Annotated in this window: 65 protein-coding genes and 1 tRNA gene (1 of these 66 cut by a window edge); 63 read left to right on the plus strand and 3 right to left on the minus strand. The window is 65.8% G+C overall.

The features are described from left to right. Positions 1-4: 4 nt before the first annotated feature. Positions 5-1,180 carry an elongation factor Tu gene (gene tuf / locus RX333_RS12870; protein ID WP_316015426.1) on the plus strand — a complete coding sequence of 392 codons (1,176 nt, stop codon included), beginning with the start codon at positions 5-7 and terminating at the stop codon, positions 1,178-1,180. A 133-nt stretch (positions 1,181-1,313) separates the two neighbouring features. Here the strand turns inward: tuf (RX333_RS12870) and RX333_RS12875 are convergent, their stop codons facing one another. After that, positions 1,314-1,754 (minus strand): hypothetical protein, encoded by a 441-nt coding sequence (locus RX333_RS12875; RefSeq protein WP_316015354.1) that lies wholly within the window; start codon positions 1,752-1,754, stop codon positions 1,314-1,316. A gap of 191 nt (positions 1,755-1,945) precedes the next feature. Between RX333_RS12875 and RX333_RS12880 the strand changes: the two genes are divergently transcribed. From RX333_RS12880 to RX333_RS13125, 50 genes are all read left to right on the plus strand, one after another. After that, positions 1,946-2,021 (plus strand) — tRNA-Trp (locus RX333_RS12880). A gap of 28 nt (positions 2,022-2,049) precedes the next feature. After that, complete coding sequence (secE, locus tag RX333_RS12885) at positions 2,050-2,247, plus strand: preprotein translocase subunit SecE (protein WP_316015355.1); 198 nt, start codon at positions 2,050-2,052, stop codon at positions 2,245-2,247. 140 nt (positions 2,248-2,387) lie between these two features. After that, positions 2,388-2,921, plus strand: a complete 534-nt coding sequence (nusG, locus tag RX333_RS12890; RefSeq protein WP_316015356.1) for a transcription termination/antitermination protein NusG — start codon at positions 2,388-2,390, stop codon at positions 2,919-2,921. Between the two features lie 100 nt (positions 2,922-3,021). Beyond that, positions 3,022-3,447 (plus strand): 50S ribosomal protein L11, encoded by a 426-nt coding sequence (gene rplK / locus RX333_RS12895; RefSeq protein ID WP_316015357.1) that lies wholly within the window; start codon positions 3,022-3,024, stop codon positions 3,445-3,447. Continuing rightward, a complete protein-coding gene (gene rplA, locus RX333_RS12900) occupies positions 3,447-4,145 on the plus strand; it encodes a 50S ribosomal protein L1 (protein WP_316015358.1) in 699 nt (232 codons plus the stop codon). Before rplK ends, rplA begins: the two co-directional genes overlap by 1 nt. Positions 4,146-4,396: 251 nt before the next feature. After that, on the plus strand, positions 4,397-4,912 hold the full coding sequence (rplJ, locus tag RX333_RS12905; RefSeq protein ID WP_316015359.1) for a 50S ribosomal protein L10: 516 nt from the start codon (positions 4,397-4,399) through the stop codon (positions 4,910-4,912). 82 nt (positions 4,913-4,994) lie between these two features. Continuing rightward, positions 4,995-5,375, plus strand: a complete 381-nt coding sequence (gene rplL, locus RX333_RS12910; protein ID WP_316015360.1) for a 50S ribosomal protein L7/L12 — start codon at positions 4,995-4,997, stop codon at positions 5,373-5,375. A 274-nt stretch (positions 5,376-5,649) separates the two neighbouring features. Beyond that, positions 5,650-9,762, plus strand: coding sequence for a DNA-directed RNA polymerase subunit beta (gene rpoB / locus RX333_RS12915; RefSeq protein WP_316015361.1), 4,113 nt, complete (start codon positions 5,650-5,652; stop codon positions 9,760-9,762). A 79-nt stretch (positions 9,763-9,841) separates the two neighbouring features. Further along, positions 9,842-14,056, plus strand: coding sequence for a DNA-directed RNA polymerase subunit beta' (rpoC, locus tag RX333_RS12920; protein WP_316015362.1), 4,215 nt, complete (start codon positions 9,842-9,844; stop codon positions 14,054-14,056). Positions 14,057-14,132: 76 nt separating this feature from the next. Beyond that, a complete protein-coding gene (locus RX333_RS12925) occupies positions 14,133-14,999 on the plus strand; it encodes a glycosyltransferase (RefSeq protein WP_316015363.1) in 867 nt (288 codons plus the stop codon). A 230-nt stretch (positions 15,000-15,229) separates the two neighbouring features. Next, complete coding sequence (gene rpsL / locus RX333_RS12930) at positions 15,230-15,601, plus strand: 30S ribosomal protein S12 (protein ID WP_166189201.1); 372 nt, start codon at positions 15,230-15,232, stop codon at positions 15,599-15,601. A 15-nt stretch (positions 15,602-15,616) separates the two neighbouring features. After that, positions 15,617-16,087, plus strand: coding sequence for a 30S ribosomal protein S7 (rpsG, locus tag RX333_RS12935; RefSeq protein WP_316015364.1), 471 nt, complete (start codon positions 15,617-15,619; stop codon positions 16,085-16,087). A gap of 23 nt (positions 16,088-16,110) precedes the next feature. Further along, positions 16,111-18,228: an elongation factor G gene (fusA, locus tag RX333_RS12940; protein ID WP_316015365.1), complete on the plus strand. Its 2,118-nt coding sequence runs from the start codon at positions 16,111-16,113 to the stop codon at positions 18,226-18,228. Positions 18,229-18,308: 80 nt separating this feature from the next. After that, positions 18,309-19,484, plus strand: a complete 1,176-nt coding sequence (gene tuf, locus RX333_RS12945) for an elongation factor Tu (protein WP_316015366.1) — start codon at positions 18,309-18,311, stop codon at positions 19,482-19,484. A gap of 80 nt (positions 19,485-19,564) precedes the next feature. Beyond that, on the plus strand, positions 19,565-19,873 hold the full coding sequence (gene rpsJ, locus RX333_RS12950; protein WP_316015367.1) for a 30S ribosomal protein S10: 309 nt from the start codon (positions 19,565-19,567) through the stop codon (positions 19,871-19,873). Between the two features lie 13 nt (positions 19,874-19,886). Continuing rightward, on the plus strand, positions 19,887-20,762 hold the full coding sequence (rplC, locus tag RX333_RS12955; protein ID WP_316015368.1) for a 50S ribosomal protein L3: 876 nt from the start codon (positions 19,887-19,889) through the stop codon (positions 20,760-20,762). Further along, on the plus strand, positions 20,759-21,379 hold the full coding sequence (gene rplD / locus RX333_RS12960) for a 50S ribosomal protein L4 (RefSeq protein ID WP_316015369.1): 621 nt from the start codon (positions 20,759-20,761) through the stop codon (positions 21,377-21,379). Before rplC ends, rplD begins: the two co-directional genes overlap by 4 nt. Continuing rightward, positions 21,376-21,672, plus strand: a complete 297-nt coding sequence (locus tag RX333_RS12965) for a 50S ribosomal protein L23 (RefSeq protein WP_316015370.1) — start codon at positions 21,376-21,378, stop codon at positions 21,670-21,672. Before rplD ends, RX333_RS12965 begins: the two co-directional genes overlap by 4 nt. Positions 21,673-21,940: 268 nt before the next feature. Beyond that, positions 21,941-22,342, plus strand: coding sequence for a DUF2513 domain-containing protein (locus tag RX333_RS12970; RefSeq protein WP_316015371.1), 402 nt, complete (start codon positions 21,941-21,943; stop codon positions 22,340-22,342). 566 nt (positions 22,343-22,908) lie between these two features. Further along, positions 22,909-23,742, plus strand: coding sequence for a 50S ribosomal protein L2 (gene rplB, locus RX333_RS12975; RefSeq protein ID WP_316015372.1), 834 nt, complete (start codon positions 22,909-22,911; stop codon positions 23,740-23,742). A 13-nt stretch (positions 23,743-23,755) separates the two neighbouring features. Beyond that, positions 23,756-24,034, plus strand: a complete 279-nt coding sequence (gene rpsS, locus RX333_RS12980) for a 30S ribosomal protein S19 (RefSeq protein ID WP_316015373.1) — start codon at positions 23,756-23,758, stop codon at positions 24,032-24,034. A 2-nt stretch (positions 24,035-24,036) separates the two neighbouring features. Beyond that, positions 24,037-24,426: a 50S ribosomal protein L22 gene (gene rplV, locus RX333_RS12985; RefSeq protein WP_316015374.1), complete on the plus strand. Its 390-nt coding sequence runs from the start codon at positions 24,037-24,039 to the stop codon at positions 24,424-24,426. After that, positions 24,426-25,139: a 30S ribosomal protein S3 gene (gene rpsC, locus RX333_RS12990; protein ID WP_316015375.1), complete on the plus strand. Its 714-nt coding sequence runs from the start codon at positions 24,426-24,428 to the stop codon at positions 25,137-25,139. Before rplV ends, rpsC begins: the two co-directional genes overlap by 1 nt. 22 nt (positions 25,140-25,161) lie before the next feature. Beyond that, positions 25,162-25,575 (plus strand): 50S ribosomal protein L16, encoded by a 414-nt coding sequence (gene rplP, locus RX333_RS12995; protein ID WP_316015376.1) that lies wholly within the window; start codon positions 25,162-25,164, stop codon positions 25,573-25,575. A 372-nt stretch (positions 25,576-25,947) separates the two neighbouring features. Continuing rightward, positions 25,948-26,154: a 50S ribosomal protein L29 gene (gene rpmC, locus RX333_RS13000; protein WP_316015377.1), complete on the plus strand. Its 207-nt coding sequence runs from the start codon at positions 25,948-25,950 to the stop codon at positions 26,152-26,154. A 3-nt stretch (positions 26,155-26,157) separates the two neighbouring features. Continuing rightward, positions 26,158-26,406: a 30S ribosomal protein S17 gene (gene rpsQ / locus RX333_RS13005; protein ID WP_316015378.1), complete on the plus strand. Its 249-nt coding sequence runs from the start codon at positions 26,158-26,160 to the stop codon at positions 26,404-26,406. Between the two features lie 49 nt (positions 26,407-26,455). Beyond that, entirely contained in the window at positions 26,456-26,824 is a 369-nt protein-coding gene (gene rplN / locus RX333_RS13010) for a 50S ribosomal protein L14 (RefSeq protein WP_316015379.1), read from the plus strand. Then, positions 26,824-27,138 carry a 50S ribosomal protein L24 gene (rplX, locus tag RX333_RS13015; protein WP_316015380.1) on the plus strand — a complete coding sequence of 105 codons (315 nt, stop codon included), beginning with the start codon at positions 26,824-26,826 and terminating at the stop codon, positions 27,136-27,138. Before rplN ends, rplX begins: the two co-directional genes overlap by 1 nt. Beyond that, on the plus strand, positions 27,131-27,691 hold the full coding sequence (gene rplE, locus RX333_RS13020) for a 50S ribosomal protein L5 (protein ID WP_316015381.1): 561 nt from the start codon (positions 27,131-27,133) through the stop codon (positions 27,689-27,691). The genes rplX and rplE overlap by 8 nt, the downstream gene beginning before the upstream one ends. Positions 27,692-27,708: 17 nt before the next feature. Beyond that, on the plus strand, positions 27,709-28,014 hold the full coding sequence (gene rpsN, locus RX333_RS13025; RefSeq protein ID WP_316015382.1) for a 30S ribosomal protein S14: 306 nt from the start codon (positions 27,709-27,711) through the stop codon (positions 28,012-28,014). A gap of 13 nt (positions 28,015-28,027) precedes the next feature. Next, positions 28,028-28,426 carry a 30S ribosomal protein S8 gene (rpsH, locus tag RX333_RS13030; protein WP_316015383.1) on the plus strand — a complete coding sequence of 133 codons (399 nt, stop codon included), beginning with the start codon at positions 28,028-28,030 and terminating at the stop codon, positions 28,424-28,426. A 13-nt stretch (positions 28,427-28,439) separates the two neighbouring features. Next, positions 28,440-28,973 carry a 50S ribosomal protein L6 gene (rplF, locus tag RX333_RS13035; RefSeq protein ID WP_316015384.1) on the plus strand — a complete coding sequence of 178 codons (534 nt, stop codon included), beginning with the start codon at positions 28,440-28,442 and terminating at the stop codon, positions 28,971-28,973. A 12-nt stretch (positions 28,974-28,985) separates the two neighbouring features. After that, positions 28,986-29,345 (plus strand): 50S ribosomal protein L18, encoded by a 360-nt coding sequence (gene rplR / locus RX333_RS13040; RefSeq protein ID WP_316015385.1) that lies wholly within the window; start codon positions 28,986-28,988, stop codon positions 29,343-29,345. Between the two features lie 12 nt (positions 29,346-29,357). After that, positions 29,358-29,942, plus strand: a complete 585-nt coding sequence (gene rpsE, locus RX333_RS13045; RefSeq protein WP_316015386.1) for a 30S ribosomal protein S5 — start codon at positions 29,358-29,360, stop codon at positions 29,940-29,942. 1 nt (position 29,943) lies between these two features. Further along, the gene (rpmD, locus tag RX333_RS13050) at positions 29,944-30,132 is read left to right on the plus strand and encodes a 50S ribosomal protein L30 (protein ID WP_316015427.1); all 189 of its coding nucleotides are present in this window, start codon (positions 29,944-29,946) and stop codon (positions 30,130-30,132) included. A gap of 73 nt (positions 30,133-30,205) precedes the next feature. Next, positions 30,206-30,691, plus strand: a complete 486-nt coding sequence (locus tag RX333_RS13055; protein WP_316015387.1) for a hypothetical protein — start codon at positions 30,206-30,208, stop codon at positions 30,689-30,691. Positions 30,692-30,868: 177 nt separating this feature from the next. Continuing rightward, positions 30,869-31,351 (plus strand): 50S ribosomal protein L15, encoded by a 483-nt coding sequence (gene rplO / locus RX333_RS13060; RefSeq protein ID WP_316015388.1) that lies wholly within the window; start codon positions 30,869-30,871, stop codon positions 31,349-31,351. Positions 31,352-31,447: 96 nt separating this feature from the next. Next, positions 31,448-32,806, plus strand: coding sequence for a preprotein translocase subunit SecY (secY, locus tag RX333_RS13065; RefSeq protein WP_316015389.1), 1,359 nt, complete (start codon positions 31,448-31,450; stop codon positions 32,804-32,806). Then, positions 32,806-33,453: an adenylate kinase gene (locus tag RX333_RS13070; protein ID WP_316015390.1), complete on the plus strand. Its 648-nt coding sequence runs from the start codon at positions 32,806-32,808 to the stop codon at positions 33,451-33,453. The genes secY and RX333_RS13070 overlap by 1 nt, the downstream gene beginning before the upstream one ends. 179 nt (positions 33,454-33,632) lie before the next feature. Continuing rightward, complete coding sequence (gene rpsM, locus RX333_RS13075) at positions 33,633-34,001, plus strand: 30S ribosomal protein S13 (protein WP_316015391.1); 369 nt, start codon at positions 33,633-33,635, stop codon at positions 33,999-34,001. A 15-nt stretch (positions 34,002-34,016) separates the two neighbouring features. After that, positions 34,017-34,406, plus strand: a complete 390-nt coding sequence (rpsK, locus tag RX333_RS13080; RefSeq protein ID WP_316015392.1) for a 30S ribosomal protein S11 — start codon at positions 34,017-34,019, stop codon at positions 34,404-34,406. A gap of 141 nt (positions 34,407-34,547) precedes the next feature. Beyond that, the gene (locus RX333_RS13085; protein WP_316015393.1) at positions 34,548-35,564 is read left to right on the plus strand and encodes a DNA-directed RNA polymerase subunit alpha; all 1,017 of its coding nucleotides are present in this window, start codon (positions 34,548-34,550) and stop codon (positions 35,562-35,564) included. 121 nt (positions 35,565-35,685) lie between these two features. After that, positions 35,686-36,105 carry a 50S ribosomal protein L17 gene (gene rplQ / locus RX333_RS13090; RefSeq protein ID WP_316015394.1) on the plus strand — a complete coding sequence of 140 codons (420 nt, stop codon included), beginning with the start codon at positions 35,686-35,688 and terminating at the stop codon, positions 36,103-36,105. A gap of 765 nt (positions 36,106-36,870) precedes the next feature. Next, positions 36,871-38,199 carry a replication-associated recombination protein A gene (locus tag RX333_RS13095; RefSeq protein ID WP_316015395.1) on the plus strand — a complete coding sequence of 443 codons (1,329 nt, stop codon included), beginning with the start codon at positions 36,871-36,873 and terminating at the stop codon, positions 38,197-38,199. A gap of 36 nt (positions 38,200-38,235) precedes the next feature. Then, the gene (locus RX333_RS13100) at positions 38,236-38,715 is read left to right on the plus strand and encodes a BLUF domain-containing protein (RefSeq protein WP_316015396.1); all 480 of its coding nucleotides are present in this window, start codon (positions 38,236-38,238) and stop codon (positions 38,713-38,715) included. 60 nt (positions 38,716-38,775) lie between these two features. Beyond that, positions 38,776-39,150 (plus strand): fluoride efflux transporter CrcB, encoded by a 375-nt coding sequence (gene crcB / locus RX333_RS13105; RefSeq protein ID WP_316015397.1) that lies wholly within the window; start codon positions 38,776-38,778, stop codon positions 39,148-39,150. After that, positions 39,147-40,187 (plus strand): RluA family pseudouridine synthase, encoded by a 1,041-nt coding sequence (locus RX333_RS13110; RefSeq protein WP_316015398.1) that lies wholly within the window; start codon positions 39,147-39,149, stop codon positions 40,185-40,187. The genes crcB and RX333_RS13110 overlap by 4 nt, the downstream gene beginning before the upstream one ends. After that, a complete protein-coding gene (locus tag RX333_RS13115) occupies positions 40,184-40,843 on the plus strand; it encodes an HAD-IA family hydrolase (protein WP_316015399.1) in 660 nt (219 codons plus the stop codon). Before RX333_RS13110 ends, RX333_RS13115 begins: the two co-directional genes overlap by 4 nt. After that, the gene (locus RX333_RS13120) at positions 40,840-41,559 is read left to right on the plus strand and encodes an ATP12 family chaperone protein (RefSeq protein ID WP_316015400.1); all 720 of its coding nucleotides are present in this window, start codon (positions 40,840-40,842) and stop codon (positions 41,557-41,559) included. The genes RX333_RS13115 and RX333_RS13120 overlap by 4 nt, the downstream gene beginning before the upstream one ends. After that, positions 41,556-42,038, plus strand: coding sequence for a PaaI family thioesterase (locus tag RX333_RS13125; RefSeq protein WP_316015401.1), 483 nt, complete (start codon positions 41,556-41,558; stop codon positions 42,036-42,038). The genes RX333_RS13120 and RX333_RS13125 overlap by 4 nt, the downstream gene beginning before the upstream one ends. A gap of 5 nt (positions 42,039-42,043) precedes the next feature. On the opposite strand, the gene modA is transcribed toward RX333_RS13125, so the two are convergent. Next, positions 42,044-42,778: a molybdate ABC transporter substrate-binding protein gene (gene modA, locus RX333_RS13130; RefSeq protein ID WP_316015402.1), complete on the minus strand. Its 735-nt coding sequence runs from the start codon at positions 42,776-42,778 to the stop codon at positions 42,044-42,046. A 433-nt stretch (positions 42,779-43,211) separates the two neighbouring features. Between modA and RX333_RS13135 the strand changes: the two genes are divergently transcribed. From RX333_RS13135 to RX333_RS13190, 12 genes are all read left to right on the plus strand, one after another. After that, entirely contained in the window at positions 43,212-44,228 is a 1,017-nt protein-coding gene (locus RX333_RS13135) for an amino acid ABC transporter substrate-binding protein (RefSeq protein WP_316015403.1), read from the plus strand. 148 nt (positions 44,229-44,376) lie between these two features. Further along, positions 44,377-45,597, plus strand: a complete 1,221-nt coding sequence (locus RX333_RS13140) for an ABC transporter permease subunit (protein ID WP_316015404.1) — start codon at positions 44,377-44,379, stop codon at positions 45,595-45,597. A gap of 1 nt (position 45,598) precedes the next feature. Next, positions 45,599-46,912, plus strand: a complete 1,314-nt coding sequence (locus tag RX333_RS13145; RefSeq protein WP_316015405.1) for an amino acid ABC transporter permease — start codon at positions 45,599-45,601, stop codon at positions 46,910-46,912. A gap of 13 nt (positions 46,913-46,925) precedes the next feature. Beyond that, entirely contained in the window at positions 46,926-47,705 is a 780-nt protein-coding gene (locus RX333_RS13150; protein WP_410056079.1) for an amino acid ABC transporter ATP-binding protein, read from the plus strand. Positions 47,706-47,859: 154 nt separating this feature from the next. Beyond that, positions 47,860-50,094, plus strand: coding sequence for a hydrogen gas-evolving membrane-bound hydrogenase subunit E (gene mbhE / locus RX333_RS13155; RefSeq protein WP_316015406.1), 2,235 nt, complete (start codon positions 47,860-47,862; stop codon positions 50,092-50,094). Then, positions 50,091-50,540, plus strand: a complete 450-nt coding sequence (locus RX333_RS13160; RefSeq protein ID WP_316015407.1) for an MnhB domain-containing protein — start codon at positions 50,091-50,093, stop codon at positions 50,538-50,540. The genes mbhE and RX333_RS13160 overlap by 4 nt, the downstream gene beginning before the upstream one ends. Beyond that, a complete protein-coding gene (locus RX333_RS13165; RefSeq protein ID WP_316015408.1) occupies positions 50,540-50,902 on the plus strand; it encodes a Na+/H+ antiporter subunit C in 363 nt (120 codons plus the stop codon). The genes RX333_RS13160 and RX333_RS13165 overlap by 1 nt, the downstream gene beginning before the upstream one ends. Further along, positions 50,899-52,383 carry a Na+/H+ antiporter subunit D gene (locus RX333_RS13170; RefSeq protein WP_316015409.1) on the plus strand — a complete coding sequence of 495 codons (1,485 nt, stop codon included), beginning with the start codon at positions 50,899-50,901 and terminating at the stop codon, positions 52,381-52,383. Before RX333_RS13165 ends, RX333_RS13170 begins: the two co-directional genes overlap by 4 nt. Further along, entirely contained in the window at positions 52,380-52,718 is a 339-nt protein-coding gene (locus RX333_RS13175) for a Na+/H+ antiporter subunit E (protein WP_316015410.1), read from the plus strand. Before RX333_RS13170 ends, RX333_RS13175 begins: the two co-directional genes overlap by 4 nt. Continuing rightward, the gene (locus RX333_RS13180; RefSeq protein ID WP_316015411.1) at positions 52,715-53,020 is read left to right on the plus strand and encodes a monovalent cation/H+ antiporter complex subunit F; all 306 of its coding nucleotides are present in this window, start codon (positions 52,715-52,717) and stop codon (positions 53,018-53,020) included. Before RX333_RS13175 ends, RX333_RS13180 begins: the two co-directional genes overlap by 4 nt. After that, positions 53,020-53,373 carry a monovalent cation/H(+) antiporter subunit G gene (gene mnhG / locus RX333_RS13185; protein ID WP_316015412.1) on the plus strand — a complete coding sequence of 118 codons (354 nt, stop codon included), beginning with the start codon at positions 53,020-53,022 and terminating at the stop codon, positions 53,371-53,373. Before RX333_RS13180 ends, mnhG begins: the two co-directional genes overlap by 1 nt. Positions 53,374-53,569: 196 nt before the next feature. Further along, on the plus strand, positions 53,570-53,872 hold the full coding sequence (locus RX333_RS13190; RefSeq protein ID WP_316015413.1) for a DUF6280 family protein: 303 nt from the start codon (positions 53,570-53,572) through the stop codon (positions 53,870-53,872). Between the two features lie 78 nt (positions 53,873-53,950). On the opposite strand, the gene dctP is transcribed toward RX333_RS13190, so the two are convergent. Further along, on the minus strand, positions 53,951-54,544 hold the 3' portion of the coding sequence (gene dctP / locus RX333_RS13195) for a TRAP transporter substrate-binding protein DctP (RefSeq protein ID WP_316015414.1). It continues 414 nt past the right edge of the window; only the last 594 of its 1,008 coding nucleotides appear in the window; the start codon falls outside the window, past its right edge; the stop codon is at positions 53,951-53,953.

A 54,544-nucleotide genomic window follows, 5' to 3' on the forward strand; every position in this document is an offset into this window, starting at 1 on the left:
AGACATGGCAAAGGCAAAGTTCGAGCGCACGAAGCCGCACGTGAACATCGGGACGATCGGTCACGTTGACCACGGCAAGACGACGCTGACCGCGGCGATCACCAAGCAGTTCGGCGACTTCAAGGCGTATGACGAGATCGACGGCGCGCCCGAAGAGAAGGCCCGCGGCATCACCATCTCGACCGCGCACGTGGAGTATGAGACCGACAAGCGTCACTACGCGCATGTCGACTGCCCCGGCCACGCCGACTACGTGAAGAACATGATCACCGGTGCGGCGCAGATGGACGGCGCGATCCTGGTGGTGAACGCGGCCGACGGCCCGATGCCCCAGACGCGCGAGCACATCCTGCTCGGCCGCCAGGTGGGCATCCCCTACATGGTCGTCTTCATGAACAAGGTCGACCAGGTCGACGACGAGGAGCTGCTGGAGCTCGTCGAGATGGAGATCCGCGAGCTGCTGAGCTCCTACGAGTACCCGGGCGACGACATTCCGATCGTTGCGGGTTCGGCGCTGGCCGCACTCGAAGGCCGTGACGACAATATCGGTTCGGAGAAGATCGCCGAGCTGATGGCCGCGGTGGACGAGTACATCCCCGATCCCGAGCGCGCGATCGACCAGCCCTTCCTGATGCCGATCGAGGACGTGTTCTCGATCTCCGGCCGCGGGACGGTTGTGACCGGCCGCGTCGAGCGTGGCGTGATCAACGTGGGCGACGAGATCGAGATCGTCGGCATCCGCGACACCAAGAAGACGACCTGCACGGGCGTCGAGATGTTCCGCAAGCTGCTCGATCGCGGCGAGGCGGGCGACAACATCGGTGCGCTGCTGCGCGGCGTGGATCGTGAGGGCGTGGAGCGCGGCCAGGTGCTGTGCAAGCCCGGCTCGGTCAAGCCGCACACGAAGTTCGAGGCCGAGGCCTACATCCTGACCAAGGAAGAGGGCGGCCGGCACACGCCGTTCTTCGCGAACTACCGTCCGCAGTTCTACTTCCGCACGACGGACGTGACGGGCACGGTGGAGCTTCCCGAGGGCACCGAGATGGTGATGCCGGGCGACAACCTGAAGTTCAAGGTCGAGCTGATCGCCCCGATCGCGATGGAAGAGAAGCTCCGCTTCGCCATCCGCGAAGGCGGCCGCACCGTCGGCGCAGGCGTCGTCGCATCCATCATCGAGTGATCGGTAAGGGCGCCGCGCCCCCTAAGAGCCGCGCCCCCTAAGATATGCGAAAGGCCGCTCCGGGATGTCCGGGGCGGCCTTTTCATGTCGGGTCGGTTCGGTCAGCGGTGCTGACCATTTCCCCGCGGGGAAATCAGGAGCCGTTCGCCTCCAGCAGTTGCTTCACCTCAAGGGTGTCGAGCGTCAGCATCAGGCCGTCCTCAGTGCGGGTCGTCCCGCCGGCGGCGATCGTCAGCTGGTCGAGCGACTGGGTCAGGGACTGAGTGACGGTCTCGTCGAGATCGACGGTCAGTTGCGAAACGCTACCGTTCGAGATGCCGTCGACGCGCTCGATCTCCCCTATGCGGATGCCGTCGGAGGTCACCACCGGCTCCCCGATCGCGGCGAACGTCAGCGGCGCGGGGCGCTCGACCGGGTCAAGCAGGATCGGGCCATCCTCGGTCAGCAGTTGCGACGTCACACCCAGGACGGTGCGATCACGGCCCATCAGGTCGGAATCGACGCTCGTCGTCTGGGCAGCGGCGGCAGTGGCCACGAGGGCTGCGGCGCTCAGCGCCATCGGAAACTTCAACATGTCAAAAACCTTTCTCGCCGCGCGGGCGGCGTCGAATCACGCTCACTCTGCCTGATCAACGACGCGTCCCGGCAAAAGGTTGCCGATCGCGACTCGCGCGAATGCGGGCGCGGGGCGCGAAATGGGCGTCGCGGCCCCTTGCACCGCCCGCGCAAACCTCGTATTCGCACGTCTGTCGGGCGATGGCCCATAGGGGTATAGCTCAGTTGGTAGAGCATCGGTCTCCAAAACCGAGGGTCGCGGGTTCGAGTCCTGCTGCCCCTGCCAGCCCGACGAAGATGACGAGGAGAATGCGATGGCCCGGTCCAATCCCGCCGAATTCGTCCAGGAAGTGCGCAACGAGACCGCCAAGGTCGTCTGGCCGACGCGGCGCGAGGTCGTGCTGACCACGATCATGGTCTTCGTCATGGCGACCATCGCCGCGATCTTCTTCTTCCTCGTCGACCGCATCATCTCGTTCGGGCTGCAGCAGATTCTGTCGCTGGGTGGTTGATCTTCCCCGCGCGCGGGGGTAGAGGCAGGCGGACTTTCCCCATGAACGGCGCGCCTGACACAGACGGCGCGCCCGCTTTCGTTTCGGGAACATGGAAATAACGCCGGGCGAAAGTCCGGGAATCAAGGTGAACACGCGACATGGCTGCACGCTGGTACACGGTCCACGTCCTCTCGAACTTCGAGAAGAAGGTGAAGGAATCGATCCTGGAGCAGGCCGAACAGCAGGGCATGCAGGACGAGATCCTCGACGTGCTGGTCCCGACCGAGCAGGTCGTGGAGGTGCGTCGCGGCAAGAAGGTCGAGACGGAAAAGCGCTTCATGCCCGGCTACGTGCTGGTGAACATGGAGATGACCGACCGCGCCTATCACCTGGTCAACGACACGAATCGCGTGACCGGGTTCCTCGGCCCGCAGGGCAAGCCCTCGCCGCTGCGCCAGGCGGAGGTCGACCGGCTGACCCAGGCGGTGCAGGAGGGCGTGGACAAGCCGCGCACCCTCATCAGCTTCGACGTGGGCGAGCAGATCACGGTCACCGACGGGCCGTTCGAGAGCTTCGCCGGCATGGTCGAGGAAGTGGACGACGAGAACCAGCGCCTGAAGGTGACGGTCTCGATCTTCGGTCGGGCGACCCCGGTCGAGCTGGAATACACGCAGGTGCGCAAGGGCGCCTGATGTAGCGCGTGGGAGGCGAGGGGCGCGCGCGCCCCGGACCGGACCACATCACGAAGAGCCCGAGGGTCGCGACCCGACGGCGTGAGAGAAGGAGGCCATCATGGCCAAGAAGGTTGCAGGGCAGCTGAAGCTGCAGGTGCCCGCCGGCAAGGCGAACCCGTCCCCGCCCGTGGGCCCGGCGCTGGGTCAGCGCGGCATCAACATCATGGAATTCTGCAAGGCGTTCAACGCCAAGACGCAGGAGATGGAAGTCGGCGCACCGTGCCCGACCGTCATCACCTACTACGTGGACAAGTCGTTCACGATGGACATCAAGACGCCGCCCGCGAGCTACTACCTCAAGAAGGCGGCCAAGCTGAAGTCCGGCGCGAACAACCCCGGCAAGGAAACCGCGGGTTCCGTGACGCTCAAGCAGGTGCGCGAGATCGCCGAGGCGAAGATGACCGACCTCAACGCCAACGACATCGAAGGCGCGATGAAGATCATCCTGGGCTCCGCCCGGTCGATGGGCCTGGAGGTGAAGTGATGGCGAAGCTGGGCAAGCGCATGACGGCAGCCAAGGCTGCCTTCGAGGACAAGCACAACGTGACCGTGACCGAGGCGGTCGAGCTGGTGAAGGGCAATGCCTCCGCCAAGTTCGACGAGACGGTCGAGATCGCGATGAACCTGGGCGTCGATCCGCGCCACGCGGACCAGATGGTGCGCGGCGTGGTGACCCTGCCGAACGGCACCGGCAAGACGGTGCGCGTGGCGGTCTTCGCCCGCGGTCCCAAGGCCGAGGAAGCCGAAGCGGCAGGTGCGGACATCGTGGGCGCGGAAGATCTGATGGAGCAGGTTCAGGCCGGCAACATCAACTTCGACCGCTGCATCGCGACGCCGGACATGATGCCGATCGTCGGTCGTCTGGGCAAGATCCTCGGCCCGCGCAACCTGATGCCGAACCCGCGGGTCGGCACGGTGACGATGGACGTCAAGCAGGCGGTCGAGGCGGCCAAGGGCGGTGAGGTCCAGTTCAAGGCCGAGAAGGCCGGTGTCGTGCACGCGGGCGTCGGCAAGGCGTCCTTCGACGCGGACAAGCTGGTCGAGAACGTCAAGGCGTTCATCAGCGCCGTGAACAAGGCGAAGCCGTCGGGTGCCAAGGGCACCTACCTCAAGTCGATCGCGCTGACCTCGACCATGGGTCCGGGCGTCAAGATCGACGTGGCCGACGCGGTCGCCGAATAAGAGATTCCCCGTCCGCGAGGGCGGGGATGTTCCGGGGGACGGCCAAGGCCGACCCCCAGCCGTCCGAGACGGTGGGTGGGCAACAGGTGCGGATGTACCCGAGCCGTTAAATCCTGCCATAGACGGGGAACGTGTCGAAGTTCTGCCCTCGGGCAGGTCTTGGCGGTCCCCGGACGGGAACCCAAGGGACGGGCGTTCGCGCCCGTCAACGTGAGCCGGCGGGGGCAACCTCGCCAAAAAGGAGCAACACTGTGGATAGAGCCCAAAAAGAAGCGGTTGTGGCAGAGCTCAACCAGATCTTCACGGACTCTGGTGTCGTTGTGGTCTCGCACTACACCGGCCTTTCCGTTGCCGAGATGACCGCATTCCGCACCAAGGTCCGTGAGGCCGGTGGTGCGGTGCGCGTCGCGAAGAACCGGCTCGCCAAGATCGCCCTGGAGGGAACCCCTGCTCAGAGCATGGGTGACGTCCTGTCGGGAATGACGGTCCTCGCCTATTCCGAAGACCCCGTGGCTGCGGCCAAGGCGGTTCAGGATTTCGCCAAGGAGAACGACAAGCTCGTCGTGATCGGTGGCGCAATGGGCGACGAGATCCTCGACCCGGCCGGTGTGAAAGCCGTTGCAGCCATGCCGTCGCGCGAGGAGCTCATCGCTTCCGTCGTGGCGTGCCTGGGCGCACCTGCCAGCAACATCGCGGGCGCCATCGGCGCACCGGCTTCCAACATCGCGTCGATCCTGTCGACGCTGGAAGAGCGCGAAGCGGCGTAAGTCAAAGGCATTGGACGGGCCGGGGTGGCACGGGGTACGTGGCAAACCGGACCAACAGAACTGAAAGCATAGGAACAGACACATGGCTGACCTCAAGAAACTCGCAGAAGAGATCGTGGGCCTGACCCTCCTCGAAGCGGCTGAACTGAAGAACATCCTCAAGGACGAGTACGGCATCGAGCCGGCAGCCGGCGGCGCCGTCATGATGGCGGGCCCGGCAGGCGATGCGGGCGGCGCGGCTGCAGAAGAGCAGACCGAGTTCGACGTGATCCTGAAGTCCGCAGGCGACAAGAAGATCAACGTGATCAAGGAAGTCCGCGCCATCACCGGCCTGGGCCTCAAGGAAGCCAAGGAACTGGTCGAAGCCGGCGGCAAGCCCGTCAAGGAAGGCGTCGACAAGGCCGAGGCGGAAGAGCTCAAGAGCAAGCTGGAAGCAGCGGGCGCCGAAGTCGAGCTCAAGTAATCTCGATTACGAGACCCCCGGTCTTGCCGGGGGTTGAAAAGCCGGGGCTGGGCGCGCATATGAGCGTGTCCAGCCTCAACCGCTTCTTTTCCTGTGTCCGATTCGCCGAAACCTTCGCCGATCCATAAGCGGACATAGCAAAAGGTGCGTGGCATCCGGGTGCAGCGCGTGTGGGAGCGCGCTGACGGAATGGGATGCCAGGGCCGATACGGGCTTTCGCCGCGACCGCCGCCCAACGGTTCGCGCGCGAGAACAGCACGAGGACATCTCACGCATGGTACAGACGTTTTCCGGTCATAAGCGGATCCGCCGCTTCTATGGAAAAATCCGCGAAGTCGCGCAAATGCCGAACCTCATCGAGGTTCAGAAATCCTCCTACGATCTCTTCCTGGACAGTGGCGACGGGCCCGAGCCGATCGACGGCGAGGGGCTGATGGGCGTCTTCCAGTCCGTCTTCCCGATCAAGGACTTCAACGAGACGTCGATCCTGGAATTCGTCAAGTACGAGCTGGAAGCGCCGAAATACGACGTCGAGGAATGCCAGCAGCGCGACATGACCTATGCCGCGCCGCTGAAGGTCACGCTGCGCCTGATCGTGTTCGAGGTGGACGAGGACACGGGCGCGCGCTCGGTCAAGGACATCAAGGAGCAGGACGTCTTCATGGGCGACCTGCCGCTGATGACCGAGAACGGCACCTTCATCGTCAACGGCACCGAGCGGGTCATCGTTTCCCAGATGCACCGCAGCCCCGGCGTGTTCTTCGACCATGATCGCGGCAAGACCCATGCAAGCGGCAAGCTGCTGTTCGCGTCGCGGATCATCCCCTATCGCGGCTCCTGGCTCGACTTCGAGTTCGACGCGAAGGACACCGTGTTCGCGCGGATCGACCGTCGCCGGAAGCTGCCGGTGACGACGCTTCTCTATGCGCTCGGCCTCGACCAGGACGGGATCATGGAGGCCTATTACGATACGGTCACCTACCGGAACGTGAAGGACAAGGGTTGGGCGACCCCGTTCTTCCCTGACCGCATCCGCGGCACCAAGCCGACCCATGACATCGTCAACGCCGCCAATGGCGAGGTGATCGCCGAGGCCGGCAAGAAGGTGACGCCGCGCACCGTCAAGCAGCTGAAGGATTCGGGCGAGGTGAGCGAGGTTCTCGTTCCCTACGACATGATCTTTGGCCGGTTCGTCGCGCGCGACATCGTCAACCCCAAGACCGGCTACATCTATGCCGAGGCGGGCGACGAGATCACCGAGGAGATGCTGAGCGAGCTGGCCGAGGCCGGTCACGAGGAGATCCCGACGCTCGACATCGACCACGTCAATGTCGGCCCCTACATCCGCAACACGATGGCGGCGGACAAGAACCTGAACCGCGACACCGCGCTTCTGGACATCTACCGCGTCATGCGTCCGGGTGAGCCGCCGACCGTCGAGGCGGCGAGCACCATGTTCGACTCGATGTTCTTCGACAGCGAGCGTTACGACCTCAGCGCCGTGGGCCGCGTGAAGATGAACATGCGTCTCGACCTCGACGCGCCGGACACCATGCGCACGTTGCGCCGCGAAGACATCATCGCGGTGGTCAAGGCGCTGGTGGAACTGCGCGACGGCAAGGGCGAGATCGACGATATCGATCATCTCGGCAACCGCCGGGTTCGCTCGGTCGGCGAGCTGATGGAGAACCAGTACCGCGTCGGTCTCTTGCGGATGGAACGCGCGATCAAGGAGCGCATGTCCTCGGTCGAGATCGACACGGTGATGCCGCAGGACCTGATCAACGCTAAGCCCGCGGCCGCCGCGGTGCGCGAGTTCTTCGGCTCCTCGCAGCTGTCGCAGTTCATGGACCAGACCAACCCGCTCAGCGAAGTGACGCACAAGCGGCGCCTGTCGGCCCTCGGGCCGGGCGGTCTGACGCGGGAGCGTGCGGGCTTCGAGGTGCGCGACGTGCACCCGACGCATTACGGCCGGATGTGCCCGATCGAGACGCCGGAAGGGCCGAATATCGGCCTGATCAACTCGCTGGCCTCGTTCGCGAGGGTCAACAAGTACGGCTTCATCGAGACGCCCTACCGCGTGGTCAAGGACGGTGCCGTCACCGACGAGGTGCAGTACATGTCCGCCACGGAGGAGAGCCGCTACACCGTCGCGCAGGCGAACGCCGTGCTCGACGAGGGCGGCAAGTTCTCCGACGAGCTGATCTCCACCCGGACGGCCGGCGAGTTCGAGCTGAACCCGCCCGAGAACATCAACCTGATGGACGTGAGCCCCAAGCAGCTCGTCTCCGTCGCGGCGTCGCTGATCCCGTTCCTGGAGAACGACGACGCGAACCGCGCGCTGATGGGCTCGAACATGCAGCGCCAGGCGGTGCCGCTGGTGAAGGCGGAAGCGCCCTTCGTCGGCACCGGCATCGAGGAGGTCGTGGCACGCGATTCCGGCGCCGCGATCACCGCGAGCCGCGAGGGTGTGGTCGACCAGGTCGACGCCATGCGCATCGTGATCCGCGCGACGGGCGACCTGAACCCCGGCGATGCGGGCGTGGACATCTACCGCCTGCGCAAGTTCCAGCGCTCCAACCAGAACACCTGTATCAACCAGCGCCCGCTGGTGAAGGTGGGTGACCGCGTGCGCGCGGGCGAGGTCGTGGCCGACGGCCCGTCCACCGATCTGGGCGAGCTGGCGCTCGGCAAGAACGTGCTGGTCGCATTCATGCCGTGGAACGGCTACAACTACGAGGACTCCATCCTCATCTCCGAGCGGATCGTGAAGGACGACGTCTTCACCTCGATCCACCTGGAGGAGTTCGAGGTCGCCGCGCGCGACACGAAGCTGGGGCCGGAGGAGATCACCCGCGACATCCCGAACGTCGGCGAGGAAGCGCTGCGCAACCTCGACGAGGCGGGCATCGTCTATATCGGTGCCGAAGTGGGGCCGGGCGACATCCTGGTGGGCAAGATCACGCCGAAAGGCGAAAGCCCGATGACGCCGGAGGAGAAGCTGCTCCGCGCCATCTTCGGCGAGAAGGCGTCGGACGTGCGCGACACCTCGCTGCGCCTGCCGCCGGGCGACTACGGCACCGTGGTCGAGGTCCGGGTGTTCAACCGCCACGGCGTCGACAAGGACGAGCGCGCGCTTCAGATCGAGCGCGAGGAAGTCGAGCGCCTGCAGCGCGACAAGGATGACGAGCTCGCCATCCTAGAGCGCAACATCTACGCCCGCCTGCGCGAGATGATCTCGGGCAAGAAGGCGGTGAAGGGTCCCAAGGGCGTCAAGGCCGGGTCCATCATCGACGACACGATGCTGGACGAGACCCTGACCAAGGGCCTGTGGTGGCAGCTGGCGCTGGAAGAGGAAGAGGACGCGAAGGGTGTCGAGGCGCTGCAGGCGCAGTTCGAGGCCCAGAAGCGCACGCTCGACCGCCGCTTCGACGACAAGGTGGAGAAGGTGCGCCGCGGCGACGACCTGCCGCCGGGCGTGATGAAGATGGTCAAGGTCTTCATCGCCGTGAAGCGCAAGCTGCAGCCGGGCGACAAGATGGCCGGCCGTCACGGCAACAAGGGCGTCATCTCCCGCGTGGTGCCCGAGGAGGACATGCCCTTCCTCGGCGACGGCACCCCTGTCGATTTCGTGCTGAACCCGCTGGGCGTGCCGTCGCGCATGAATGTCGGTCAGATCCTCGAGACGCACATGGGCTGGGCCGCGCGCGGTCTGGGCGAGAGCGTCGCGAACGCGCTGGACGAGTATCGCCGCTCGGGCGACATGACGCCGGTCAAGGATGCGATGAAGATCGCCTATGGCGACGAGGTCTACAACGACGCCACCGCCGAGATGACGGACGAGGAATTCATCGAGGCGGCGGGCAACGTGACCCGCGGCGTGCCGATCGCCACGCCCGTCTTCGACGGTGCGAAGGAGCCGGACGTGAACGATGCGCTGCGGCGTGCGGGCCTCGACGAGAGCGGCCAGTCGGTCGTCTTCGACGGGCGCACGGGCGAGCAGTTCGCGCGGCCGGTGACGGTGGGCGTGAAGTACCTGCTGAAGCTGCATCACCTGGTGGACGACAAGATCCACGCGCGTTCGACGGGCCCGTACAGCCTCGTCACCCAGCAGCCGCTGGGCGGCAAGGCGCAGTTCGGCGGCCAGCGCTTCGGCGAGATGGAGGTCTGGGCGCTCGAAGCCTACGGCGCCGCCTACACCTTGCAGGAAATGCTGACGGTGAAGTCGGACGACGTGGCGGGCCGGACCAAGGTCTACGAGGCCATCGTCAAGGGCGAGAATGACTTCGAGGCCGGCGTGCCGGAATCGTTCAACGTCCTGGTCAAGGAAATCCGCTCGCTCGGCCTGAATGTCGAGCTGCTGGATTCCGAGATCGAAGAGGAGTGATCGGGGGCCGGGGGCGGATCGCCGCCCCCGTGCCGCGGCTTCGATGCCGCGCATTGCCACTGACAGATAGGATCACGAGATGAACCAAGAGCTTATCAACAACCCGTTCAACCCGGTTCAGCCGCTCAAGACCTTCGACGAGATCAAGATCTCGCTCGCATCGCCGGAGCGTATCCTCAGCTGGTCGTTCGGGGAGATCAAGAAGCCCGAGACGATCAACTACCGGACCTTCAAGCCCGAGCGCGACGGCCTGTTCTGCGCCCGGATCTTCGGCCCGATCAAGGATTACGAGTGCCTGTGCGGCAAGTACAAGCGCATGAAGTATCGCGGCGTGACCTGCGAGAAATGCGGCGTGGAAGTTACGCTGCAGAAGGTCCGGCGCGAGCGCATGGGCCATATCGAGCTGGCCGCACCCGTCGCCCATATCTGGTTTCTGAAATCGCTGCCCTCCCGCATCGGTTTGATGCTGGACATGACGCTGCGCGATCTGGAGCGGATTCTCTATTTCGAGCAGTACGTGGTGATCGAGCCCGGCCTGACCGAGCTGAGCAAGGGTCAGCTGCTGACCGAGGAGGAATTCCTCGACGCCGAGGACCAGTACGGCGCGGATGCGTTCCGTGCGGGCATCGGTGCGGAGGCCATCCGCGAGATGCTGGCCGATATCGACCTCGAAGCCGAGGCCGAGCAGCTGCGCGCCGATCTGGCCGAGGCGACGGGTGAGCTGAAGCCCAAGAAGATCATCAAGCGGCTGAAGCTGGTCGAGAACTTCCTCGACTCCGGCAACCGGCCCGAGTGGATGGTCCTGACCGTGATCCCCGTGATCCCGCCCGAGCTGCGCCCGCTGGTGCCGCTGGACGGTGGCCGCTTCGCGACCTCGGACCTCAACGACCTCTACCGCCGGGTGATCAACCGGAACAACCGTCTGAAGCGGCTGATCGAGCTGCGCGCGCCGGACATCATCATCCGCAACGAGAAGCGGATGCTGCAGGAATCCGTGGACGCGCTGTTCGACAACGGCCGCCGCGGCCGCGTCATCACGGGCGCCAACAAGCGCCCGCTGAAGTCGCTGTCGGACATGCTCAAGGGCAAGCAGGGCCGTTTCCGCCAGAACCTTCTGGGCAAGCGGGTCGACTTCTCGGGCCGGTCGGTCATCGTGACCGGGCCGGAGCTGAAGCTGCACCAGTGCGGTCTGCCCAAGAAGATGGCGCTCGAGCTGTTCAAGCCGTTCATCTACTCGCGCCTCGACGCGAAGGGCCTCAGCTCGACCGTCAAGCAGGCGAAGAAGCTGGTGGAGAAGGAGCGGCCCGAGGTCTGGGACATCCTCGACGAGGTGATCCGCGAGCATCCGGTCATGCTGAACCGCGCGCCGACGCTGCACCGTCTGGGCATCCAGGCCTTCGAGCCGGTGCTGATCGAAGGCAAGGCGATCCAGCTGCACCCGCTGGTCTGTTCCGCGTTCAACGCCGATTTCGACGGCGACCAGATGGCCGTGCACGTGCCCCTGTCGATGGAGGCGCAGCTCGAAGCGCGCGTCCTGATGATGTCGACCAACAACGTCCTGAGCCCCGCGAACGGCAAGCCGATCATCGTGCCCTCGCAGGACATGATCCTCGGCCTCTACTACATCACGCTGGCGCGCGATGGGCAGAAGGGCGAGGGCATGGTCTTCGGCTCGATCGAGGAAGTCGACCACGCGCTCGATCAGGGTCTTGTGCACCTGCACACCAAGATCACGGCGCGGATCCCGCAGATCGACGAGACCGGCGAGACCGTGATGAAGCGCTACGAGACGACGCCGGGCCGGTTGCGGCTGGGTGCGTTGCTGCCGCTGAACGCCAAGGCGCCGTTCGACATCGTGAACCGCCTGCTGCGCAAGAAGGAGGTCGGCGAGGTCATCGACACCGTCTACCGCCATTGCGGTCAGAAGGAGTCGGTCATTTTCTGCGACCAGATCATGACCCTGGGCTTCCGCGAGGCGTTCAAGGCCGGCATCTCGTTCGGCAAGGACGACATGGTGATCCCCGACAGCAAGTGGGACATCGTGGAGAACGTGCGCGACCAGGTGAAGGAATTCGAGCGCCAGTACATGGACGGCCTGATCACCCAGGGCGAGAAGTACAACAAGGTGGTCGACGCCTGGTCCCAGTGCTCGGATGTCGTGGCGGACGCGATGATGGCCGAGATCTCGGCCATGCGGAAGGACGACGCGGGCGCGGAGATGGAGCCGAACTCGGTCTACATGATGTCGCACTCGGGTGCGCGGGGCTCCCCTGCGCAGATGAAGCAGCTCGGCGGCATGCGCGGCCTGATGGCCAAGCCCGACGGCTCGATCATCGAGACGCCGATCGTGTCGAACTTCAAGGAAGGCCTGACCGTGGCGGAGTACTTCAACTCCACCCACGGTGCGCGTAAGGGTCTGGCCGATACCGCGCTCAAGACCGCGAACTCGGGCTACCTGACCCGTCGTCTGGTGGACGTCGCGCAGGACTGCATCGTCAAGATCGACGATTGCGGCACCGACAAGGCGATCACCGCGTCGGCCGTCATCACCGATGGCGATGTCGTCGCGTCCCTGGGCGAGCGTATCCTGGGCCGCGTTGCGGCGGAGGACGTGCTCGATCCCGCGGATGACAGCGTGGTGATCTGCAAGCGTGGCGAGCTGATCGACGAGCGCATGGCCGACACGATCGAGGCGGCCGCCGTGCAGTCGATGAAGATCCGCAGCCCGCTGACCTGCGAGGCCGAGGACGGCATCTGCGCCCAATGCTACGGGCGCGATCTGGCACGCGGCACCAAGGTGAACCCCGGCGAGGCGGTGGGCATCATCGCGGCGCAGTCGATCGGCGAGCCGGGCACGCAGCTGACGATGCGGACCTTCCACATCGGCGGCATCGCGCAGGGTGGCTCCCAGTCCTTCCTGGAGGCGACGCAGCCGGGCAAGGTGGAGTTCCGCAACGAGAACGTCATCACCAACTCCTCGGGCGACGTGATCGTGCTGGGCCGGAACATGGTGCTTGCCATCATGGACGAGAACGGCGTGGCGCGGGCGGAGTTCAAGATGACCTACGGCTCGACTCTGCTGGTGCAGGCGGGGCAGGAGATCGCGCGCGGCGACAAGCTGGCCGAGTGGGATCCCTACACCCTGCCGATCATCGCGGAGAAGGACGGCACGGCCAAGTTCGTGGACCTGACGCCCGGCATCTCGGTGCGCGAGGAGACGGACGACGCCACCGGCATCTCCCAGAAGATCGTGTCCGACTGGCGGGCGGCGCCGAAGGGCAACGAGCTCAAGCCCGAGATCATCCTCGCGGATGAGAGCGGCGAGCCCGTGCGCCTGGACAGCGGCAACCCTGCCACCTACGCGATGTCGGTCGATGCCATCCTGTCGGTCGAGGACGGGCAGGAGATGAAGGCCGGCGACGTGCTGGCGCGGATCCCGCGGGAAGGCGCGAAGACGAAGGACATCACCGGCGGTCTGCCGCGTGTGGCCGAACTCTTCGAGGCGCGCCGTCCCAAGGACCACGCCATCATCGCGGAGCAGGACGGCTATGTGCGCTTCGGCAAGGACTACAAGAACAAGCGTCGCATCACGCTCGAGCCTGCCGATGACAGCATGGAAGCGGTCGAGTACCTGGTGCCGAAGGGCAAGCACATCCCGGTGAACGAGGGCGACTTCGTGCAGAAGGGCGAGTACATCATGGACGGCAATCCCGCCCCCCATGACATCCTCGCCATCCTCGGGATCGAGGCGCTGGCCGACTACCTCATCAACGAGGTGCAGGACGTCTACCGATTGCAGGGCGTGAAGATCAACGACAAGCACATCGAGGTGATCGTTCGCCAGATGCTGCAGAAGTGGGAGATCTCCGAGTCCGGGTCCACGACGCTCTTGAAGGGCGAGCAGGTCGACAAGATCGAGTTCGACGAGGCGAACGAGAAGGCGATCGCCAAGGGCGGCACCCCGGCCAAGGGCGCGCCGATCCTCTTGGGCATCACCAAGGCGTCGCTGCAGACGCGCTCGTTCATCTCGGCAGCTTCGTTCCAGGAGACGACGCGCGTGCTGACCGAGGCATCGACGCAAGGCAAGCGCGACAAGCTGATCGGTCTGAAGGAGAACGTCATCGTCGGCCGCCTGATCCCGGCGGGCACCGGTGGCGCGACCCACGACATCAAGCGCGTCGCGCAGGAGCGCGACAACAAGGTCATCGCCCAGCGGCAGAAGGAGGCGAAGGCCGCCCTCGAAGCCGCCGAGGCGGAGGCCGCCGCCGATGCCCCCGAGGGCGACGCGGATTGATGTCCGCCTGACGTGAGAACTGGAAAGCCCCGGTCGAGCCGCTCGACCGGGGCTTTCTGCTTGGAAGGAACTGTGAATGCTGCGCGGATTGCTGAAACGGAACGCGGATTTGCGGGTGCTGGGGCTGATCCGCTTCTCCTATATGGGGCAGGGCGGCTACCGGCTGCATGATGATCCGACGATCCGGAGACGCGTGCTCTACGATCCCGCGCGGCTCGACATGCGGTTCGACCTGTTCGAGCAGGTCTGCCTGCCGGGTCTGCGCGCGCAGGAGGACGCCGATTTCCGCGTGGCGTTGCTGGTTGGGGACGACTTCCCGCAGCGCGACCGGCTCGACGCATTGGTCGCGGATGTTCCGCAGATCGAGGTCGTGGCGCTGCCGCCGTTGCCACATCGCGAGGCCTGTCATCTGGCAATGAAGCGGGTAGGCGCGGGGCCGGGCTGGCACATCCAGTTCCGGCTCGACGACGATGACGCGGTGGCGATCGACTATGTCGGGACGGTGCGTCAGCTGCTGTCGCGTCATATCGACCATGCGGGGCGCGTGGCGTTGAGCTTCGCCCGCGGGGTCTATGCCGAGGAGCGCGCGGGACAGGTCAGCTATCACGCGCGCCACTCGCCCTATCACTCGGCGGGGCTCGCCATGCTGCACCGGGGCGCGGGGTCGGTGATGAACGTGGCGCATCACAAGGTGCAGATCCGCATGAGCTCGATCTGCGACGTGCGGCCCTGGATGTACCTGCGCACGATCCATCGCCTCAACGACAGCATCGGCGGCGTGCCCGGCGGCTTCGAGCCAGAGGAGCAGGTGAGCGCGCCGATGCTCAAGGCCCGCTTCGGGATCGACCATGCGGCGCTGGAGGCGGCGATGGCGCGGGCCCGTGCGGCGGCGCCCACCGATGCCGAAATCAACCCCCAGGCCCGACGCCACGACGCAGACTGAATGCGCGGTTGACAGCCCGGCGAGTCGGGCGTAGGTATCGCCCACTTTCGACGGGCCTGCGTTTCGCGGGGCCGCGGACGACATAGCCGAATTGGCGATGCATGATCCGGGCACACTCGCCCCGATCCTCTGATTTTCCGCCATTGCGAGCCTGCAAAGGGGCTCGCGGTGGCTCGTGCGTGCCATGAGGCGCGCATTTGGGCGTTGAACGAACGATAGGGCGAGATGGAATGCCGACGATTCAACAGCTGATCCGCAAGCCGCGGCAGCCTAAAGTCAAGCGCTCGAAGTCGCAGCATCTGGAGGGTTGCCCCCAGAAGCGCGGCGTCTGCACGCGCGTCTACACCACGACTCCGAAGAAGCCGAACTCGGCCATGCGGAAGGTTGCCAAGGTGCGCCTGACGAATGGCTACGAGGTCATCAGCTATATCCCCGGTGAGAGCCACAACCTTCAGGAGCACTCCGTGGTCCTGATCCGTGGCGGCCGGGTGAAGGACCTTCCGGGTGTCCGTTACCACATCCTGCGCGGTGTGCTCGATACGCAAGGCGTCAAGGATCGTCGCCAGCGTCGTTCCAAGTACGGCGCGAAGCGTCCGAAGTAAGAAGGAGAGAGCGAGATGTCCCGACGCCATCGCGCCGAGAAACGGGAAGTGCTTCCCGACGCCAAGTACGGCGATACGGTTCTGACCAAGTTCATGAACAACCTGATGTATCACGGCAAGAAATCCGCTGCCGAGAGCATCGTCTACGGCGCGCTGACCCGCGTCGAGGACCGTCTGAAGCGCCAGCCGGTGGAAGTGTTCCACGAGGCGCTCGACAACATCAAGCCCGCGCTGGAAGTCCGCTCCCGCCGCGTCGGCGGTGCGACCTACCAGGTCCCCGTCGAGGTGCGCCCCGAGCGTCGCGAAGCGCTGGCGATCCGCTGGCTGATCAACGCCAGCCGCGCGCGCAACGAGAACACGATGGAAGAGCGCCTCGCGGGCGAGCTGCTCGACGCCGTGAACTCGCGCGGGACCGCGGTGAAGAAGCGGGAAGACACCCACAAGATGGCGGAGGCCAACAAGGCCTTCTCGCATTATCGCTGGTAATTCGAGCCTAGAGGACACTCATCATGGCACGCGACTATCCCCTCGAGCGCTACCGGAATTTCGGGATCATGGCGCATATCGATGCAGGCAAGACGACCTGCACCGAGCGCATCCTGTTCTACACCGGCAAGTCGCACAAGATCGGCGAGGTGCATGACGGCGCCGCGACCATGGACTGGATGGAGCAGGAGCAGGAGCGTGGCATCACGATCACCTCTGCCGCGACCACCACGTTCTGGGAGCGGACCGAGACCGGCTCCGAAGCCCAGACGCCCAAGCACCGCTTCAACATCATCGACACGCCCGGCCACGTCGACTTCACCATCGAGGTCGAGCGCTCGCTCGCCGTTCTCGACGGTGCCGTCGCCGTGCTCGACGCGAATGCCGGTGTGGAGCCGCAGACCGAGACCGTCTGGCGCCAGGCCGACCGCTACAAGGTTCCGCGGATCGTGTTCGTCAACAAGATGGACAAGATCGGCGCCGACTTCTTCAACTGCGTCGAGATGATCAAGGACCGGACCGGCGCGCGCGCCATGCCGATCCAGATCCCGATCGGTGCGGAGAACGAGCTGGAAGGCATCGTCGACCTGGTCACCATGGAAGAGTGGACCTGGATGGGCGAGGATCTGGGCGCGTCTTGGACCCGTCAGCCCGTGCGCGACAGCCTGAAGGACCGTGCCGAAGAGCTGCGGGCCGAGATGGTCGAGATGGCCGTCGAGATGGACGACGACGCGATGGAAGCGTATCTGGAGGGCAACGAGCCCGACATCGACACGCTGCGCAAGCTGATCCGCAAGGGGACGCTGGCGATGACCTTCGTGCCCGTGCTGGCCGGTTCGGCGTTCAAGAACAAGGGCGTCCAGCCCCTGCTCAACGCCGTGATCGACTACCTGCCCGGCCCCCTCGACGTGCCCGCCTATACCGGCTTCAAGCCGGGCGACGAGACCGAGACGCGCAACATCGAGCGTCACGCCGATGACAGCGAGCCGTTCTCGGGCCTCGCGTTCAAGATCATGAACGACCCGTTCATGGGTACGCTGACCTTCACCCGCATCTACTCCGGCACGCTGGAGAAGGGCGGTTCGATCCTGAACTCGACCAAGGGCAAGAAGGAGCGCGTCGGCCGCATGGTCATGATGCACTCCAACAAGCAGGACGAGATCACCGAGGCCTTCGCCGGCGACATCATCGCGCTGGCCGGTCTGAAGGACACCACCACGGGCGACACGCTATGCGCCGTCAACGCGCCGGTCGTGCTCGAGACGATGTCCTTCCCCGATCCGGTGATCGAGATCGCGGTCGAGCCCAAGACGAAGGGCGACCAGGAGAAGATGTCCCAGGGCCTCGCGCGGCTTGCCGCCGAAGATCCCTCCTTCCGCGTGGAGACTGACATCGAGTCCGGTCAGACCATCATGAAGGGCATGGGCGAACTTCACCTCGACATCCTCGTCGATCGTCTGAAGCGCGAGTTCAAGGTCGAGGCGAACATCGGTGCGCCGCAGGTGGCCTATCGCGAGACGATCAGCCACGAGGCCGAGATCGACTACACCCACAAGAAGCAGTCGGGTGGTTCGGGTCAGTTCGGTCGCGTCAAGCTGGTCATCACCCCGACCGAGCCGGGCGAGGGCTATTCGTTCGAGTCGAAGATCGTCGGTGGCGCGGTGCCGAAGGAATACATCCCCGGCGTCGAGAAGGGCATCGAGTCCGTCATGGACAGCGGCCCGCTGGCAGGCTTCCCGGTCATCGACTTCAAGGTCGCGTTGATCGACGGTGCCTTCCACGACGTGGACTCCAGCGTGCTGGCGTTCGAGATCGCGGCGCGGATGGCCATGCGCGAAGGCATGCGCAAGGCCGGTGCGAAGCTGCTCGAGCCGATCATGAAGGTCGAGGTCGTGACGCCGGAGGAATACACCGGCTCGATCATCGGCGACCTGACCTCGCGTCGGGGCATGGTTCAGGGGCAGGACACCCGCGGCAACGCGATCGTCATCAACGCCTTCGTGCCGCTGGCCAACATGTTCGGCTACATCAACAACCTGCGCTCCATGTCCTCGGGCCGCGCGCAGTTCACGATGCAGTTCGACCACTACGAGGCCGTGCCGTCGAACATCTCGGAAGAGATCCAGGCGAAATTCGCATGATGCGCCGGGCGGCCTGAGGGTCGCCCGCCCCACCCATTCCGGCGGCACGCCGCCGAGCACTGACATCAAGGAGGCCAGACATGGCAAAGGCAAAGTTCGAGCGCACGAAGCCGCACGTGAACATCGGGACGATCGGTCACGTTGACCACGGCAAGACGACGCTGACCGCGGCGATCACCAAGCAGTTCGGCGACTTCAAGGCGTATGACGAGATCGACGGCGCGCCCGAAGAGAAGGCCCGCGGCATCACCATCTCGACCGCGCACGTGGAGTATGAGACCGACAAGCGTCACTACGCGCATGTCGACTGCCCCGGCCACGCCGACTACGTGAAGAACATGATCACCGGTGCGGCGCAGATGGACGGCGCGATCCTGGTGGTGAACGCGGCCGACGGCCCGATGCCCCAGACGCGCGAGCACATCCTGCTCGGCCGCCAGGTGGGCATCCCCTACATGGTCGTCTTCATGAACAAGGTCGACCAGGTCGACGACGAGGAGCTGCTGGAGCTCGTCGAGATGGAGATCCGCGAGCTGCTGAGCTCCTACGAGTACCCGGGCGACGACATTCCGATCGTTGCGGGTTCGGCGCTGGCCGCACTCGAAGGCCGTGACGACAATATCGGTTCGGAGAAGATCGCCGAGCTGATGGCCGCGGTGGACGAGTACATCCCCGATCCCGAGCGCGCGATCGACCAGCCCTTCCTGATGCCGATCGAGGACGTGTTCTCGATCTCCGGCCGCGGGACGGTTGTGACCGGCCGCGTCGAGCGTGGCGTGATCAACGTGGGCGACGAGATCGAGATCGTCGGCATCCGCGACACCAAGAAGACGACCTGCACGGGCGTCGAGATGTTCCGCAAGCTGCTCGATCGCGGCGAGGCGGGCGACAATATCGGCGCGCTGCTGCGCGGCGTGGATCGTGACGGCGTCGAGCGCGGCCAGGTGCTGTGCAAGCCCGGCTCGGTCAAGCCGCACACGAAGTTCGAGGCCGAGGCCTACATCCTGACCAAGGAAGAGGGCGGCCGCCACACGCCGTTCTTCGCGAACTACCGTCCGCAGTTCTACTTCCGCACGACGGACGTGACGGGCACGGTGGAGCTTCCCGAGGGCACCGAGATGGTGATGCCGGGCGACAACCTGAAGTTCAAGGTCGAGCTGATCGCCCCGATCGCGATGGAAGAGAAGCTCCGCTTCGCCATCCGCGAAGGCGGCCGCACCGTGGGCGCAGGCGTCGTCGCATCCATCATCGAGTGATCGGTGGACTGATTTGATCCGTGGCCGGGGGCCGACCCCCCGGCCATGCTCTTTGAAACTGTGATGAATGAGGCGACCCAATGACCGGTCAGAACATTCGCATCCGGCTCAAGGCCTTCGACTACCGCGTTCTGGATGCCAGCACGCAGGAGATCGTCTCGACCGCCAAACGTACGGGTGCAACGGTGCGCGGGCCGATCCCGCTGCCGAACAAGATCGAGAAATTCACCGTCCTTCGCGGTCCGCACGTGGACAAGAAGAGCCGTGAGCAGTTCGAGATCCGCACGCATAAGCGGCTGCTCGACATCGTGGACCCCACCCCGCAGACCGTGGACGCGCTGATGAAGCTCGACCTCGCCGCGGGCGTGGACGTCGAAATCAAACTCTGAGGGGGCAAGAACCATGCGTTCCGGAGTGATTGCAAAGAAGCTGGGCATGACCCGGCTGTTCATGGAGGACGGTCGGCAGGTTCCTGTCACCGTGCTTCAGATGGATGGATGCCAGGTGGTGGCACAGCGCACCGCCGACCGCGACGGCTACACCGCCGTCCAGCTCGGCGTCGGTGCGGCCAAGGCGAAGAACGTCAGCCAGCCGATGCGCGGCCATTTCGCCGTGGCGAAGGTCGAGCCCAAGCGCAAGCTGGCCGAGTTCCGCGTTTCCGCCGACAACATGATCGACGTGGGTGAGGAAATCACCGCCGACCATTACTTCGCGGGCCAGTACGTGGACGTCGCCGGCACCTCGATCGGTAAGGGTTTCGCCGGTGCCATGAAGCGGCACAACTTCGGCGGTCTGCGCGCCTCGCACGGCGTGTCGATCTCTCATCGCTCGCACGGCTCCACCGGTCAGTGCCAGGACCCCGGCAAGGTGTTCAAGGGCAAGAAGATGGCCGGTCACATGGGTGCCGCCCGCGTGACGACCCAGAACCTGGAGGTCGTCAAGACTGACAGCGCGCGTGGCCTGATCATGGTCAAGGGTGCGGTTCCGGGCTCCAAGGGTGGCTGGGTGACGATCAAGGACGCGGTGAAGAAGCCGACGCCCGAAGGCGTGATCCTGCCCGCGGCGCTGAAATCCGCAGCCGAGGCCGCGGCCAAGGCCGCCGAGGAAGCCGCCGCAGCAGCCGAGGCCGAAGCCGCCGCAGCCGCAGAGGCCGCAGCAGCCGAAGCCGCAGCAGCCGAGGAAGCCGCACTGAAGGAAGCCGAAGCCCAGATCGAGGCGGACAAGGCGACCGAGGGCGGGGCAGAGGATGCCGCACCCGAAGGAGGTGAGGACAAATGAAACTCGACGTGATCAACCTCGACGCGGATGCCGCGGGCTCGATCGAGCTCGACGACGCCGTCTTCGGGCTGGAGCCGCGCGCGGACATCCTGCACCGCGTCGTGCGCTGGCAGCGTGCCCGTGCCCAGCAGGGCACCCACGCGGTCAAGGGCCGGTCGGAGGTCAGCTACTCGACCAAGAAGATCTATCGCCAGAAGGGCACCGGCGGCGCACGCCACGGCTCCCGCAAGGCGCCGATCTTCCGCAAGGGTGGTGTCTACAAGGGCCCGACCCCGCGCAGCCACGAGCACGAGCTGACCAAGAAGTTCCGCAAGCTCGGCCTGCGCCACGCGCTCAGCGCCAAGGCGAATGCCGGTGAGCTGGTGGTGATCGAGAACGCGGCCCTGACCGAGGCGAAGACCAAGGAGCTGACCAAGCGCCTGGACAAGCTCGGCTGGAAGCGCGCACTCGTGATCGACGGCTCGGACGTGGACGAGAACTTCGCCCGCGCCGCGCGCAACATCGCAACCATCGACGTTCTGCCGAGCGTGGGTGCCAACGTGTACGACATCCTCAAGCGGGACACGCTGGTGCTGACCAAGGCGGCCGTCGAAGCACTGGAGGCTCGACTGAAATGAGCGCCAAGGCAGAACTCTACGACGTGATCCGCCGCCCGGTCATCACCGAGAAGTCCTCCCTCGCGGGTGAGACGAATGCGGTGGTGTTCGAGGTCGCGATCGACGCCAACAAGCCCCAGATCAAGGAAGCGGTCGAGGGCCTGTTCAACGTCAAGGTGAAGGCGGTCAACACCACCGTCACCAAGGGCAAGGTCAAGCGGTTCCGCGGGCGCCTCGGCACCCGCAAGGACGTCAAGAAGGCCTATGTCACGCTGGAAGAGGGCAACTCAATCGACGTGACGACCGGCCTCTGATCCGCCCGGATCGGTGAGAATTTTAGGAAAGGCCCCCGCCGGTTGGCGGGGGCCTTTTCGCGTTCCGGAGCGAATGGTTAACGGCCGAAACGGGGGGCTGCGATGCGTATGGCATGCGTATGGCAGATTGTCGGGCGGGGCCGGGCGTTAAGGATTGGGGGTGGGGCGGTAGCCCGAACTTCCCTTTACCGCCTTGTAATGAATGACGTCCTCCCTTGATCAGTGTCGAGCATTGCATTGAGCATGTGGACGAGTAAGGAGGCCTCGAATGAAACGTGACATGGATCTGATCCGTGACCTTTTGCTGAAGATTGAGAACGGGAGAACTTCTTTTCAGGCCCTGCCCAAGAGTCATGCGGAGGCCTTGGGAATATCGGAGGAAGAAGCATTAGACGACACCGAGGCGGAAGAGTTGGCCCGCCATCTGGAGCTGCTGGAAGAAGCTGGTTTTGCTAAGTTTGAGCGGACGCTGGACGGCGAGTGGTTCGACGCGAACATCACATGGTCTGGCTATGAATTTCTGGACAACGTCAGAGACCCAGAGATTTGGGAAATGGCTAAGCGTGGTGCCTCGAAGGCTGGTGGAGCTGGCTTGGAGCTTCTGGGACAGCTGGCTAAGGGTTTACTCAAAACGCAGATAGAGAAACACACTGGAGTCGATATCGGCTGAACGACGTGCATCTTGCAGCATCGTTTGTCGCGTCTTCCCGCGCGGAGTCAAGCCGAAGGCGCCGCGCATCGCCGGGCCGCCCCCCCGGCCCGGCGATTTGGTTGATGTCGCGCGCGGCGGTGAGGTTTTGCGGACTTGGCTGATATAAAGTGCCATGCTCGGGCCGAGGATCGCCGCACCGCGGCCCGGCGATGCGCGGCTTGCGGGCGAACTGACCTCTGGTGGCATCTGTCATGGTGAGTTTGTCGCGGAGGAGGGTGGGAGCGGATCGTTTGCCAGCCATGCTCGGGCCGCGGATCGCCGCGCTGCGGCCCGGCAATGCGCGGCTCGTGGGTGGTGCGACGCGAGCCACGGCAGTATTCCGCCCGCCGCCCTTGACCCTGCAGCCGGTCTCCCCTACACGACCCCATCGGAAGCAGCCCCGGATTCGTCCGGGGCTTTGTTTTCGTGACGAATCATCGGGGACCTTCGGGGCCCTATAAAGCGGAGGGTCGCCGTACATCGCGCGGGCCTCTCAACCATAGCGGGGCCACGCGCCCCGCATTGCTAGACGGAAGACAGAAAGCATGGCACTCAAGTCGTATAAGCCGACGACGCCGGGCCAGCGCGGGCTGGTGCTGATCGACCGTTCGGAGCTGTGGAAAGGCCGTCCGGTCAAGTCCCTCACCGAGGGTCTGACCAAGAACGGTGGCCGGAACAACACCGGACGTATCACGATGCGCCGCAAGGGCGGCGGGGCGAAGCGTCTCTACCGGATCGTGGACTTCAAGCGTCGCAAGTTCGACGTGTCCGCCGCGGTCGAGCGGATCGAGTACGATCCCAACCGGACCGCGTTCATCGCGCTCCTGAAATACACCGATGGCGAGCAGGCCTACATCCTGGCCCCGCAGCGCCTCGCGGTCGGCGACATGGTCGTCGCGGGTGCCAAGGTCGACGTGAAGCCCGGCAACGCGATGCCCTTCACCGGCATGCCGATCGGCACCATCGTCCACAACATCGAGCTGAAGCCCGGCAAGGGCGGCCAGATCGCGCGCTCGGCAGGCACCTATGCCCAGTTCGTCGGCCGTGACGGCGGCTACGCGCAGATCCGCCTGTCCTCGGGCGAGCTGCGGATGGTGCGCCAGGAATGCATGGCGACGGTGGGCGCGGTCTCGAACCCCGATCACTCGAACCAGAACCTCGGCAAGGCAGGCCGCAACCGGCACAAGGGCATCCGCCCCTCCGTCCGCGGCGTCGTCATGAACCCGATCGATCACCCGCATGGTGGTGGTGAAGGCCGGACCTCGGGTGGTCGCCACCCGGTGACCCCGTGGGGCAAGCCGACCAAGGGTGCCCGCACCCGCACCAACAAGACGACCGACAAGTACATCCTGCGGTCGCGCCACCAGCGCAAGAAATAAGGAGGCCTGACACATGGCACGTTCAGTCTGGAAAGGCCCGTTCGTCGACAGCTACGTCCTGAAGAAGGCCGAGAAAGCGCGCGAATCCGGTCGCAACGACGTCATCAAGATCTGGTCGCGTCGCTCGACCATCCTGCCGCAATTCGTCGGCCTGACCTTCGGTGTCTACAACGGCAAGAAGCATATCCCGGTGTCCGTCACCGAGGAGATGATCGGTCAGAAATTCGGTGAGTATTCCCCCACGCGGACCTATTACGGCCACGCGGCGGACAAGAAAGCGAAGCGGAAGTAATCATGGGACAGTCCAAGAACCCCCGCCGCGCGGCGGATAACGAGGCGATCGCGATCTCCTCGATGCTGCGCACCTCGCCGCAGAAGCTCAACCTCGTAGCCCAGATGATCCGGAACAAGCCGGTCGACAAGGCGCTGACGGACCTGACCTTCTCCAAGAAGCGCATCGCCGCCGACGTGAAGAAGACCCTTCAGTCCGCGATCGCCAATGCCGAGAACAACCACGGCCTCGACGTCGACGAGCTGATCGTCGCGGAAGCCTATGTCGGCAAGAACCTGGTCATGAAGCGCGGTCGCCCGCGTGCGCGTGGCCGTTTCGGTCGGATCCTGAAGCCGTTCAGCCAGGTCACGATCAAGGTGCGCCAGGTCAGTGCAGAAGAGGAGCAAGCCTGATGGGAAACAAGGTAAACCCGATCGGCCTGCGCCTGCAGGTCAACCGTACCTGGGACAGCCGCTGGTACGCGGACACCAAGGAATACGGAAACCTGCTGCATGAGGATATCGCGATCCGCGAGTACATCCACAAGCACCAGACCGCCGCCGGCATCAGCCGCATCATCATCGAGCGCCCGCACCGCAAGTGCCGCGTCACGATCCATGCGGCCCGTCCGGGCGTCATCATTGGCAAGAAGGGCGCGGACATCGAAAGCCTGCGCCGCGAGCTGTCGAAGCTGACCGATAGCGAGCTGCACCTCAACATCGTCGAGGTCCGCAAGCCCGAGATCGACGCACGCCTGGTGGCCGAGAACATCGCCCAGCAGCTCGAGCGTCGGGTGTCCTTCCGCCGGGCGCTGAAGCGCGCGGTGCAGAACGCCATGCGCATGGGTGCGCTCGGCATCCGGATCAACGCGGCCGGCCGTCTGGGCGGTGCCGAGATCGCTCGGACCGAGTGGTATCGCGAGGGCCGCGTGCCCCTGCACACCCTGCGGGCCGACATCGATTACGCGCATGTCGAGGGCATGACCGCCTACGGCATCATCGGGATCAAGGTCTGGATCTTCAAAGGCGAGATCATGGAGCACGATCCCTCCGCGCGTGACCGTCGTCACGAAGAACTGCAATCCGGTGGCCGCCCCGGCGGTCGTCCCGGCGGTCGCGACCGCTGAGTAGGCGTAGAGGAGAGACGAGATGCTTTCGCCAAAGCGCACGAAGTACCGCAAGCAGCAGAAGGGCCGGATCCACGGCGAGGCGAAGGGTGGCTCCACCCTGACCTTCGGCCAGTACGGCCTGAAGGCGACCACGCCCGAGCGTGTCACCGCCCGCCAGATCGAAGCCGCCCGTCGGGCCATGACGCGCCACATGAAGCGTCAGGGCCGCGTGTGGATCCGCATCTTCCCCGACGTGCCCGTCACGTCGAAGCCCACCGAGGTCCGGATGGGTAAGGGTAAGGGCTCGGTCGATTACTGGGCGGCCAAGGTGAAGCCCGGCCGCGTGATGTTCGAGATCGACGGCGTGAACGAGGAAATCGCCCGCGAGGCCCTGCGCCTCGCCGCGATGAAGCTCCCCGTGAAGTGCCGCTTCGTCGAGCGCGAAGACTGGTAAGGCCGGACGGCTTGCATGAGAATGAGGCCCTCGCCATCGGCGGGGGTCTTTTCGTTTGGAGGTGCAGACAAGCGCGGAATCAAGGGCGTAGCCCGCCGCGCATCGCCGGGCCGCCCCCCGGCACGGCGATTTGGCTGATGGAGGCATGACGCCGATAGGTGTCGCGGGCTTTGCGGGCATAAAGTGCCATGCTCGACGGTAGGATCGCCGCACCGCGGCCCGGCGATGCGCGGCTTACGCCACTGGCGCGGGGAAAAGGGTTGCGCCAGCGCGCAATCCCCCGTATTGGGGCCGCTCTATCACCTACTCCATCGGAATCAGGGTGATCCGGCGCGGCCGGAGCTCTCCGATGATTGTTGAAAGGAAATGGCGATGAACGCCGCTGAACTTCGCGACAAGACGCCCGACGAGCTGCGTGAGCAGCTGGTCGCGCTGAAGAAGGAGGCCTTTAACCTCCGCTTCCAGGGGGCCACGGGCCAGCTGGAGAACACCGCACGCATGCGCACCGTCCGCCGCGACGTCGCCCGCGTGAACACCATCCTGAACGAGAAAGCCGCAGCCGCGGCCAGCGAGGAGTGATCGATGCCTAAGCGTATTCTCCAGGGCACCGTGACCAGCGACAAGAACGACCAGACCATCACGGTCCTCGTCGAGCGTCGCTACACCCACCCGCTGCTCCACAAGACCGTGCGCGCGTCCAAGAAGTACCGCGCGCATGACGAAGACAACGCCTACAAGGTCGGCGACACGGTCCGCATCATCGAATGCGCACCGCGGTCCAAGACCAAGCGTTGGGAAGTGTTCACCGAAGCCTCCGCTTCGGCCGAATAAGACTTAGCGAAACCGAGGGGCCGCGTCCCCTCAGGTCGGGAGAAACCAAATGATCCAGATGCAGACGAATCTGGATGTCGCTGACAACTCCGGCGCGCGCCGGGTGCAGTGCATCAAGGTTCTCGGCGGCGCCAAGCGTAAATACGCGAGCGTCGGCGATATCATCGTGGTGTCCGTGAAAGAGGCCATTCCGCGCGGTCGCGTGAAGAAGGGTGACGTCCGCAAGGCCGTCGTCGTTCGCACCGCCAAGGAAGTGCGCCGCGAAGACGGCACCGCCATCCGCTTCGACCGCAACGCCGCGGTGATCCTGAACAATTCGAACGAGCCCGTCGGCACCCGTATCTTCGGGCCGGTCGTGCGCGAACTGCGTTCGAAGAACTTCATGAAGATCATCTCGCTCGCACCGGAGGTGCTGTGATGGCTGCGAAACTCCGCAAGGGCGACAAGGTCGTCGTGCTCGCCGGCAAGGACAAGGGCAAGGAAGGCGAAATCACCGCCGTCATGCCCAAGGATGGCAAGGCCACCGTGTCCGGCGTGAACGTCGCGATCCGCCACACCCGCCAGACCCAGAACACGCAAGGCGGCCGGATCTCGAAAGAGATGCCGATCCAGCTGAGCAATCTGGCCCTGGTCGACCCGAAGGACGGCGGCCCGACCCGCGTCGGCTTCCGCATGGAAGACGGCAAGAAGGTCCGCTTCGCCAAGAAATCCGGGGAGAAGCTCGATGCTTGATGCCGCGTCCTACACCCCGCGTCTGAAGACGCAGTACCGCGAGACGATCCGCCCCGCTCTGAAGGAGGAATTCTCCTACAAGAACGACATGCAGATCCCGCGCCTCGACAAGGTCGTCCTGAACATGGGCGTCGGCGAGGCCGTCGCGGACAGCAAGAAGATCAAGTCCGCACATGACGATCTGATGAAGATCGCGGGCCAGAAGCCGGTCATCAACAAGGCCAAGAAGTCGATCGCCGGCTTCAAGGTCCGTGAAGAGATGCCGCTCGGCACGAAGGTCACCCTGCGCGGCGACCGCATGTACGACTTCCTCGATCGCCTGATCACCATCGCGCTGCCGCGCGTGCGTGACTTCCGTGGCGTCTCGGGCAAGAGCTTCGACGGTCGTGGCAACTACGCCATGGGCCTGAAGGAGCACATCGTGTTCCCCGAGATCAACTTCGACCAGGTCGACCAGATGTGGGGCATGGACATCGTCATCTGCACCACCGCGGAGACCGATGCCGAAGCCAAGGCGCTGTTGAAGCATTTCAACATGCCCTTCACCAACTAAAGCCGCGAGGAAGAGTTATGGCGAAGAAATCCATGATCGAGCGGCAGAAGAAGCGCGAGCGTCTCGTCGCGAAATATGCCGCCAAGCGCGCTGAGCTCAAAGAGCGCGCGAATGACGAAAACCTGGACCGGGCCGAGCGTTTCAAGGCGCGGATGCAGCTTGCCAAGCTGCCCCGCAACTCCTCGCCCACCCGTCTGAACAACCGTTGCCAGGTGACCGGTCGTCCGAAGGCTTACTACCGTAAGCTGAAGATGAGCCGGATCGCGCTGCGGGATTATGCCTCGATCGGGCAGATCCCCGGCATGGTCAAGTCGAGCTGGTAAGGAGGATTACGATATGTCGATGAACGATCCTCTCGGCGATATGCTGACCCGCATCCGCAACGCGCAGATGCGCGGCAAGACCTCGGTGGTCTCGCCCGCGTCCAAGGTCCGGGCCTGGGTGCTCGACGTGCTCGAGTCCGAGGGCTACATCCGCGGCTACGAGAAAGTCGACGGTGCCGACGGCCACCCGGCCCTGCGCATCGAGCTCAAGTATTTCGATGGCGAGCCGGTGATCCGCGAACTCAAGCGCGTCTCCACCCCCGGCCGTCGCGTGTACTCGGGCGTCAAGGACATCCCGCAGGTCCGTCAGGGCCTGGGCGTGGCCATCGTCTCCACCCCCCGCGGCGTCATGTCCGACGCGCAGGCACGCTCCGCCAATGTCGGCGGCGAAGTGCTCTGCACCGTATTCTGAGGGAGGACAGGCAATGTCTCGTATCGGAAAGAAGCCGATCGACCTGCCCGGTGGCGTCTCCGCCTCCGTGTCCGGTCAGACCATCGAGGTGAAGGGGCCCAAGGGCACCCGCAGCTTCACCGCCACCGACGATGTGGACCTCAAGGTCGAGGACAACACCGTCACCGTGACGCCGCGTGGCAAGTCCAAGCGCGCGCGCCAGCAATGGGGCATGTCCCGCACGCAAGTCGCGAACCTCGTGACCGGCGTGACGGACGGGTTCTCCAAGGAGCTGGAGATCAACGGTGTCGGCTACCGTGCGCAGGTCCAGGGCAAGACCCTGAAGCTGGCGCTCGGCTACAGCCACGACGTCGACTTCGAGATCCCCGACGGGGTCACGATCACCGCGGCCAAGCCCACGGAACTGAAGGTCGAGGGCATCGACCAGCAGCTCGTCGGGCAGGTTGCCGCGAATATCCGTGAATGGCGCAAACCCGAACCTTACAAAGGTAAAGGCATCAAATACAAAGATGAATTTATCTTCCGTAAGGAAGGGAAGAAGAAGTAAGGAGCGCGACAGATGGCGAACAGCAAACGTGAACTGTTCCAGAAGCGCCGCCTGCGCGTCCGGAACAAACTGCGGAAGACGGCGAACGGCCGTCCCCGCCTGAGCGTCCACCGCTCGTCCAAGAACATCTCGGTGCAGATCATCGACGATGCGCAGGGCGTGACCCTGGCCTCCGCCTCCTCGCTGGAGCCGGGCCTGGGTGTCGTGGGCAAGAATAATGTCGAGGCGTCCGCGAAGGTCGGCGCCGCGATCGCCGAGCGGGCGAAGGAAAAGGGCGTCGAAGACGTCTATTTCGACCGCGGTGGCTTCCTGTTCCACGGGAAGGTCAAGGCGCTCGCGGATGCGGCCCGCGAGGGCGGCCTGAAGTTCTGATAGGAGGCGATAATGGCACGTGAAGACAATCGCCGGGGCGGTCGCGATCGCGACGAAAACCCGGAATTCGCCGATCGCCTCGTCGCGATCAACCGGGTCTCGAAGACGGTGAAGGGCGGTAAGCGCTTCGGCTTCGCGGCTCTGGTGGTCGTGGGGGATCAGAAGGGCCGTGTCGGCTTCGGCAAGGGTAAGGCCCGCGAGGTTCCCGAGGCGATCCGCAAGGCGACCGAGAGCGCGAAGCGCGCGATGATCCGCGTTCCGCTGCGCGAGGGCCGGACGCTGCACCACGACATGCAGGGCCGTCATGGCGCGGGCAAGGTCGTGATGCGCACCGCACCGCAAGGTACGGGCATCATCGCGGGCGGCCCGATGCGCGCCGTGTTCGAGATGCTGGGCGTCCAGGACGTGGTGGCCAAGTCCACCGGGTCCCAGAACCCCTACAACATGATCCGCGCGACGCTCGACGGGCTTCGCAAGGAATCGTCCCCCCGCTCGGTCGCGCAGCGTCGCGGCAAGAAGGTGGCCGACATCCTGCCCAAGGCGGACGACGCGGCAAACAGCTCGACCCAGACGGTCGAAGAAACCGCGGAGGCCTGAGATCATGGCAACCATCGTCGTCAAGCAGATCGGCTCCCCGATCCGCCGCCCGAAGGATCAGCTCGCCACACTCAAGGGCTTGGGGCTGAACAAGATGCACAAGACGCGCGAGCTGGAAGACACCCCGGCCGTGCGCGGCATGATCGCGAAGATCCCCCACATGGTGGAGATCGTCGAAGAGAAGGCGTGAGCTTTCGCACAGATCGATAGTCGAACGGGCGGTACCAAGGTGCCGCCCGTTTGGTTTTTGGAGGACGAGTCGCGTGAAAACGAGAGCCGCAGGACTGCTGCACAACCCTCTTGCGGCGCTTGTCATTGCCGCAGTCTTCTTCTTCCTGAGCCAAGGCGGTAGCGAGTGGATCAGCTCCAAGTTTCGATCCAAACCAACTGTGACTTGGTTCGTAGAGGGAAATATCACGACCGAGATCCCCTTCTATGCAGGACACGCCATTCTCGAAGAGGATGACTTCGACAGCGATCTGGAAGATCCAATGTCACCCGATGTGTTCGTCTTGATCTACGACGAGGCGCATGGGGATGAATTGGTCGAGTTCGCTGAATCGCTGGGAGCGCCCTCGAGCTGGGCCGAAAACCTCCAGTACGTCGCGCAAGCTGAGCTTACGTCATCGGGGAGCGGCAAGCGGACGCTTCGTATCGTTATTATCAATCCCGCAAATTTTTCCGGAAGCCGAAATTCGGTGGAGGGTCGGCTGTCATCGATGCGTGCGCGCATACTCGGCAACAGCTAGGATGCCATTTCTGATTGCCGTAAAGGCCATTTCTGATTGCCGTAAAGGCGTAGGAGGCTTGCAAGATCGGGGGCGCTTACGTATAGCCCCCCGGTGGCGTCAGCCGCTTACGAATCTGTAGACAAGCCGTGGTCCCCGCATATCGCTCGGTGGGCGCATCCGGCAAAGGAGAGCGACATGAAACTCAACGAACTGCGCGACAATCCCGGCGCGACCAAGAAGCGGACCCGCGTGGGTCGCGGCCCCGGCTCCGGCAAGGGCAAGATGGGTGGCCGTGGTATCAAGGGTCAGAAATCCCGTTCGGGCGTGGCGATCAACGCCTACGAGGGCGGCCAGATGCCGCTCTACCAGCGGCTGCCCAAGCGCGGCTTCAACGTGCCGAACCCCAAGAAATACGCCGTCGTCAATATCGGCCTGATCCAGAAATTCGTGGATGCGGGCAAGCTCGACGCGAAAAATGACATCGACGAGGACGCGCTGGTCGCCTCCGGTCTCGTGCGTCGCAAGCGCGACGGCGTGCGCCTGCTGGCCAAGGGTGAGCTGAGCACCGCGGTCAAGCTGGCCGTCACCGGCGCCTCCAAAGGCGCCGTCGAGGCGGTCGAGAAGGCGGGCGGTTCCGTCACCATTACCGCCCCCGCGGCGGACGCTGCGGCGGAATGACGGTTGTGGGGGCGGTCCCCGCCCTCTACATCTAGCACCTGAACTTTCGCGCCGCCTGAGCCATCCGGTTCGGCGGCGCTCTCATGGAGGGGCCCCATGGCATCCGCAGCGGAACAGATGGCCGCGAACATGAGCTGGAGCACCTTCGGCAAGGCCAAGGAACTGCAACAGCGCATCGTCTTCGCCCTCGCGCTACTCATCGTCTATCGCATCGGCACCTACGTCCCCGTTCCGGGGCTGGATATCGTGCAACTGCGCGAATTCTTCCAGAGCGCGCAGGCCGGGATCGGCGGGCTCGTCAACATGTTCACCGGCGGCGCGATCAGCCGGGGCGCGGTCTTCGCGCTCGGCATCATGCCCTATATCTCCGCCTCGATCATCGTGCAGCTTCTGACGGCCATGGTGCCGAGCCTGGAGCAGCTGAAGAAGGAGGGCGAGCAGGGACGCCGCAAGATCAACCAGTACACCCGCTACGGCACGGTGCTGCTGGCGCTGTTCCAGGGCTACGGCATCGCCGTGGGGCTGGAGACGAGCGGCATCGCGCTCGATCCGGGCTGGTTCTTCCGCGCCTCGACCGTCATCACGCTGGTTGGCGGCACCATGTTCCTGATGTGGCTGGGTGAGCAGATCACCGCGCGCGGCATCGGCAACGGGATCTCGCTGATCATCTTCGTGGGCATCATCGCCGAGCTTCCGGCGGCGATCGCGCAGTTCCTCGAAGCGGGTCGGACCGGCGCAATCTCCACCCCGGTGGTGCTGGGCGTGATCGTCATGGCGATCGCCGTGATCGCCTTCGTCGTGTTCATGGAGCGGGCGCTTCGGAAGGTTCACATCCAGTATCCGCGCCGCCAGGTCGGTAACAAGATGTATGGCGGCGAGAGCTCTCACCTGCCCATCAAGCTGAACCCCGCAGGCGTGATCCCCGCGATCTTCGCCTCGTCGCTGCTGCTGCTGCCGCAGACCGTCGCGACCTTCTCCTCCGAGAGCGGGGGCGGTGCGCTGAGCTACGTGTCCGCCTATCTGGGCCGGGGGCAGCCGCTGAACCTCTTGTTCTTCGGGTCGATGATCGTGTTCTTCGCCTATTTCTACACGGCGAACGTGGCGTTCAAGACCGAGGACGTGGCCGACAACCTCAAGAAGCAGGGCGGCTTCGTGCCCGGCATCCGGCCCGGCAAGCGGACGGCGGAATATCTCGACTACGTCGTGACGCGCCTGCTGGTCATCGGCTCGGCCTACCTGACCGCGGTCTGCCTGCTGCCCGAGCTGCTGATCTCGCAACTGGCGCTGCCGTTCTACTTCGGAGGCACCTCGCTGTTGATCGTCGTGTCGGTCTCGATGGATACGGTCAGCCAGGTGCAGAGCCATCTTCTCGCCCACCAGTACGAAAGCCTCATTGAAAAATCGAAGCTGGGTGGTAAAGGTGCACGCAAGAAAAGAACTCTGGGACGTCACTGATGAATATTATCCTGCTTGGCCCGCCGGGCGCCGGTAAAGGCACCCAAGCCCGAACCCTGGTCGAGGAGCGGGGTCTCGTCCAACTCTCCACCGGCGACATGCTGCGCGCGGCGAAGAGCTCGGGCACCGAGATGGGCAACCGCGTCGCCGACGTGATGGCGCGCGGGGACCTCGTCACCGACGAGATCGTCATCGGCCTGATCGGCGAGCAGATCGAGGCGCACGGGGCTGGCACCGGCTTCATCTTCGACGGCTTCCCCCGCACGCTGGCCCAGGCCGACGCGCTGACCGAGTTGCTCGACAAGCATGGCCGCACGCTCGACGCCGTGGTCGAGATGAAGGTCGACGACGAGGCGCTGATCGCGCGCGTCACGGGCCGCGCGACCTGCGCCAATTGCGGCGAGGTCTATCACGACGTGACGAAGCCGATCCCGGCGGACGGCAAGTGCGTGAAGTGCGGGCATACCGAGTTCACGCGGCGCGCCGACGACAACGAGAGCTCGATGCGCAATCGTCTGATGACCTATTACCGCGAGACCTCGCCGCTGATCGGGTACTACTACGCCAATGGCAAGCTGCGCTCGATCGACGGTCTGGGCGCCATCGACGAGGTGAAAGCCCGCGTGGCCGAGGCCATCGGAGGCTGATCCCGAGGGGCATTGACCACCGGCGGAAATCCGCTATAAGGCACGCCTCCCCGACGAATTGGGAGAATCAGGTACGGCACTCGTCGCGCCTAACGGACCATCGGCAATCCTGGCGATGGTCCTTCGTTGTGAAAAAAGGTTCTGGCGTTACGGAACCGCAACCGGACTGGAGACTATCCTTGGCGCGTATTGCAGGCGTTAACATCCCCACGAACAAGCAGGTGCAGATCGCTCTCACCTATATCCACGGCATCGGCCGCAGCGCCGCCGTCGAGATCTGCGAGGCGACCGGCGTCGAGCCGACCTCCCGCGTGAACGAGCTGAGCGACGCGGACGCGCTCAAGCTGCGCGAGCACATCGATGCGAACTACACCGTCGAGGGCGACCTGCGTCGCGAGAACTCGATGAACGTGAAGCGTCTGATGGACCTCGGCTGCTATCGCGGCCTGCGCCATCGTCGCGGCCTTCCGGTGCGCGGTCAGCGGACCCACACCAATGCACGCACGCGCAAGGGCCCCGCACGCCCGATTGCCGGCAAGAAGAAGTAAGGGAGGACCGTATCAATGGCACGTGACAAGATTCGCGCGAAGAAGAAGGTCTCCAAGAACATCTCGGCAGGCGTCGCGCATGTGAACTCTTCGTTCAACAACACCAAGATCCTGATCTCGGACGCGCAGGGCAACGCCATCGCGTGGTCCTCCTCGGGCACGATGGGCTTCAAGGGATCGCGCAAGTCGACCCCCTATGCCGCCCAGGTTGCCGCGGAGGATGCCGGCCGCAAGGCGCAGGAGCACGGGATGCGCACGCTCGACGTCGAGGTGCAGGGCCCCGGCTCCGGCCGCGAGAGCGCGCTGCGTGCGCTGAGCGCCATCGGCTTCACCATCACGGCGATCCGTGACGTGACCCCGATCGCGCACAATGGCTGCCGCCCGCCGAAGCGCCGCCGCGTCTGATCTTCGGACAGTGAATGACGGGTGCGAGCGGGGTTTCCCGCCCGCGCCCATTCCCGTTCGGGCCCACCCCCCGGACTTTGTGACGACCTCGGGCGTTCCCGGCAGCGGATCCCGCCGGAAACTGGCATGGAGGATACAATAATGATCCACAAGAACTGGCAGGCCCTCATCCGGCCCAACGCGCTCGACATCAAGCCGGGCAACGATCCCAAGCGTTTCGCCACCGCCACCGCCGAGCCGCTGGAGCGGGGCTTCGGCCTGACGCTGGGCAACGCGCTGCGCCGCGTGCTGATGAGCTCGCTGCAGGGTGCGGCGATCACCTCCGTCCAGATCGACGGCGTGCTGCACGAGTTCTCCTCCGTCGCCGGTGTGCGCGAGGACGTGACCGACATCGTGCTGAACCTCAAGGGCGTGGCGCTGCTGATGGAAGTCGACGGGCCCAAGCGCCTGTCGATCTCGGCCAAGGGGCCGGGCCTGGTGACGGCTGCGGACATCTCCGAGAGCGCGGGCATCGAGGTTCTGAACAAGGACCACGTGATCTGCCACCTCGACGATGGCGCCAGCGTCTACATGGAACTGACCGTGGAGAACGGGAAGGGCTACGTCGCCGCCGACAAGAACCGCCCCGAGGACGCGCCGATCGGCCTGATCTCGGTCGATGCGCTCTACTCGCCCGTGCGCAAGGTCTCCTACAAGGTGGAGCCGACGCGCGAAGGGCAGGTGCTCGACTATGACAAGCTGACGCTGAACGTCGAGACGGACGGCTCGATCACCCCCGAGGACGCGATCGCCTATGCCGCGCGCATCCTGCAGGACCAGCTCAACGTCTTCGTCAACTTCGACGAGCCCGAGGCCGCGACCCGCGCCGAGGAAGAGGACGATCTGGAGTTCAACCCGCTTCTGCTCAAGAAGGTGGACGAGCTGGAACTGTCGGTCCGGTCGGCGAACTGCCTGAAGAACGACAACATCGTCTATATCGGCGACCTGATCCAGAAGACCGAAGCGGAGATGCTGCGCACCCCGAACTTCGGCCGCAAGTCGCTGAACGAGATCAAGGAAGTGCTGACCGGCATGGGTCTGCACCTCGGCATGGACATCGTCGACTGGCCGCCCGAGAACATCGAGGACCTGGCCAAGAAGTACGAAGACCAGTTCTGATCGGGTGATCCCGGATTTCCCCGCGGGGAAATCCGGAAGCCCACGGGCAATCCCGCCCCACCAAGGAGAGCGTCCCGCACGCATGGGTCGCCGGACAAAGTATTGAAAAAGGATACGAAAAATGCGTCACGGTAATGGTTACCGCAAGCTCAACCGCACTCACGAGCACCGCAAGGCGATGTTCGCGAACATGGCCGCGTCCCTGATCGAGCACGAGCAGATCAAGACGACCCTGCCCAAGGCGAAGGAGCTCAAGCGGATCATCGACAAGCTGATCACGCTCGGTAAGCGCGGCGACCTGCACGCGCGCCGTCTGGCCCATTCGCAGATCAAGCAGGACGCCGCCGTCGCCAAGCTGATGGACGTGCTGGGCGAGCGCTACAAGGACCGCTCGGGCGGCTATTCCCGCGTGCTGAAGGCCGGTTTCCGCTATGGCGACATGGCGCCGATGGCGATCATCGAGCTGGTTGATCGCGACGAGAGCGCGAAGGGCGCGGGCGACCGTGCGCGCGTGGCCGAGGAGGAAGCGGCGGAGGAGTGATCCTTCCCGACTTGCCTGAATTTCGCAGAAAGCCCCGGCCGCCGCGCCGGGGCTTTTTCGTTGGTTAACGCCGAAAAACGCGGTCTGCGATGCGTATGGCACGCGTATGGCACGCGTATGGCAGATGGCGGGCGCCGCGCGGATCGTTAACCTTTCGCGTGAGGCGGGGGCGGACGAGTATTTGAGCCAATCCGAAGGCGGGTTTCGATGAGAGCCCCGGTTCCGGCCGCGCGGGAAGGGCGGGACGTGCTTCGCGTTGGGGCGGGCGATTGGCTTTCTACGTGCGGGAAGGGCGGGCGCGTATCAGGCTGTCCGAAGGCAGGTTTCGGGCCGGACGACGATTCTTGCTGCGAACGGGGTTCGGTGGGACGGGTGGGGTGCCCTCTGGACCACGACCGAGCGATTTGCATTTTGTGCCTGACCGGGGGCGGACGGGTCGCCAGGGCAATCGAGAGCAGGTTCGGGAGCTCTACGTATTTGAATGGAGGGGTGAGTTGCCGGCGAGGCGCGGTGCCGTCGTTCCTCTCGACTGAATGACAGGCTGTCCGAGCGATCCCTTCCGTTGGTGCAGTATGAAGGTCGATGCGTATGGGTTTCGGCGCGGTCCGGGAATGTCGGCCGGGACGGGTGCAGCGATCTGGGGCGCGACGTTCTCCGCGCGTCGGCGCGGCTCGGCCCAACGGGAGGGAGGGGCGTGAGCCCCGAGCGACGGGCAGGAGTGTTCCGGGTCTGTACGCGGTGCCCTGTGCCGACTATTTGATGGGCATGGCCGATCTTTTCGACACCGAACCCCGATCCGATGCGTCCGAGCGCCCCGCGCCGCTGGCCGACCGGTTGCGGCCACAGAGCCTCGGCGAGGTCATCGGGCAGGAGCATGTGCTGGGCGACGACGCGCCGCTCGGCGCGATGCTGGCGGCGGGGCAGCTCGGCTCCGTCATCTTCTGGGGGCCGCCGGGGGTGGGCAAGACCACCATCGCGCGGCTGCTGGCGGATGTGACCGACCTCGCCTTCGTGCAGATCAGCGCGATCTTCACCGGCGTGCCGGAACTGCGCAAGATCTTCGAGGCGGCGAAGCTGCGGCGGCGCAACGGGGGTGGGACGCTGCTGTTCGTCGACGAGATCCACCGTTTCAACAAGGCGCAGCAGGACGGGTTCCTGCCGCATATGGAGGACGGGACCATCGTGCTGGTGGGCGCGACCACCGAGAACCCGTCTTTCGAGCTGAACTCGGCGCTGTTGAGCCGGGCGCAGGTCATCACGCTCAAGCGGCTGGACCTCGTGGCGCTGGAGAAGATGCTGCAACGGGTGGAAAAGGCCGAAGGGGCATTGCCGCTCGACGGAGAGGCGCGCGAGGCGCTAACCGAGATGGCCGACGGGGACGGGCGGGCGCTGCTCAATCTGGCCGAGCAGGTGCTGGGCTGGCGGCTCGACGCGCCGATCGGGCGCAAGGCGCTGTCGGAGCGGCTGATGCGGCGGGCGAGCCAGTACGACAAGTCGGGCGATCAGCATTACAACCTGATCTCGGCCCTGCACAAATCGGTGCGCGGGTCGGACCCGGACGCGGCGCTCTACTGGCTGGCGCGGATGCTGAAGGGGGGCGAGGACCCGCGCTACCTCGCGCGGCGGATCACGCGGATGGCGGTGGAGGATATCGGGCTGGCCGATCCCGGCGCGCAGCGGCTGTGCCTCGACGCCTGGCAGACCTATGAGCGGCTGGGGAGCCCCGAGGGCGAGCTGGCGCTGGCGCAGGCGGTGGTCTACCTGGCGCTCGCGCCGAAATCGAATGCAGCTTACGTCGGCTACAAGGCGGCGATGCGGGCGGCGAAGGAGCACGGCTCGGACGCGCCGCCCAAGCACATCCTGAACGCCCCCACCCGTCTGATGAAGGAGGAGGGTTATGGCGCGGGCTATGCCTATGACCATGACGCGGAGGACGGGTTCTCGGGTCAGGACTACTTCCCCGACTCCATGAAGCGCGGGGTCTACTACGTGCCGGTGGAGCGCGGGCAGGAGCGGGAATTGAAGAAGCGGGTCGAGTATTTCGCCAAGCTGCGCGCCGCGCGGCGCGAAACTGGCGCTGACACGAAAAATTGAGTGGCGAAACGAGATTGGTGGTCTAGATCCTTCCGCATGCTGGAATCCGGTCCCGAAAAAATCTACAGTCTCGCCTATCGCTCCTTCGCCCGCCCGCCCTGGGTTGGGCCGGACGTGCTGGACGAGATCGCCGCCGAGGCGGCCGAGCACAACGCGCGCCACGGCATCACCGGCATCCTGCTGGTGCATGACGGGATGTTCGTGCAGATCCTCGAAGGCGGGGCGGCGGACGTGACCTCGCTGGTCGCGCGGATCGCGGCGGACCGGCGCAACGAGCGGCTGGAGGTGCTGTGGCACGGCCATGTCGAGCAACGGACCTTCCCGGATTGGGCGATGGGGTGCTTCCGGCTCGACCGGGAGGATCCGCTGAGCCGCTACGCGGTGCGCATCCTCGACGGGGTGGGGCAGTCGGCCCGCTGGATGGAGGCGGCGTACCGGGACCTCGCTACCTTCTACATGGTGAACAAGGGGCTGGGCTTGTCGCCGCGGTTCAACCAGCCGACGGCGACCGCCTGACCTTGCCCTCCCGCCGCATCGGGGCGTAGAAGGCGCCATGAGCGGACGGGATTTCGAGACATGATCTGGGCGGTGCCCCTGGGCGGCGCGATCGGCGCGTCGCTGCGCTACCTCGCGGGCCGGGCGGCGATCCGGGCGGGCGTGTCCGATTTCGCGAGTGCCACGCTGGCGGTGAACGTCGCGGGCTCGCTGCTGATCGGGCTGGTCGCGGTGTGGCTGGTGCGGCGCGGTGCGGGCGACGCGCGGCTGTCGCTGTTCCTGACGACGGGCGTGCTGGGCGGGTTCACGACCTTCTCGACCTTCTCGCTCGACACCATGCGGCTGATCGAGGGGGGGCGCTTCGGGACGGCCGGGCTCTACGTCATCGGGTCGGTCGGGCTGGGGCTTCTGGCGGTGTTCGCCGGGGCGGCATTGGGGCGGAGTATCTGGCCATGAGCGGTGTGGACAACGTGACGCTGGATGCGGAGGCGGAGGGCCAGCGGCTCGACCGGTGGTTCCGCAAGACCTATCCGCAGGTGACGCAGGGCCGGATCGAGAAGATGTGCCGCAAGGGCGAGATCCGGGTCGATGGCGGCCGGGTGAAGCCCAACACGCGGCTGGAGGCGGGGCAGGTGCTGCGCGTGCCGCCCTTGCCCTCGGCGCCGGCCCCGTCGGTGAACCGGGTCGAGATCTCGGAGGCGGATGCGCGGATGATGCGCGACGCGGTGATGTGGAAGGACGATCATCTGATCGTGCTGAACAAGCCCGCGGGCCTCGCCGTGCAGGGCGGGTCGGGTCAGGTGCGCCATGTCGACGGGCTGTCGGAGGCGATCCGCTTCGATGCGGATGCGCCGCCGCGGCTGGTGCACCGGCTGGATCGCGACACCTCGGGCGTGCTGGTGATGGCGCGCACGGGGCGGGCGGCGGCGGCGCTGGCCAAGGCGTTCCAGTCGCGGCGGACGCGCAAGATCTACTGGGCGGTGGTGCCAGGGATGCCGAGCCCGCGTGTCGGCACGATCCGCTACGGGCTGGTCAAGGCGCCGGGTCATGGGCCGCACGGCGCGGGCGAGAAGATGATCGCGGTGCACCCCGATGCGGTCGACGCGACCGAGGGCGCGAAGCGGGCGGTGAGCGACTACATGGTGATCGAGAGTGCGGCCAAGCGCGCGACCTGGGTGGCGTTGAGCCCGATCACGGGGCGCACGCACCAGCTACGCGCGCATATGGCCGAGATCGGGCATCCGATCGTGGGCGACGGGAAATACGGCACCAACAGCCAGACCAACGAGGGCGACGGCTGGGGCGCGCAGCTGGGCGGCGATGTCAGCCGCAAGCTGCATTTGCACGCGCGGTCCTTGCAGATCGCGCATCCCGAGGACGGGCGGGTGCTCGACTTCACCGCGCCGCTGCCGGGGCACATGGCGCGGACCTGGGAGATCTTCGGCTGGGAGGCCAAGGGCCAGCCGCTCGACCCGTTCGCGGAACTGGAATGAAGCTCGCCATCTTCGACATGGACGGCACGCTGATCGATTCGCAGGCGATGATCGTCGACGCGATGGGGCGGGCCTTCGCCGCCGAGGGGCTGGACGCGCCCGAGGCGGCGGCGGTGCGCGGCATCATCGGAATGAGCCTGCCACAGGCCATCGACCGGCTGCTGCCGCGCGGGGCGGGGCCGGAGGTGCTGGACGCGCTGGTCGAGGGCTATCGCCGGGAATTCGTGGCCCTGCGCGCCGAGCGGGGCGAGGGGGCGACGCCGCTCTATCCGGGTGCGCGCGCGGCGCTGGACCGGCTGGAAGGCGCGGGCTGGACGCTGGGGATCGCGACGGGCAAGTCGATGCGCGGCGTGCGGCACGCCGTGGCCGCGCACGGGCTGGAGGGCCGGTTCGCCACGATCCAGACGGCGGACGGGCATCCGTCGAAGCCGCATCCGAGCATGATCGAGACGGCGCTGGCCGAAACGGGCGCGCCGCGCGCCGTGATGATCGGTGACACCACGTTCGACATCGAGATGGCGGTGGCGGCAGGCGTGCCGGGGATCGGCGTGGACTGGGGCTATCACCCCGTTCAGGCATTGGCCGCCGCCGGGGCCACGCGGATCGTCGCCAGCTTCGACGCGCTGGTCGCGGGATTGACTGAGGAGATCGCATGAGCGGGTGGCAGGCGAAACGCTTCTGGAAACAGGCCGCGGCGGTGGAGAGCGAAGGCGGCTTCGCCATCGAGCTCGACGGGCGGCCGGTGCGCACCCCGGCCAAGGCCGCGCTGGTGGTGCCGACGCGGACGCTCGCTGACGGAATCGCGGCGGAGTGGCAGGCGCAGGACGACCAGATCCGGCCCGAGACCATGCCGCTGACGCGGGCCGCGAACTCCGCGCTCGACAAGGTGGTGCCGCATCGCGCGGCGGTGGTGGAGATGCTGGCCGAGTATGGCGACACGGACCTGCTGTGCTATCGCGCCGACGGGCCCGAGAGCCTGGTGGCCGAGCAGGAGGCGCGCTGGGACCCGTGGCTCGACTGGTCCGAGGAGGTGCTGCGCGCGCCGCTGACCCGCGTGATCGGCGTGATCCCGCAGCCGCAGCCCGCCGCCTCGCTCGCCGCGCTGCGGGCGCGGGTCGAGGGGGAGGGGCCGTTCGCGCTCGCCTCGCTGCATGATTTCGTGACGCTGACCGGCAGCCTGGTGCTGGGCCTCGCGATGCGGGCGCGCGCGCTCGACGCGACGGAAGCCTTGGCGATCAGCGAGCTGGATGCACTGTGGCAGGAACGGCTGTGGGGCACCGATGCCGAGGCGGCGGAGCTGCGCGCGAAGAAGGGCGCGCAACTGGCCGAGGCGGCGCGGTTCCTCGATCTGGCAGAGGGGAAAGAGACATGAGCCTGTTCGTCGACCGCGTCGAGGATCTGCCGGGGCGCGAGACCATCGCGTCGATGAGCGGGCTGGAGTTCATCACCGCCATCGCGGAGGGCCGCCTGCCCGCGCCGCCGATCGCGCGCACGCTCGATTACGGTATGGAGAGCGTCGAGGAGGGGCGGGTTGTGTTTCGCGGCAGGCCGTCCTTCGAAGTGATGAACCCGATCGGCACGGTGCATGGCGGCTGGTTCGGCACGCTGCTCGACAGCTGCATGGCCTGCGCGGTTCAGACCTGCCTGCCGAAGGGGCAGGGCTACACCACGCTCGAATACAAGGTGAACGTGATCCGGCCGCTCTTTGCCAATTCCGGCGAGGTGCGCGCGATCGGGCAGGTCAGCCATGTCGGGCGCCGCACCGGCATCGCCGAAGGGCGGATCGAGGGGGTGGAGGACGGCAAGCTCTACGCCACCGGCTCCACGACCTGCATGGTGTTCGACCTCTGACCCGTTCAGTCGGGCGGGGGCAGGAAGCCGAACTCCGCCAGGATGGCCTGCGCCGCATCGCCTGACAGGAAGGTCGCGATGCGGGCGCCCTCGGGGGTGAGGGGCAGCGCGACATAGTCGATGGACGGGTGGGTGTCGGCGGGGATGGCGCGGGCGTGCAGCCCCGGCACGGCCTGCGCATCGGTGGCATAGACGATCCCGGCGGCGACGTCGCCGCGCGCGGTCCAGGCGAGCGCGTCGCGCACGTTGCGTGCGTAGAGCAGGCGGCCTGCGAGGCTGTCCCAGGCGTCGATGGCTTCGAGATGGGCGCGGGCATAGCGGCCCGCGGGGACCGAGGCGGGATCGGCGATGGCGATGCGGCCCGAGGGCGGGGCGTCGCCTTCGGGCAGCGGGTCGAGGCTGGCCCAGACGAGGCGGTTGCGCGCCACGACGCGCGGGGCGTCGCCGATGTCGCGCGCGCGCAGCCACTCCACCCAGTCGGCATTCGCGCTGAGGAACAGGTCGCCCCGCGCGCCCTGGTCGATCTGCCGGGCGAGCGTGCCGCTGCCGGCGAGGACGAGGGTCAGCTCGTCCTGCGGATGGGCCGCCTCGTAGGCCTCCGCCAGGGGGACGAGCACGTCCGTCAGGGAGGCGGCGGCGAAAATTCGGAGCGATTCGCAACGGGCCGGAAGGGCGGCGAAGAGCGTCAGGAGGGCCAGGATCGCGGCGCGCGCGGCGCGTGGAAGGCTCGAAGACAACATTTTTTGGTCCGTGCGACAGGTCGGTTCACCACCGACGATCCCCGCTCTCGCCGTCGGCTGCAAGCTCGGCGCGCGATATAGGTCAGCACAAATGACGTTTCTGTGAAGGGGCGGTGAGCCGGGCGACCCGGTCCGCGCCGATCCCGCGAGGCAGGGCGATGGTCGGGCGGTGGCGATGCCGCAGCCGCGGCGATCGGACACGCATAAGGCGAGCGCGCAATTATATACCCCGACCAAATCCGATGAATCGGGGTCGTTACGTCAAAATTGCTGACATATCCCATCACGGGGCGCGATGGCCTTGACGACACGGCGCACGACTGTCCAAACTTTGCCCCGGTCCCTCGCACGGGGGCTGAGAAAGAACGAAACCGGTCGAACCGACCGGTGCCGCAGGCTTTTGTCCGCGGTTTACCCAGGGAAGAGGTATTCAATGAAAAAATCCGTATTCTTCGGCGCGCTGGCAGCCGCAGGTCTGGTGGCGGGTGCCGCATCCGCCCAGACGCTCGCGGAAGTTCAGGACCGCGGAACGCTGCGTTGCGGCGTGACCACGGGCCTCGTCGGCTTCGCTGCTCCGAACGAGAACGGTGAGTGGGAAGGCTTCGACGTCGCGGTCTGCCGCGCGGTCGCGGCCGCCGTGCTCGGCGATGGCGACGCCGTCGAGTTCATCCCGACCACCGGCTCCACCCGCTTCACCGCTCTGGCCTCCGGCGAGATCGACATGCTGGCCCGGAACACCACCTGGACCTTCAGCCGCGACGTCGACCTCGAGTTCGAATTCGTCGGCGTCAACTACTATGACGGTCAGGGCTTCATGGTCCGCGAGGACCTCGGCGTGACCTCCGCGACCGAGCTCGACGGCGCAACCGTCTGCATCCAGACCGGCACCACGACCGAGCTGAACCTCGCCGACTTCTTCCGCGCCAACGACATGAGCTACGAGCCCGTGCCGATCGAGACCAACGCGGAAGCCCAGCAGCAGTACCTGGCCAATGCCTGCGACGTGTACACCACGGACGCATCCGGCCTGGCCGCGACCCGTGCCTCCTTCGAGGATGCGGATGCGCACATGCTGCTGCCCGAGATCATCTCGAAGGAGCCGCTCGGCCCGCTCGTGCGTCACGGCGACAACGCCTGGGGCGACGTGGTGCGCTGGACGCTCAACGCGCTGATCGCGGCGGAAGAGTACGGCGTCTCCCAGGAGAACCTGGAAGAGATGCTGGCCGGCACCGACAACCCGGAGATCAACCGTCTGCTGGGCACCGAGGGTGACCTCGGCGCGATGCTCGGCCTCGAGGCCGACTGGGCCGCGAACGCCATCGGCGTCGCCGGCAACTACGGCGAGATCTTCGACGCCAACATCGGTGAGAGCACCGATATCGGCCTGTCCCGCGGGCTGAACGCCCAGTGGACCGACGGTGGCCTGCTCTACGCACCGCCGTTCCGTTGATCTGACCAAACAGGCGAAGGGCGCGCATCGGGCGCGCCCTTCGACCATCCGGGGGAAACCCGCGGACCTGCGGCACCAGATCGCGGGCCAAGGCACCACCAACGTATGCCCGGCGTAAGCGGGCCTCACCAGGGAAGAGGGGCGGGCAATGACCGCGTTAACCGATCATCAGCAGGACGAGGGATTCCGCCTCAGCCAGCTGATCTACGATACCCGGTATCGTTCAATCACAATCCAGACGATCGCGCTGATCCTCGTGCTCATGGGCATCGGGTTCCTGATCAGCAACGCCGTCACCAACCTGGCCCGCGCGGGACAGGATTTCGATTTCGGCTTCCTCGGCAACACCGCGGGCTACGATATCGGCCAGCGGCTGATCCCCTATGACAGCCAGGACACGCACCTGCGCGCGAGCATCGTGGGCCTGCTCAACACGCTGCTGGTCGCGGTGCTGGGCTGCATCGCCTGCACGATCATCGGCGTCGTCATGGGCGTGCTGCGCCTGTCGCCGAACTGGATCGTGCGCAACCTCGCCGCGGTCTATGTCGAGGGCTTCCGCAACGTGCCGGTCCTGCTGTGGATCATCCTGATCATGGCGGTGCTGACCGAGACCACGCCTGCGCCGCGCGCGTTCCGGGGCGACGATCCGGCCTCCTCGATGCTGCTGTGGGATTCGGTGGCGATCACCAACCGGGGCATCTACATCCCCTCGCTCGTCTTCGGCGACGGAGCCTGGACGGTGGTGGCCGTGTTCGTCCTGTCGATCCTCGCCATCATCGGCCTGCGGATCTGGTCGCGTCAGCGGCAGATGCGCACCGGCCAGATCTTCCCGATGCTGTGGGTCGGCCTCGCGCTGTTCTTCATCCCGGCGCTGCTCGCCTTCTTCGCGCTGGGCAGCCCGATCGGGTTGGAGAAGCCGGAGCTTGCGGGCTTCAACTTCTCGGGCGGGTTGCAGATGCGCTCGACCTTCGCGGCCCTGTGGATCGCGCTGTCGCTCTATACCGGGGCCTTCGTGGCCGAGAACGTGCGCGCGGGCATCCTGGCCGTCAGCAAGGGCCAGACCGAGGCCGCGGCCTCGCTGGGGCTGCGTCCGAACCGGATCATGAATCTCGTGGTCCTGCCGCAGGCGCTGCGCGTGATCGTGCCGCCGATGATCTCCAACTACCTCAACCTGACCAAGAACTCGTCGCTGGCCATCGCCATCGGCTATCAGGATCTGGTCGGGACGCTGGGCAACATCACCCGCAACCAGACCGGGCGGGAGATGGAGTGCGTGCTTCTGCTCATGCTGATCTACGTGACGCTGTCGCTGATCATCTCGGGCATCGGCAACCTCTACAACCGCAGCGTCACGCTGAAGGAGCGTTGAGATGAGCGATACGCATTCCCAGATCATCCCCTTCGTGCGCGAGAACCAGATTCCGCCCGCCCCGCCACCCGCGGGCCAGACCGGCCTGATGCTGTGGCTGCGGGAGAACATGTTCTCCTCCGTGCTCAACACCATCCTGTCGGTGCTGTCGATCATCGCGATCATCTTCCTGATCTACGAGATCGGGCCGTGGTTCCTGCACGCGGTGTGGAACGCCGACAGCGTGTCGGAATGTCGCGAGATCATCCGCGCGGCTTACGGCGAGGACGCGCATGGCGCCTGCTTCGCCGTCCTCAAGGAGCGCTGGCGGCAGCTGCTGTTCGGGTTCTACCCGCGCACGGAATACTGGCGGCCGGTGCTGGCCTTCGTTTTGCTGTTCGTGGCGCTGGCGCCGATCCTGTTCGAGAAGGCTCCGCGGGCGCTGTTCGTCTTCACCGGGCTGTTCCCGTTCCTGGCCTACTGGCTGATCTGGGGCGGCTCGATCTGGGGACCGGTCGTGGCGCTGCTCGGCTTCGTCGTCGCGGGGCTGGTGTTCCGCTACGTGGCCCGCTTCGGCGCGCCGCTGGCGATGGGCGTGGCGATCCTGGTCATCGCGATCTGGATGCTGTTCATCCTCGGCCCGCTGGCCGGTGAGCTGTCGGGCCTCGCGCAGCTGGAGCTGGAGGAGGTGCAGTCGCGCAATATCGGCGGCTTCCTGCTGACGGTGATCCTGGGCGTGACCGGCATCAGCTTCTCGCTGCCGCTGGGCGTGCTGCTGGCGCTGGGGCGCCGGTCGGACCTGTTCATCATCAAGTCGCTGAGCGTGATCTTCATCGAGTTCATCCGCGGCGTGCCGCTGATCACCTTGCTGTTCACGGCAAACGTGCTGCTGGCCTACTTCCTGCCGCCGGGCACGACCTTCGACCTGATCCTGCGGGTGGTCATCATGATCACGCTGTTCGCCTCGGCCTATATCGCCGAGGTGATCCGGGGGGGCCTCGCCGCCCTGCCGCGCGGGCAGTACGAGGCGGCGGACAGCCTGGGCCTCGACTACTGGCAGGCGATGCGCCTGATCATCATGCCGCAGGCGCTGAAGATCTCGATCCCCGGCATCGTCAACGTGTTCATCGGGCTCTACAAGGATACCACGCTGGTGGTCATCATCTCGATGTACGACATGCTGGGCCTGACCAACGCGATCCGTGCGGACAGCGACTGGAACGGCCTGATCTGGGAGCTCTACGGCTTCATCGCGCTGCTGTTCTTCATGAGCTGCTTCGCGATGTCCCAATATTCGCAACATCTCGAGCGCAAGCTGCGCACCGACCATCGTTAAGGAGGCCGTTCACATGGCAATGGCAGAGACCAACACCAGCGGCATGAACGTGAGCGACGAGGTCGCCATCTCCATCCGCGACATGAACAAGTGGTACGGGGATTTCCACGTGCTGCGCGACATCGACCTGACGGTGAACCGGGGCGAGCGGATCGTGATCTGCGGGCCCTCGGGCTCGGGCAAGTCGACGCTGATCCGCTGCATCAACGCGCTGGAGGAACACCAGCAGGGCGAGATCATCGTGGACGGGACGCTCCTGTCGTCGGACCTGAAGAACATCGACAAGATCCGGTCCGAGGTCGGGATGTGCTTCCAGCACTTCAACCTGTTCCCGCACCTGACGATCATGGAGAACTGCACGCTGGCGCCGATCTGGGTTCGCAAGATGCCCAAGAAGGAAGCCGAAGAGATCGCGATGCACTACCTGACCAAGGTGAAGATCCCCGAGCAGGCCAACAAGTATCCCGGCCAGCTGTCGGGCGGTCAGCAGCAGCGGGTCGCCATCGCGCGCAGCCTGTGCATGCAGCCGCGCATCATGCTGTTCGACGAGCCGACCTCGGCACTCGATCCCGAGATGATCAAGGAGGTGCTCGACACGATGGTCAGCCTCGCCGAGGACGGGATGACCATGCTGTGCGTGACGCACGAGATGGGCTTCGCCCGGCAGGTCGCGAACCGCGTGATCTTCATGGACCAGGGCCAGATCGTGGAGCAGAACGAGCCGGAGGAGTTCTTCAACAACCCCAAATCCGAGCGGACGCAGCTGTTCCTGAGCCAGATCCTCGGCCACTGAGCCTGCGGACCTGCGACAAAAGGGGGCGTCGGAGCGATCCGGCGCCCTTTTTCGTGCCTGATGGCTGCGATTCCGCGCCGGCCGGGGTGGAGCGGCGCGCGGCATGTCGCTATATGACCTAGCAAATCCACGAATGACGAACGGGAAATCACGCGTGCGCGAGGACAAGACCTATCAGGCCGGGTTCTGGCGGCTGATCCCGGCTGCGGTGCAGTTGCTGCTGTTCGGCTGGTTCTGCACCTTCCTGCCCTCAATCACCGGCGGCGACACGGCCGAGGTCGCGTGGGACTGGGTCCCGGCGCTCGGCATCGAGGCGGCGTTCCGGGTCGATGCGCTGTCGCTGCTGTTCGCAATGCTGATTACCGGGATCGGGGCGATCTGCTTTGCCTATGCGGCGGAGTATTTCCGGGCCGACCGGCGGCTGAAACGTCTCCTGACGCTGATGAGCCTGTTCGCGCTGTCCATGCTGGGTCTGGTGCTGGCGGACGATGCGATCACGCTCTTCGTGGCGTGGGAATGCACGACGATCACCTCCTTCCTGCTGGTCGGCTTCGATCATCAGAAGGTCGATGCGCGGCACAAGGCGCAGCAGGCGTTGCTGGTGACGGGGATCGGTGGGCTCGCGCTGATGGCGGGGCTGATCGTCATGGGACAGGTGGCGGGCACGTTCCGGCTGAGCGAGATGGCGGAGGCGGGCGGCTTCATCGGGCATCCGCTTTACCTCTTGATGATGGGGCTGGTGCTGATCGGGTGCTTCACCAAGTCGGCGCAGTTTCCGTTCCATTTCTGGCTGCCCGGCGCGATGGCGGCCCCGACGCCGGTGTCGGCCTATCTGCATTCGGCGACGATGGTGAAGGCGGGCGTCTACCTGATCGCACGCATGACGCCGATGCTGGGCGGCACCGAGGTCTGGACCTGGGTGCTGACGCTGACGGGGGCCGTAACGATGGTGCTGGCGAGTTTCTGGGCGCTGCGGCAGACGGACCTGAAGCTGATGCTGGCCTGGACCACGCTGATGGGGCTGGGAGCGCTGGTCATGGGGCTGGGCGGCGGCAGCTATTACGCAGTCGGGGGCGCGCTGAGCTTCATCGTGGTGCACGCGCTTTACAAGGCGGCGCTGTTCCTCGCGGTCGGGCTGCTCGACAAAGGGGCGGGCAGTCGGGAGGTGGACGCGCTGGGCGGGCTGCGGCGCGCGATGCCGATCAGCTTTGCCGTGACGGCGCTGGCGGCGGCGAGCATGGCGGGGCTGCCGCCCTTCGTCGGCTTCATCGGCAAGGAGATGATTTACGAGGGCGCGCTGAACGCCCCGACCGAGGAGATCTTCGTCGCGACCGTGGCGGTGCTGGCCAATGCGCTGATGGTCGCGGCGGCGCTGATGGTCGCGGTGCGCCCCTTCTTCGGGGCGCGCAAGGCGGTGAAGGAGGCGCCGGCCGATCCCTCGCCCTGGATGTGGGGCGGGCCCGCGATCCTCGCCGTGCTGGGCTTCGTGCTGGGGCTGGTGCCCGGCCTGCTGGGCGCGCTGGTGACGCCGATGATCGAGACGGTGCGCGCGGCGGAAGGCGCGCCGTCCTTCGCGCTGTGGCACGGCATCAACGGGGCGCTGTTCCTGTCGCTGCTGACCTTCGGGCTGGGCGCGGTGCTCTACTGGGGGCTCGACGCGCTGCGCAGCTCGCTGGCCGAGGAGGAGAAGCGCGTGCCCGACAGCGCCGCCGTCTATGACGTGCTGCTGGATGCCATGCGGTCGAGTGCGGCCTGGGTGGCGCGGACCGTGCAGGACGGGCGGATGATGAGCTATCTGCGCGTGACCTTCGCGACGCTGGCGCTGATGGTCTGGGCCGCCATCTTCGTGGGCTCGGGGGCGGTGGCGACCATCGACCCGGCGATCCCGTTGCTGCATTGGGGGCTGGTGGGGATCGTCGTCGCCTGCACGATCACCATCATCTTCACCGGCTCGCGGCTGGTCGCGATCACCGCGCTGGGTGGCATCGGCTCGGCAATCGCCGTGATCTTCGTGCTCTATTCCGCGATCGACGTGGCGATGACGCAGCTGCTGACCGAGATCCTGATGGTCGTCTTCGTCTCGGTCGCCTTCATGAAGCTGCCCCGCGCGGGCACCGGCGCGCTGCGCATCGGGGATGCGATCGTGGCGGGCGTGCTGGGGCTGGGCGTGACCTTCGCGCTGCTGGCCGTGCTGGGACAGGGGCTGGAGCGGGACGTGACGCAGTTCTACGAGCAGGCCGCCTATGCGGAGGCGGCGGGGCGCAACATCGTCAACGTGATCCTCGTCGATTTCCGCGCGCTCGACACGCTGGGCGAGGTGGCGGTGGTCGTGATCGCCGGGATCGCGGCGCTGGCGGCGCTGCGCGCGGGCAAGGAGGTGAGGAAATGAACTCCCTGATCCTGCGCACGGGGACCAAGGCGCTGGTCCCGGTCTTCCTCATCGTGGCGGTGCTGACGCTATGGCGCGGACATAACGATCCGGGCGGCGGCTTCATCGGCGGGCTGATCGCGGCGATCTGCTTCGCGCTCATCGAAAAGGCCTTCGGCGTCGAGGAGGCGCGGCGGCAGCTGCGCGTGCCGCCGATGGTGCTGGCGGGCATCGGTCTGCTGTTCGCCATCGCGGGCGGGGTCTGGGGTCTGATCGCGAACGGCGTATTCCTCAGCGGCGTGTGGCCGTTCTACGCGCCCATCGATGGGTCGTGGCAGGGGCTGGCCGTCGGCTCGATCCTGCTGTTCGACACGGGCGTCTTCCTCGTGGTGGTCGGTGTGGTGAGCGCGATCCTGTTCGCGCTGGAAGAGGCTGGTATCCCGGAAAACCGCGAGGAGGATAGCTGATGGAGAGCATCGTCGCCGTTCTCGCGGGCGTGCTGGTGGCCGCGGGCGCCTACCTCATGCTGTCGGGCAATCTGGTGCGCTACATCCTGGGGCTGTCGATGCTGTCGAATGCCGCCAACCTCGTGATCTTCGCCGCCGGGCGAATGACGAAGGCCAACCCGCCGCTGACGGGCTATGGCGAGAAGGCCCCGCTGGAGGGGGCGGCGAACGCGCTGCCGCAGGCGCTGATCCTGACGGCTATCGTCATCGGGTTCGGGCTGTTCTGCTTTGCCCTGACGCTGGCCTACCGGGCGTTCTACGCGATGGGGACGGCGCGCATGGACGCGATGCGCGTGGCCGAGCCGGTGGAGCGGGCGGAATGATCCTGATCCTGCCGATTCTGATCCCGCTGTTCGGTGCGGCGATCCTCCTGGTGCTGCGCGGCCTTCCCAACGTGGTGCGCTGGGGCGGGGTGATCCTGTCCGCGGCGCTGCTGGCCGCCTCCGTCTGGCTGCTGGTGGAGGTGCTGGAGGGCGGCCCGGTCGCCACCCAGATCGGCGGGTGGGAGGCGCCGTTCGGGATCACGCTGGTCGCGGACCTCTTGTCGGCGGCGATGGTGCTGATCACCGGGATCGTGGCGCTGGCGGTCAGTATCTACGCCTTTGCCGAGATCGACGACAGCGAGGGGTGGAACGGCCACCACGCGCTGGTGCAGGCGCTGCTGGCGGGCGTGTGCGGGGCGTTCCTGACCGGCGACATCTTCAACCTCTATGTCTGGTTCGAGGTGATGCTGATCGCCTCCTTCGGCCTGCTGGTCGTGAACGGCACGCGCAAGTCGGCGGATGGCGCGGTGAAATATGTCGGCCTGAACCTGATCGCCACGCTGGCGCTCTTGTCGGGGATCGGGCTGCTCTACGGGGTGGCGGGCACGCTCAACATGGCGGACCTCGCCTTGCGGCTCGACGGGCGGCAGGAGGAGGTCGCGGTGCTGGTCAGCGCGATGATGCTGCTGTTCGCCTTCGGGGCGAAGGCCGCGATGTTCCCGGTCTTCAACTGGCTGCCGGCGAGCTATCACACGCCGTCGGTGACGACCTCGGCGCTGTTTTCGGCCCTGCTGACCAAGGTGGGGGTCTATGCGCTGATCCGGGTGTTCACGCTGATCTACGATCTTGAGGAGCCGCTGATCCGGCAGGTGCTGCTGTGGGGCGCGGTCGCGACGATGGTGGTGGGCGTGCTGGGAGCGGCGGCGCAGAACCATTTCCGCCGCATCCTCGGCTTCCACATCATCAGCCAGATCGGCTACATGGTTCTGGGCTTGGCGATGGCGACGCCCGCAGCGCTGGTCGGTGCGATCTTCTACCTGTTCCACCACATCATCGTGAAGGCCAACCTGTTCTTCGTGGCGGGGGCGGCGCGGCGGCTGACCGGGTCGGAGGAGTTGAAGGAGATCGGCGGGCTCTACGCCGCGCGGCCCCTGCTGGCGGTGCTGTTCCTCGTCCCGGCGCTGAGCCTCGCGGGCATCCCGCCGCTCTCGGGCTTCTGGGCGAAGTTCATCATCGTCGCGGCGACGCTGGATGCGGAGGCCTGGCTCCTGACCTTCGCCGCGCTCGCGGTCGGGCTGCTGACGCTCTATTCCATGTCGAAGATCTGGCTGGAGGCGTTCTGGAAACCGCATCCCGACGGGCCGGATGCCGTGGTGGGCCGGGTGCCGCTGGCGATGCTGGTGCCGATCGCGGGGCTGGCGGCGCTGACGGTGTTCATCGGCCTGGGGGCAGGGATCTTCATGGACGCGGCGCTGGTCGCGGCGGGGCAGATCCTCGACCCCGCGGGCTATATCGAGGCGGTGCTGGGAGAGGCGCGATGAGAGTTCTGCTCAAGCCGATCTGGCTGATCGGGCTGATCGGCTATTTCCTCTACGACCTGTGGCGCTCCTCGATCGAGGTGGCGTGGGACGTGCTGACGCCGACCGATCGTTCGCGGCCCAAGATGATCCTGCTGCCGCTCGACGCGAAGACGGATGCGGAGATCATGGCGACGGCCAACCTGATCTCCCTGACGCCGGGGACGCTGACCATCGACGTGAGCGAGGATCGGAAGTTCCTGCTGATCCACGCCATGTTCGGCGCGATCGACGCGGAGGCGACCAAGGCGGGGCTGAAGCGGGGAACGGAACGCCGGGTGCTGAGGGTGCTGCGATGATCGTGCTGGGATTGAGCCTGTCGGGCCCGTTGGGCTGGGCGCTGATGATCGGGGCGGCGATGATGTCGCTGGCCGGGTTGCTGATCGTCTGGCGGCTGCTGACCGGCCCATCGCTGAGCGACCGGGTCGTGGCGCTCGACGCGCTGTCGCTGCTGCTGGTGGCGTTCCTGGTGCTCTTCACGCTGGCGAGCCGGGTGGGCGCCTATCTCGACGCGGCGATCGTGCTGTCGCTGGTCGCGTTCCTGGGCACCGTGGCCTTCGCCCGGTTCATCGAGCGGACGGTGGTAGAGGACGAGCAATGATGGAGTGGATCGCCGCCGCCTTCGTCCTGATGGGATCGGCCTTCACGCTGATCGCGGCCATCGGGCTGGTGAAGATGAAGGATGTCTACACGCGGATGCATGCGGCGACCAAGACGGGGACGCTGGGGCTGGGGCTGATCTGCCTCGCCGCACTGCTGCTGGCGCCGAGCTGGACCGCGCGGATCGAGGTCGTGCTGATCTTCGTCTTCATGCTGGTCACGGCCCCCATCGGCGCGCACCTGATCGGGCGTGCGGCGTTTCGCGCGGGCGTCCCCTTCGCCGAGCGGACCCGGTTCGAGGAAGGGTGCGGCGATTTCGGCCGTCTGCCGCATGTTCACGAGATCGAAGAATGACTTGAAACCGGGGCGAAGGCGCATATTTCCAAGCGGATCGGGTGAACGGGCCGTGACGTGACGGCATGTTTACCGACCACCGTTCACATGCGTTGATTGCAATGCAGCAATGCCCTAAACGGGGCTTCTGTGAATTATTTGCGAACCTATATTCCGCACGTTCGATACGCGGTTAGTGAGAAGAGACGGGGCAAGGATGTTCGACGATTTCGACGGGCAGGCATGGTCCAATGACCAGGGAAGCCGGGCGCAGAAGCTGTTTGCGGCCGTGGTTCTGGCGGCGCTGGACGACGCCATCGCCGATGACAAGAAATACGGCAACGGGCCGGACGTGATCGCCCGCTGGGCGCGGTCGCGCGACGGGCGCGAGGTGCTGATGTGCGCGGGCATCGACCCGACCGAGCGCTGCGTGCAGGGGCTGATGGAATTCGTGAAGAAGGGGGTCCGCACCTCCGTCGCGCTGAGCCGCGAGGAAAGCGAGCGCCGCGCCGCGGCCTGATCCCTTTCGGAGCGATCCGATGCATGAGGCCGCCCTTCGAGGCGGCCTTTCGCGTTTTCAGGCGGCAGATACCGGGCTTCAGCGGTCGACCATCTCGCGCGCACGCTCGCCTGCGAAGGTCGCGGCCCCGATCTGGTCGAAGCCGATGGCGCCGCCGAACTCGAACCAGGTGGACTGCATCGCCAAGCGCCAGTCGAAATACTGCTCGGGGTCGAGCGCGTCGATTTCGATGCCGTCGCGGCGGGCCTCCAGCTTGGCGATGTTGGCCAGCTCGAAGGCGAATCGGTTCCGTTCCTGCGTGACGATGTCGATCATCAGCTCCAGCTCGGTGCGCAGATCCGGGTCGAGGCCGTTCCAGAAGGCAGGATCGGTGACGACCATGTACTGCACCAGCCCGTGATTGCTGTCGAGGATCTGGTCGTGCCGGGTCGCGAGCCCGCGGGCGGAGATGTTGGTCCAGGTGGTGTTCTGCGCGTCCACCCGGCCGGTGGCGAGCGCGTCGGCGAGATCGGAGAGGGGCACCGTTTCGGTCTCCGCCCCCATCGCATCGAAATAGAACCGCTCGATCACCGCGTTCTCGGTACCGACGGTCAGGCCCTGCAGGTCCTCGGGGCTGCGGATGGGGGTGTCGGCGGACATGGCCTTCATGCCGTCGGTCCAGAAGGCGAGGCC

The organism is Roseobacter sp. HKCCA0434, from assembly GCF_032464675.1.
GTDB lineage: Bacteria > Pseudomonadota > Alphaproteobacteria > Rhodobacterales > Rhodobacteraceae > Pontivivens.

Coding starts and splice junctions, on each gene's coding strand:
- tuf (WP_316015426.1), top strand. CDS start 5: ATGGCAAAGGCAAAGTTCGAGCGCACGAAGCCGCACGTGAACATCGGG.
- RX333_RS12875 (WP_316015354.1), bottom strand. CDS start 1,754: ATGTTGAAGTTTCCGATGGCGCTGAGCGCCGCAGCCCTCGTGGCCACT.
- secE (WP_316015355.1), top strand. CDS start 2,050: ATGGCCCGGTCCAATCCCGCCGAATTCGTCCAGGAAGTGCGCAACGAG.
- nusG (WP_316015356.1), top strand. CDS start 2,388: ATGGCTGCACGCTGGTACACGGTCCACGTCCTCTCGAACTTCGAGAAG.
- rplK (WP_316015357.1), top strand. CDS start 3,022: ATGGCCAAGAAGGTTGCAGGGCAGCTGAAGCTGCAGGTGCCCGCCGGC.
- rplA (WP_316015358.1), top strand. CDS start 3,447: ATGGCGAAGCTGGGCAAGCGCATGACGGCAGCCAAGGCTGCCTTCGAG.
- rplL (WP_316015360.1), top strand. CDS start 4,995: ATGGCTGACCTCAAGAAACTCGCAGAAGAGATCGTGGGCCTGACCCTC.
- rpoB (WP_316015361.1), top strand. CDS start 5,650: ATGGTACAGACGTTTTCCGGTCATAAGCGGATCCGCCGCTTCTATGGA.
- rpoC (WP_316015362.1), top strand. CDS start 9,842: ATGAACCAAGAGCTTATCAACAACCCGTTCAACCCGGTTCAGCCGCTC.
- RX333_RS12925 (WP_316015363.1), top strand. CDS start 14,133: ATGCTGCGCGGATTGCTGAAACGGAACGCGGATTTGCGGGTGCTGGGG.
- rpsL (WP_166189201.1), top strand. CDS start 15,230: ATGCCGACGATTCAACAGCTGATCCGCAAGCCGCGGCAGCCTAAAGTC.
- rpsG (WP_316015364.1), top strand. CDS start 15,617: ATGTCCCGACGCCATCGCGCCGAGAAACGGGAAGTGCTTCCCGACGCC.
- fusA (WP_316015365.1), top strand. CDS start 16,111: ATGGCACGCGACTATCCCCTCGAGCGCTACCGGAATTTCGGGATCATG.
- tuf (WP_316015366.1), top strand. CDS start 18,309: ATGGCAAAGGCAAAGTTCGAGCGCACGAAGCCGCACGTGAACATCGGG.
- rpsJ (WP_316015367.1), top strand. CDS start 19,565: ATGACCGGTCAGAACATTCGCATCCGGCTCAAGGCCTTCGACTACCGC.
- rplC (WP_316015368.1), top strand. CDS start 19,887: ATGCGTTCCGGAGTGATTGCAAAGAAGCTGGGCATGACCCGGCTGTTC.
- rplD (WP_316015369.1), top strand. CDS start 20,759: ATGAAACTCGACGTGATCAACCTCGACGCGGATGCCGCGGGCTCGATC.
- RX333_RS12965 (WP_316015370.1), top strand. CDS start 21,376: ATGAGCGCCAAGGCAGAACTCTACGACGTGATCCGCCGCCCGGTCATC.
- RX333_RS12970 (WP_316015371.1), top strand. CDS start 21,941: ATGAAACGTGACATGGATCTGATCCGTGACCTTTTGCTGAAGATTGAG.
- rplB (WP_316015372.1), top strand. CDS start 22,909: ATGGCACTCAAGTCGTATAAGCCGACGACGCCGGGCCAGCGCGGGCTG.
- rpsS (WP_316015373.1), top strand. CDS start 23,756: ATGGCACGTTCAGTCTGGAAAGGCCCGTTCGTCGACAGCTACGTCCTG.
- rplV (WP_316015374.1), top strand. CDS start 24,037: ATGGGACAGTCCAAGAACCCCCGCCGCGCGGCGGATAACGAGGCGATC.
- rpsC (WP_316015375.1), top strand. CDS start 24,426: ATGGGAAACAAGGTAAACCCGATCGGCCTGCGCCTGCAGGTCAACCGT.
- rplP (WP_316015376.1), top strand. CDS start 25,162: ATGCTTTCGCCAAAGCGCACGAAGTACCGCAAGCAGCAGAAGGGCCGG.
- rpmC (WP_316015377.1), top strand. CDS start 25,948: ATGAACGCCGCTGAACTTCGCGACAAGACGCCCGACGAGCTGCGTGAG.
- rpsQ (WP_316015378.1), top strand. CDS start 26,158: ATGCCTAAGCGTATTCTCCAGGGCACCGTGACCAGCGACAAGAACGAC.
- rplN (WP_316015379.1), top strand. CDS start 26,456: ATGATCCAGATGCAGACGAATCTGGATGTCGCTGACAACTCCGGCGCG.
- rplX (WP_316015380.1), top strand. CDS start 26,824: ATGGCTGCGAAACTCCGCAAGGGCGACAAGGTCGTCGTGCTCGCCGGC.
- rplE (WP_316015381.1), top strand. CDS start 27,131: ATGCTTGATGCCGCGTCCTACACCCCGCGTCTGAAGACGCAGTACCGC.
- rpsN (WP_316015382.1), top strand. CDS start 27,709: ATGGCGAAGAAATCCATGATCGAGCGGCAGAAGAAGCGCGAGCGTCTC.
- rpsH (WP_316015383.1), top strand. CDS start 28,028: ATGTCGATGAACGATCCTCTCGGCGATATGCTGACCCGCATCCGCAAC.
- rplF (WP_316015384.1), top strand. CDS start 28,440: ATGTCTCGTATCGGAAAGAAGCCGATCGACCTGCCCGGTGGCGTCTCC.
- rplR (WP_316015385.1), top strand. CDS start 28,986: ATGGCGAACAGCAAACGTGAACTGTTCCAGAAGCGCCGCCTGCGCGTC.
- rpsE (WP_316015386.1), top strand. CDS start 29,358: ATGGCACGTGAAGACAATCGCCGGGGCGGTCGCGATCGCGACGAAAAC.
- rplO (WP_316015388.1), top strand. CDS start 30,869: ATGAAACTCAACGAACTGCGCGACAATCCCGGCGCGACCAAGAAGCGG.
- secY (WP_316015389.1), top strand. CDS start 31,448: ATGGCATCCGCAGCGGAACAGATGGCCGCGAACATGAGCTGGAGCACC.
- RX333_RS13070 (WP_316015390.1), top strand. CDS start 32,806: ATGAATATTATCCTGCTTGGCCCGCCGGGCGCCGGTAAAGGCACCCAA.
- rpsK (WP_316015392.1), top strand. CDS start 34,017: ATGGCACGTGACAAGATTCGCGCGAAGAAGAAGGTCTCCAAGAACATC.
- RX333_RS13085 (WP_316015393.1), top strand. CDS start 34,548: ATGATCCACAAGAACTGGCAGGCCCTCATCCGGCCCAACGCGCTCGAC.
- rplQ (WP_316015394.1), top strand. CDS start 35,686: ATGCGTCACGGTAATGGTTACCGCAAGCTCAACCGCACTCACGAGCAC.
- RX333_RS13095 (WP_316015395.1), top strand. CDS start 36,871: ATGGCCGATCTTTTCGACACCGAACCCCGATCCGATGCGTCCGAGCGC.
- RX333_RS13100 (WP_316015396.1), top strand. CDS start 38,236: ATGCTGGAATCCGGTCCCGAAAAAATCTACAGTCTCGCCTATCGCTCC.
- crcB (WP_316015397.1), top strand. CDS start 38,776: ATGATCTGGGCGGTGCCCCTGGGCGGCGCGATCGGCGCGTCGCTGCGC.
- RX333_RS13110 (WP_316015398.1), top strand. CDS start 39,147: ATGAGCGGTGTGGACAACGTGACGCTGGATGCGGAGGCGGAGGGCCAG.
- RX333_RS13115 (WP_316015399.1), top strand. CDS start 40,184: ATGAAGCTCGCCATCTTCGACATGGACGGCACGCTGATCGATTCGCAG.
- RX333_RS13120 (WP_316015400.1), top strand. CDS start 40,840: ATGAGCGGGTGGCAGGCGAAACGCTTCTGGAAACAGGCCGCGGCGGTG.
- RX333_RS13125 (WP_316015401.1), top strand. CDS start 41,556: ATGAGCCTGTTCGTCGACCGCGTCGAGGATCTGCCGGGGCGCGAGACC.
- modA (WP_316015402.1), bottom strand. CDS start 42,778: ATGTTGTCTTCGAGCCTTCCACGCGCCGCGCGCGCCGCGATCCTGGCC.
- RX333_RS13135 (WP_316015403.1), top strand. CDS start 43,212: ATGAAAAAATCCGTATTCTTCGGCGCGCTGGCAGCCGCAGGTCTGGTG.
- RX333_RS13140 (WP_316015404.1), top strand. CDS start 44,377: ATGACCGCGTTAACCGATCATCAGCAGGACGAGGGATTCCGCCTCAGC.
- RX333_RS13145 (WP_316015405.1), top strand. CDS start 45,599: ATGAGCGATACGCATTCCCAGATCATCCCCTTCGTGCGCGAGAACCAG.
- RX333_RS13150 (WP_410056079.1), top strand. CDS start 46,926: ATGGCAATGGCAGAGACCAACACCAGCGGCATGAACGTGAGCGACGAG.
- RX333_RS13160 (WP_316015407.1), top strand. CDS start 50,091: ATGAACTCCCTGATCCTGCGCACGGGGACCAAGGCGCTGGTCCCGGTC.
- RX333_RS13165 (WP_316015408.1), top strand. CDS start 50,540: ATGGAGAGCATCGTCGCCGTTCTCGCGGGCGTGCTGGTGGCCGCGGGC.
- RX333_RS13170 (WP_316015409.1), top strand. CDS start 50,899: ATGATCCTGATCCTGCCGATTCTGATCCCGCTGTTCGGTGCGGCGATC.
- RX333_RS13175 (WP_316015410.1), top strand. CDS start 52,380: ATGAGAGTTCTGCTCAAGCCGATCTGGCTGATCGGGCTGATCGGCTAT.
- RX333_RS13180 (WP_316015411.1), top strand. CDS start 52,715: ATGATCGTGCTGGGATTGAGCCTGTCGGGCCCGTTGGGCTGGGCGCTG.
- mnhG (WP_316015412.1), top strand. CDS start 53,020: ATGGAGTGGATCGCCGCCGCCTTCGTCCTGATGGGATCGGCCTTCACG.
- RX333_RS13190 (WP_316015413.1), top strand. CDS start 53,570: ATGTTCGACGATTTCGACGGGCAGGCATGGTCCAATGACCAGGGAAGC.